Origin of the sequence: Candidatus Methanoplasma termitum, from assembly GCF_000800805.1 — an archaeon.
GTDB classification, from domain to species: Archaea; Thermoplasmatota; Thermoplasmata; order Methanomassiliicoccales; family Methanomethylophilaceae; genus Methanoplasma; species Methanoplasma termitum.
The window spans coordinates 173,014-229,793 of sequence record NZ_CP010070.1 but is presented as its reverse complement, the minus strand read 5'-3'; the positions used below and the strand labels follow the sequence as shown (position 1 = coordinate 229,793).

Genomic DNA, 56,780 nt, shown 5'->3' with positions numbered 1-56,780 from the left:
CGGGAAGGACCTTGATCATTTCCCTCGCGTTCCCCGTGATGGGTACGATGTTCTCGATGTGGTTGAGTTCCATGTTCCTTCGCACAAAACCTTCTGCGTCGGGATTGAGATCGATAGAATAAACTACTCCGGGTCTTGATGTCTTGCTTATAACAAGGCCGAAGGGAGAGACCCCTGCGAACATATCGATTATTATCTCCCCCTCCTTCACCAGGGACGCTATTCTCGACCTTTCGGTCGCCAGCCTTGGGTTGAAGTATACTTTCGAAGGGTCTGTTATCATCCTTACTCCGAATTCTTTATGTATCGTTTCGGAGCCTCCTTCCCCGGCTATCCGCTCGAGCTCCCTTATCCTGAAGTCTCCTTTGACCCCGGAATCCATCATTACGGTCCGCAACGACCTGTTGACGGACATCATCGCCTCGCCGATCTGATGTTTGAACCGCATCACCTCGTCCGGTAATTTTATTATCGCGACATCGCCGATCACATCGAAAGATGTCGGCAGTTCTTGCTTGAATTCTTCCTGGATATCCAACAATTCCCTGTAGTCCGTGGGAATGTGTTCTTGATGTTCCAGATCGGCCTCTGTTACTTCATAGCCCTCATACTTGTCTGTCAAAATAGGTATAAAAAGGAGTCTGTCATCGGAACCGATCTTCCTTCCCGCATCGAGTATGCCTTTTGATATCAGCTCGGCCCTGACGCGTTCCCCGTCTCTCTTCGGAACAAGTATGCATTTACGCGTCATTCATCCTCGTTTTCTATTATCTCTTTGGGTGCGCCCGCAAAATCCACTAACGCATAAGATTCCATGAAATGCAGATTTCCCGGAATGACCAACGTCTGCAGCGGGGCCCCGAGATCTTTCTTCAAAAGGTCCTGAGGGTATCCGGCGAACAGCTTTTCATTCTCGGAACCGGCGTTGGATACTACACATATGACTGTCCTGTCCGTTATCAGGCCTTCGTTCCATTTCTTCTCTCCCTCTATTAACCATTCGATGGCCTGATGGGCCGTCATGTACCTCAGCTCATCGGCCCTTATGTCCAAGAGGATCATCGTGTGGAGACCTCTGTCCTTGTTCTGTTTAATGTTATCATACGGAGATTTCGGTTGGTAACCGGACTCCAGGAAGGGCAGCGTTACGGTCCTTCCGAACTTATACGGCTGAAGACCCAGCGATGACGGGCACGCCCCGAATATGGACACGCCGTGTATCACTTTCACAGGTATCCCTTCCTCTTCCGCCTGGATCCTGAGATCGACATGGGTGGTCGCCAGCATCGTATCGCCGGCGGTTACGAACCCCACGACCATCGTCTTTGCGTCGGAGATAATGAATTCCTCTTCCTCGACCTGTGTCCTGTGAACCATGTTGATCTTCTTTCCGATGGCGGATTCAATATCGCCTATCGCCGCCCCTATCAACGTGGAAGTGTAGAACTCGGCGTATATCTTGTCGCATTCTTTCAATGCGTTCAGTCCTTTGACTGTCATTCCGTCAGTGCCGCTGAGCCCCAGTCCGACGAAGACGATGCCCGATCTCATGGAACGTCAGAAGGAATCATGAGATTAAACGATTATGCCGAGAGAAAGAGGCCGAACGTTACCATGCAGGCAACGTTCTAATAAAAAAGAAAATAAAAAAAGGAGGAAAAAAGATGAGAGGAGCTTTGCTCCTCTCTTGTTTTAAGTTATTCTGCCTTTGATCATCTCGTCGACGACGGCTGGGTCGGTCAGCGTTGTGACGTCACCGAGCTCTTCGCGGCCGCTTCCCCAAGCGATCTTCCTGCAGATACGGCGCATGATCTTTCCGCTTCTGGTCTTCGGCAGTCCGCTGACGATCTGGATCGTCTTCGGGGTCGCCCACGGTCCCATCGAGTGGCGTACTTGGTTGATCATTTCCCTCTTCAGGGCATCGGAGTCTTTGTAGCCGTCCTTCAGTGTGGCGTACACGTATATCGCCTCACCTTTGATGTCATCGGGCACCGGCACGGCTGCCGCCTCTGCGACCGCAGGGTGCGTTATCATCGCAGCCTCGACCTCGGCGGCACCTATCCTGTGGCCCGCAACGCCTATCACATCGTCGACACGTCCCAACAGCCAGATGTCGCCGTCATTGTCCTTCCTTGCTCCGTCTCCGGTCAGGTAGTGGCCGGGGAAAGCGGCCCAATAGGTCTCAACATACTTGTTGTGGTCGTTCCATATCGTTCTTGCGAGCGATGGGACCGGCTTGTCGATGTAGAGATTTCCGCTCTCCCCGGGGCCGCAAGGCTTCTTTTCCTCGGTGTATATGGATGGTTCTACACCTGGGAGAGGCCTCATGGCCGAGCCGGGCTTTAGGTCCATGGCTCCCGTCATCGGAGATATCAATATGCTTCCCGTCTCGGTCTGCCACCATGTGTCGGCGATCGGGCATCTTCCTCCGCCTATCAGGCGGTGGTACCACTTCCAAACGTCGGCATCTATCGGCTCACCGACACTCCCGAGCATCTTGAGTGATGTGAGGTCGTGCTTCAATATGTGCTCGTCCCCGGTCTTCCTGATCATTCTGATCGATGTCGGCGCGGTGTAGAATATATCCACTTCCCACTTTTCCACGACCTGCCAGTATCTGTCATTGTCGGGGAAGTTGGGGACTCCTTCGAACATCAAGGCCGTCGCACCGAATGAAAGCGGACCGTACACTATGTATGAGTGTCCGGTGATCCATCCGATATCGGCTGTGCACCAGTAGATCTGTCCTGGATTATAGTTGAACACATTCCTGAACGAGGTGTATGCACCTACGATATATCCTCCGTTGGTGTGTACCAATCCTTTCGGCTTTCCGGTGGTCCCGCTTGTGTAAAGCAGGAACAGAGGATCCTCTGCATCCATCACTTCCGGTTCGCATACAGTTGAGGCTTCCGCCATCTCCTCATGCCACCATACATCCCTTCCGTACTTCATTGCGACGTTGGTGCCGGTACGCTTGACGGTGATGACGTGCTTAACGGGGTTCTCCCTTTCCAGGACCTCGTTGACCTTACCCTTTATGTCGATGATCTTTCCTCCGCGGAAGCTTCCGTCGGAGGTGATGACCACCTTGGGGGTACAGTCCATTATACGGTTGTATACAGAGTCGGTACCGAGTCCTGCGAACATGACGCTGTGGATCGCACCTATCCTTGCGCATGCAAGGACGCTTATCGGCAGCTCCGGGATCATAGGCAGATAGATCGCGACCCTGTCGCCCTTCTTCACGCCCTTGCTCTTAAGGACATTGGCGAACTTTTTCACCTGGCGCAACAACCCGCCGTATGTGTATATCTTCACATCCGAATCGTCCTCACCCTGGAAGATCAATGCCGCGGTGTTCTTTTTTCCGGCATTCACATGTCTGTCGAGGCAGTTGTACGATACGTTCAGTTTGCCTCCCTTGAACCATGTGAACTTATTCTCAGTCTTATCCCAAGTGAAAGCATCCTTCCAACCCTTTGAATACCAATCAATGTTGTCTGCTTGCTTCACCCAATATGCGACAGGATCCTTTACCGATTCGTCATATACTTTTTTGTATTCGTCGAAACTCTTAAAGTAAGCGCTCTTTCGATATTCGCTCGATGGCGGATACTGTCCTTTCGAATTTTCTGGGTTCATTTTCTCCCTCTTTGTCGAAGAACATCGGGAATGTTCTGAGCGTTTGAATACGTCATCATATATTAAGGGTGCGTACTCCACGTACGGCAATCGACGTATTAGATATGATGTTGCACACACTTTAAGAACGGTGATCACACTATCCCATGACAGCCGTAACGGCGTAGGGGCATGATCGGTGATTGCCATGTGCACGCGGCGGCTGACAGCGACCCTGTCCCTGAAAAGGGGCTCTTGCGGTAGCAGCGATGAGTCATCGCAGCCGTGACCGGAAGCCAACGCAGGGTCCGACACATACTCCCGGCGTAAGTCAGTGCTTCGAGACCGGTGTCATCATCGGACCGTGAAAAAGTGTGTTAACGCCGCGGAGACACTTGATGTTCGGCGAATGCTACAAAAAATCAATTAGCTCCGACAGACACCTTTAATTATAATCCGTTCACCATCTTGATCATCATGATAATGACAGTAAATAAAGCAAAATGTCCGCAGGATCACAAATGCCCTGCAATCAAGGTCTGTCCCAACGGCGCCATATCTCAAAAGACCATTTACTCCCTGCCGGAGGTGGATCCCGCTCTGTGCGTATTGTGCGGGGCGTGCGAGGACTTTTGTCCTAAGGGCGCATTTGAAAGGATAGATCTGTAAAAAAATAAAGATGTGAGCATGCGCTCACAAATATAAACAAAGCCTTTTCAGCCATTCTTTTGCTTCATCCTTCTTCGGATACTTCTCCTCAAGCGCCGAGAAATGCTCGCTGTGCGCTTTTTCGGAAGGATCGAATCCGATCAGGATGTGGCACAGCTCATGATAAAGGCAGAAATCCAGAACGAATTCCGGTATCAGCTCCGTATCCAGAGCACTGGATATCTGGATCACCTTCATCAGTACGGAACAATGCCCGACCTTTCGAATATTCGGCTCTCTCGTCCACGTCAGATTTATCGACGGATCCCTCTCGACCAGCCCCAGCCCGATCAGCCTCTCGTACGACTCGTCCAGATCTCTGGCGTCTCCCTTCGTGGTCCTTGTTATGTTCCTGCTTCTCTTGAGGTACACCGGCTGCTTATACCGCGAGAACTCCGGAGCGGTTATCCACTTGCACATATCATCCGAATATCCTTCGTCATCGCCTGTTATCTTTGAGAACAGGGAAGTGCACAACCCTTCGATAACTTCCGGTGGTGCATCGGCAAGATAGTCGGACACTTTGAAGTCCGCCCACTTATAGCTTCTCTGCCATCTTACCTTGAATTCTTTGAATGGGACAAATTCCGCTTCGACCCTATCAAATCCATACTCTTTCCCAATTTCCTTGAACTTTGTCCTGAGGACGTCTTCTGTTTCCATTTCTTTTTCTCCCGACGAGTTTACTCGTGTAGAGCTAGACTGTTGGGATTTTCATATAAACCGGGCATAGTACAGTTATACTACGTTTCCATTTTTTCCTATCAACCGATTATTCCTTCCCTTAATCGCTTATTTATATAACGTTATCAATTCGGATTCGATAATCATGGTAACGATTACGGCTAATGCGGAGAAGTTCATCAACGAACTTCTGGAAAAGAATCAGAAGGCCGGGTACGGCATCAAGGTCTATCTTTCGGGGATTGCCTGTTCCGGGCCCCAGTTCGGAATGTCCTTCCAGAAAGACGCCGCCGATGGGGACATAGTGGACAACAGCGCTTCCGGATTCGCGATCTATTACGATGACGAGACCAAGGACGCCCTTGAGGGCTGCGTCATAGAGTTCATAGACGATCCGAACTTCGGTACGGGTCTGACGATCCGCGATCCGAACTTCAGCGGTTGCTCGTCTTGCGGCGGCGGTTGCCACTAAGTCGTACTTTCGGGTACTTTCGGGGACCTGGGTGTTTTCTTTTAATACCATTTCGACAATGAATCACTGATAAGAATGCCCTCATCGACCGGAAGCATATACGAAAGAGAATTGAAATACGTCCTTAGCGGAGACAAGAAAACGATTACCCAGATGATCAAGACATGTGATGAGGATGAAAGCATCTCATACAAGATCATGTTGGAGGAGCCGTTCCTTGTCGTAAGGGCGGCGGGTTCTCTAGGGGTCGACCTTGTCGCAATGAGGTGGGACTACTCCTTCCCGATCGAAGTAAAGAGCTCTGCGGAAGAAATAATGCACTTCAGCAGGAACCCTAGACTCACCCAGCAGGCGGCAAAGATGAAGAACGCATGCCACAGATCCAATCTTCTTCCGATTTATGCGTTCAGGCTGAAGAGCGTAAGGGGGGATCCGTGGAGGATCTTCACGATACCGACCGGAGAAGAGATTAAAGGTAAGAACGAGAACCTCAGGCAAATGATCCCTTGTATGGAGGTCACCGGCAACGGCAACTACATAATGAGATGGAATGAGGGTATGAAACTCTGCGATCTCATTTCATTCATGTCGAGAGGCCACATATTTTCCGCACCTGCGGACACCGGAGAGATATATGAGGAATAAGGCCGTCAGCACTCATAGGGCTCATCACTGATCAGCTCGATTCTTTCTTCATCCGGCCGCCACATCATCAGTTTTACTCTTAATAAACAATGTCTTTATTTTGCGCATAATATAAATCCTTCCAACAGATTGCTTGAACCATGTGGAAGCAGGTGGACGAGAGCTTTTGGAAAGAGAACCGTGAGTCAAAAGTTGATGAGGTTACCGATACCGTACAAGATATTATCGACCTTGTCAGGTTCGAGGGGGACAAAGCACTGATCGACCTGACATTGAAATTCGACAAGATCGTATTGGAGGACCTTGAGGTCACACGGGACGAGATCGAAGAAGCTTACGAGACGGTGGATCCTATCCTGGTCGACGAACTTGAGAACGCAGCTGAGTTCATACAGAGATTCCATGAACTTCAAATCCCTCAGGACCTCTGGCTGAAGGAGATCGAACCCGGCATTACTTTGGGCGTGAAGAGCACGCCGCTGGAGAGAGTGGGCTGCTATATTCCGGGAGGAAGAGCGTCATATCCTTCCACAGCGCTTATGTGTATCATTGCGGCAAGGGTCGCGGGAGTGGAAGAGGTCATATGTTGCACCCCCGCCCCGATAAATCCATTGACACTGGTTGCGATGGATATCGCAGGCGTTGACGAGATCTTCAAGGTCGGCGGTGCGCAAGCCATAGCCGCGATGGCACTCGGTACCGAGTCCATAGAGCCCGTACAGAAGATAGTCGGTCCCGGCAACGTGTATGTCACAGCGGCAAAAACAATGCTTAGAAAGAATGTGGAGATAGACTTCCCGGCGGGGCCGAGCGAGATAGGCGTTCTTGCAGACGAGACAGCAAATGCAGAGTTCATTGCCGCCGATCTTGTAGCACAGTGCGAACACGATCCGTCCTCTGCGTGCCTCCTTGTCACTACCGACCCGAAACTTCCGGCAAAGGTCTGGAAATTCATAGAGGAACAGACGAGCAAGGCTCAGAGAAAAGAGATAATAGTAAAGGCGCTGGAAAACTCCGGGTACATTGTGGAAAAGAACATGGACATAGCAGTGGAGATAATGAACGGCATTGCTCCGGAACACCTCTCCATTCAGGTCAAAGACCCGTTAGATGTCCTCTCAAAGGTCACCAACGCCGGATCGATATTCGTCGGACCATATACGCCTGTGGCCGCGGGGGACTACGCCTCCGGGACCAACCACGTCCTGCCCACTGCGGGACACTCTTCGGTTGTGAGCGGGTTGAATGTTGCACACTTCAGGAAGACGTCCACCGTCCAGATCATATCTCAGGATGGGCTTGCTACTTTAGCGCCCACCATAATGGCCATAGCCAAAGCGGAAGGACTGCACGCACACTCCGCGTCTGTAAAAATAAGGGAAAGGAAAAAGGAATGAAAGAGAACATCAACCTTTTCGACCACAGTCTCTATGTCAACCGCGAGTTATCGTGGTTAGAGTTCAACCGCAGATGTTTAGCTGAAGCCGGAGACGGATCGGTCCCGCTGCTTGAGAGAGTGAAGTTCCTTGCTATTGCCTACGGCAACATGGATGAATTCTTTATGATCAGGGTCCCGGGGCTTCTGCAGAGAGCGGAAAGCAACAACATGACCAATATAGGTCCCGACATCTACCTGGATGCCAAGGCACTCATGCATGAGATCAAAGCCTCGGTAGATAATCTGGTCATAGGTTATGAGATATGCTGGGGGATGCTGAGAGGCGAGTTGTTCAAAAATGGGATCAGGATCCATGATGTGGACTCATTATCGGAAAGCCAGAGGGCTTGGGTCGCAGACTACTACAAGGAGAGAGTGCATCCTTTGCTTACTCCTCTTGCCTTGGATGTGTCTCATCCGTTCCCGTTCATTTCAAACAATTCACTTAACGTGGCAGTGAAGATCGACCACAATGGCCAAGACAAATATGCCAGAGTGAAAGTTCCGATCGGGATACTGCCTAGATTTGTAAGGGTGCCGTCGGAGACCGCAGGGATGGACTTCGTTCAGCTGGAGGACATAATCGAATCGCATATCGAGGCGCTTTTCCCGGGAATGATATCTGAAGCATACCTTTTCAGAGTGACCAGGAACGCCGACATCAAAGTAACGATAGACGAGGCATACGACCTGATGTCCGCGATCGAAACGTCCCTGGACTCGAGAGACATCGGTTTCCCGGTCAGGATGCTTGCGGAAGAGGGAATGCCTCCGGAGATGCTCTCTCTTTTCGGAACCAATCTGAAGCTGGGCGAGAACCAGATACACACCGCGACGCTTGGGGGGATGCTTCTTACCGATCTATGGCAGATCGCCTCCATCGATGCGCCGCAATTAAAGGACGAATCGTTCGTTCCGTACGTACCGCCGGAATTCGGAGAAGGCCACAATATATTCAAGACCATAAAGGAAAAGGACTGGATAATATTCCATCCGTACGAACCGTTCGACATAATCGTTAGATTCTTGAGGGACGCGGCAGACGATCCGAACGTCCAAAGCATCAAGATATGCCTTTACAGGATAGGAAAGGACCGCTCCATAATCAATGCGCTGAAAAGAGCCAAAGAAAAAGGGAAGGCTGTCACCGTCCTGATGGAGCTCCGCGCGAAGTTCGACGAAACGAACAACATCTATCTGGCAAAAGAACTTGATAAAATGGGAGTGCATGTCGTTTACGGGCCGATAGAGCTCAAAGTGCATTCGAAGCTGCTTCAGGTAGTGAGGCTGGAAAAGGACAAGCTTGTGAAATATACCCACATAAGCTCAGGCAACTACAACATGAGCACGGCAAGGCAGTACGGGGACATCTCTTTCCTTACGGCGAATGAGGAGATCGGAAAAGATGTCGGAGAATTGTTCAACGCTCTGACGGGAGTGTTCGGGCCGAGGGAATATAGGCACCTCCTTGTCGCCCCCGCCGCACTTAAGAAAGCCCTCATCGAAAAGATCGGCAGAGAACGGGAGAATCAGAAGCAGGGGAAGAAAGCATATATTGCGATCAAAGCGAACGGCCTCGTGGATTCCGACATTATCGCAGAGCTTTACAAAGCGTCGATGGCTGGAGTGAAGATAGACCTCAACATAAGGGGGATATGCTGCTTAAGGCCGGGTGTCAAAGGGATCTCCGAGAACATCAGAGTGATAAGCATAGTCGACAGGTTCCTTGAACACTCCAGAATATACTATTTCGAAAATGACGGGGACCCGGAGATATATTTGGGATCCTCGGACGTAATGCCGAGGAACCTTATCGCAAGAGTGGAGGTCCTGTTCCCGGTACTGGACAAAAATATCCTTTACCACATAAAAAATAATATTCTCGATGTTCATTTAAAAGATACAGCTAAAGCGAAGATGCTCACTCCGGAAGGCAATTACATCCCCATAAACAAAAAGGGCAGGAAGTTCCGCTCGCAAAAATGGTTCATTGATCATAGGGGCATATGGCATGGATGATGATTCGGAGGTTGTCAGTTTCATTGATATCGGTACAAGCTCGATACACATCTTAGTTGTACGTTTCTTTAAGGATTCGATGGGTACACCCATATTTCAGGACAAAGAGAATGTAAGACTCGGTCAAAATCTATTCAAACACGGCAATATTGATAAGGAAACGATAGAGAAGACGCGCATTGTTGTTTCAAATTTCGTAAAGATATCAAAGAACCTTGGCGCCAAGAAGATAATCGCGTATGCAACATGCGCCGCAAGAGAAACATCGAACAGAAAAGAGCTGCTGGATGCGATGAAGGTCGAAGGAGTGGACGTAAAGATCATCTCGGGGTTCGAAGAAGCGAGGCTGATCCGGCTGGGGGTGTTCGGCCCGGACGGCCCGTTCCAGAAGAGTTTAGAGATCGATATCGGAGGGGGCAGCACCGAGATAGTACTGTGCAAAGGAAAGGAATGTTTGTTCTCCGATTCGCTGAGCCTCGGATGCATAAGGCTTGCCAACGGGTTCGATCAGGATCACAACAAAGCAATAACATTCTCGGAATACGATTATCTCAGACGGCACGTTGATATGATGTCCTATCGCACATGCCGCAAGATCAGAGAGATCGGTTTTGAGCGGGCATACGGCTCATCCGGCACAATGATCGCATTGGCCAAGATCTGTGCCGCAAAAAGGGACGGGGACGACTCCTACATGATGTATTATGAGCTTGTGGAGGTCATGAAAGAACTGTACACCAAAGGTGTTGAAGAAAGAAAAGATGTGCTGGGCATGACCCCCTCGAGAGCGGACATCATCGTTTCCGGAGGAGCGATCGCAGAGGAACTGATGTATCTCCTCGGGATAGACAGGATCGAGATAACCGACAAGGGGATGAAACAGGGCATGGAGATAGACTACATGCTCAGCAATGGTTACACTAACTTCGATGTGAAAGAATCGTCCGTCCTGAATCTGGCAAAAAGGTGCCAATATGATCAGGCCCATGCGGAGACCGTGCAGAGGAATGCTCTGCTGCTGTTCGATAAAATGAAAGAAGAGGGAATCCACAACATGGACAATGAGATGAGGATGCTCCTTTCGTATGCCGCAACCCTCCATGATATCGGAGAATTCATAAGTTATCCGAAACACCATCTCCATTCTTACATCATCATCCTCAACTCATATCTTCTCGGGTTCGATAACGAGGAACTTAAACTGATGGCATTGATGACAAAGTTCCACCATGGGAACTTTCCTTCAAAGGGTTCGAAACAATTCAAAGACATGGATAAGAAAGAGACCTCCGATCTTCTTAAATGCGCCATGATCCTGAAGATCTCGGACATATTGGACAGGCGCCGCAACTCTGCTATAGATTGGATAGAGATGTGTATTTCGGAGCACGATGTGGTCCTCAATATCGGCTCCGAGTCGGACATCAATATGGAAATGTGGAAATTAAAAACGCTAAATGAGGAGTTTGAAACGGTTTTCGGCCTCGGCCTTAAAGTAAAGCTGGCTTAATTTTTATGCGCACCGTCGCAGAATGGTTTATTCTTTGACTTTCCGCAACCGCACAATGTCATGCGGTTCCTGACCTCGTATGTGTAGCCGTCGGCAGATTCGAGAGGTACACCGCCCTTTACCCAGAACGGGCCCTTCTTCCCCGGCGTACCTGTGACAGATATGCTCTTCTCAAATTTGGGTTCCCAGACCTGACCGTCCACCTTCATTACGATGCTTCCGCTTGCGCAGTCGTGGACCTGCTGTTTTGCAGTTTCCAGGGTCTTTTTGTTCTTGGCCGTCTGATTTATATTGTGTATTCCGTGACAGAACCCAGAACCGTCGCAAAGGGCCGGGTCCTGAAGAAGTACTATTCCGTCCGATTCGGGATAGGCCTTTGCCCTCTCTTCGAACGTATTCCTTTTTGCGGTCTCGGTACCGTCCCAACCGATGTGATCTCCGGTACAGAATGGCTTATCTGTGGATTTCCCGCATCTGCAAAGCGGATAAGTGCCGTTACGGTAGTAACTTTTCACTTCTTCCCACTTCTCGGAACGTCCCATAGAATCCCTTTTGATTACTTCTCCCTTTAACGGTACACCCCCGATAACCATTAAGGGCCCGTTCGTTGTGATCTTTATCTTCATACCGTCGCCCATATTATCACCGTTGGATTGTCTTTGTTGTAAAAATAATTACTGATGTAATATTATTGTTGTATTACCCAATTAGGCAATATCCGTAACATTTCTACAATGTTTCAAATATTCAAACAATCATGCACAAATCATAGCAAGAGATAACCCCTTGCACCGGTTTCGACCAGTTATCTCTTGCTCACACTTTCCCACGTTGGTGTTTTGCACAGATTCTTGACTTGAATAACATTCAAATCTCATTAAAAAGTGGATGCGGGATCATTCGATCCCGAAAATATGTTTTTTGCAATCTGTTTTTAAAGCAAAATTCTGCCTGTCGGAGATGATGCCTTACTTATCATCTTTGGCGGCTTTCTTGACGCCATCCCCTACGCCTTTGCCGACCTTCTTCGTGACATTCCACGCACCTTTGCCGACATCTTTGCCTACATCAACAGATTTGTCCACTGCCTTCTCGGTTTTGCCTTTTTGTTCAGCCATGGTATTACCAGATTAACTACCGTTTGCCCAGAATAAATAACTTTTGGCAATGTTAAGGCGTTATCATATCCAGCAGCTTCAGGGTGACCACATACTGTTCTAATGAAAACTTATAGAACAATCTGAGTCCTTTAGAATACTGCTATTTGATGAACGGAATACATCTATGCCGGAACACTGCCGGCAATCGATCCTGCTGCGGCCTCGGCGGAGATATCATTATTATTCACTCACTGCACATCTCCTTTTGTTCAAAACTTCATTCTTATTCCAATTTCGGCTGATTCGGGAATAACACCTCTGACTCATTCCATTCCAATTTCTCCGGGTTGGGGTTCATCTCCTTAAGATATCCCCAGAAATCATCGGGCTTGAACAGCTTGTTCGAGCCTGAAACGCTGATTATGAAGACTATTTTCCCATCTGATAGACGTACGGCATTTGATAAACGATATTTACCCAGTGCACCCGATCTTATGCGGTATATTTCGCCTGTCTTTTTGCTTATGAACTGTGCCATGTCATAGCTTTTTTTCAGAGGATCCAACATCCCATCCACGTACCAGAATTCATTATCCCAGTCCTTTATGTTCGCACTGCCGGTCATGTGCTTCAGTTTTGCGTATGAATATCGGCCGCTGTCCATATTAACTTGTATTAGCGCCGGGATTATTTTCCCCTTTTCTACTAATGGCTGGCAGTAAAGGACATTATTGCCGTTCGCGCATCCGTGCAGTAAGAACCCATTCTGCATGAACTTGAAAGTATGAGGTCTTGCAACATATCTGCCGGACTGATCTTTGGTGATACAAAATAGTGCCCAAGCATTATTAGAAGCATATATCTTCCCATCCCCTGTCTGCAAGAAGTCAAGAGAACTATATTCTATCTTGCTGCTTGAAAGCTGAACGCATTGACCGTTCTGCACAACGAATATATTTTCACCGTACCCGAAGAACAGGTCGCCGCCACACCAAAAAAGTCTCTGGACCTTGTTCAGAGCAGGCGGCGAGACCGCCTTCCAATGATGCGGATCGTTCGGTTCTTTTCCGATCACAACACGATTGCTGACAGAATCCCAGCCTGCGAAGGTTTGTGACTTGGGATCATATACCACATTCAAATGGTACTTCTCATAATAGTGATATTTCCATTCGCTTTGTGACAGATCGATCGCAAAGCCATTGACGGCACGGCCATCCTCATACCCTATACCATAGACGCGGTCGCCTGCAATAGACTTGAACGCAATTGGCTCGTTACTCTGCGGGAATTTTGTTCCCATCATACGCCCGGCGGTATCATTGCGTTTCGCGGGCATTCCGAATTTACACCCCTGTTGCTTTAGTTTTTTATAACGTTCCTTATTTCCTTTCAACAGTTTCTCAAGCGGTTGGATCTCATCCTCTGCGGCGTAGATGAAAGTGTCCACGTCCTCTGAAATCAAGAACAGCTGATAGCCCTTGGTCGTCAGCTCCTGTGCAAAGGCTGTAAGGGCGTCTTCGTAATAATCCTCGCCGCCGTAGTTCTCGGCAAGCTCGTCGAATACCGCTTCGTTCAGTGACGGGATGGCTTCACCCCATGCGGCACGGAGTTCCAACAACGTGTCGGCCAGATCGCTGTCGTAAGGCAGATCGACCTTCCTTGACAAAAATGACGCGATGTCTTTGTTCGGCATTTATATTCCTCTTGTTAAATCACATCGCTCCGCGAATAATCGGCCGCAGTTCGAGGATCTCTTTTGTTGTATGCTTTTTCTCATATATATATTCCGCAACTCCTTGTCTGTCAGCCTCACAAGGCAAACAAATTCCACTTTGCCGTTAGGTGTTTCTATCATTCCCGCAGCACCGGCAAAGTACCAAAGCCGGTCAACTTTGATGTGCCTTTTGCGTCAAAACCGCTTTTCTGTTGAGCGTAGATATATTCATATGGCTTGAAGATCGCCCCATTGCCGAAGGAATACCGTGCCAGCGACTGCAGAACTCCGCAATTCACCCGAACTCCTTATCATCCACGCCTGGCAGTTTCTTGAGTTTCATAGTAAGTTCGAACCCATAACCGCTCCGTTTCTTTTTCATAAAGTTCAGAAAAACCGTATGCCAAGGAATGCCGGAAGTCTCCTCCATCATAAATGCTGATGCCGTCAAGCAGGTCTTCACCACCCAGCCGCCAGCTTATCAGCGTCCCATAATGCAAAGGATCTGGTTGATCGGGATACATTGCCTATAAGGCAGCGGTGATCACATCCCAGCCTTGAGTTGATAGGTCTTCCTCCGTGTCTTTTATGTTTGTAAATTCATTGTTCATGTTATATGGTCCCCATTGAAGAAAACCTTATCATCCTTTACACAGCCGGCGTACTGATAACGACAAGTTTCCATATCATCAATTGATATCAGGACAAGTTTTCCTCCGCCCCTCATATTAAAATTTGCCATTTCTAATTTTAAGAGGATAATTATCGCAATGAACGGCATCAAAAAATGATCTGCATGATGCTTCGTCCGTGAAGGTTTTTCTCTGAGAACCCCATATAGTAAAGATAGATGTCCGGCTCAGAGTTCTTTGATAAGATGGCGGAGGCAAATCAGGCTCCGGTCAAGTCAGGTCTTTGCTCAATCTGCAAAGGTTCCAGAAGACTCTGCGGGAAGGACCGCTGCCCTCTGATGGTGAAGTTCTACTCCCAGCAGAAGACAATGCCCCTGATGAACATAAAGGATCTGGCCGGCTGCAGCCCTCCGGCTGTGTTCGTGGGAAGATACGGATACCCGAAGGTGGATATCGGCCCCCTTTTGCCTCCGGAGTTCGGCGACACTTCGATCATGGACAAACCTGAATACTGGGTCGGAAAATCCATTGATGAGATCGTTGATATGAGGTTCAGGCTCGTCCGGGGGAAATACAGGATCGACGCTACGAACTTCAAGGCCGCCGGCAGGATAGTGGATAACGTTCAAGAATTGGCGCTGACAGAAAGACCTCTGGAAGTTGAGGCCAACTTCAGACAAAAACCTCGGGGCAGAGTGGTTCTGGATGATGAAGTGCAGCCGTTCGGCCCCTCGGCGAGAATGGACGGCATGACCATCGGGAACGGCCGGTTCGAAAGGAATCTTGAGAAGAATTTCTATGACACCGACCTTAACGCCACACTCGGCGTTGTGAATGCATACGAGAACGGTACCTTGATATCGGAGATCCAGAAGGCTTTCTCTGTCGGCACGATGGGAGTGGAGAAAAGAAGACGCTTCGTTCCGACAAGGTGGAGCATAACCGCCGTTGATGACATTATCGGAAAGAACCTGCTGAAAACGACAAAGTACAACCCGACGATAGATGAATTCAGGATCTACCAGTGGGAACAGCTGGACAACAGATGGTGCATCCTGATGATGCCGTGTACGTGGAGATATGAGCTTATCGAAGCTTGGTACCCCAACACAACATGGAACCCCCTCGGCAAGGATATAGACATAATCTCAAGCCATGAACTCTTTGAGGGAAGGTCCGAATATGCAGAGATAGGCGGCTGCTACTATGCGGCAAGGATGGCTGTGAACGAGTTATTGCTGGAACAGCGGAGAACGGCCGGTGTTGTCATAATGAGGGAAGCGCATCCTGGGTACATCATGCCTGTCGGAGTGTGGAATGTAAGAGAGAATGTCAGAGCGGCGCTGACGACAAAACCGTTCAAGTTCGAAACATTAGATAGAGCCCTGGCACATGTGGATGGGGTGATGGATATCAAGAAGGACACCTGGATCCGGAACTCCGGCATATTGAGGGATTACCTGACGCAAAGGAGGATCGAGGACTATTACTGACCTTATCGAATTCGAAGACGCCTCCGAATGGGGGGGATTCTACAGGATAATTGAGGCAAAGAGGGCTTTGTCCCCATCCGGCCTTCCGGGCATAGATTACGCCCTGAATCCATACGGCGGCTGCGAGCACGGGTGCGTCTACTGCTATGCGCCCGAGGTCCTTCATACAGATTGGAAGGATTGGCGCGTAGTGAAAGTGCGATCGAACATACCTGACCGACTTTCAAAGGAGTTGTCCGGACTTGACGGAACGATAGGTATCGGGACAGTCACCGACCCTTACCAATACGCAGAAAAAAGATTCAAACTTACACAGAGGTGCCTCAAAATATTGAAAGAAAGGGATTTTCGCATCCATCTTCATACCAAATCGGACCTTGTTTTGAGAGATGCGGATCTTCTTGCCTCTATGAGAGGAGAGGTCGGAGTAACGATCACGGGCATCGACGAAAAATACTCAAAGATCACAGAGCCGGGCGCTCCGTTGCCCGTAAAAAGGCTTTATGCTCTCGAACAGCTTACATCCCGAGGCATCGACACTTATGCGCTCATAGGTCCTATATTGAACCACCTGGAAGGCAATGAAAAGGACTTTGTCGATGCGGTCGTATCGACAGGCGTTAAAAGGGTGTTCATCGATTCTTTGAACCTTCGCCCCCAGCTTATGGAAAGATTGAACCGCATGAACATCAGGGGTTCGGAAGAAGCGAAAGAGAACATACGAAAACTGGCAGTGGATTCGGGCCTTATCGTGAAAAATGTTTTTTAAGCACATTATAAAAAAGAGGGGACGCTGCCCCAAAGGAGGAATAAAATGTTTCAAAAAACATGGACATCGGATCACCTTGATTCGGTTATTCCCGCCGGCCCTATGTAAATACGGCGTCGGGAGGTCTGTTGAAAGCCAGCATGGCCCCTATTTCCATATCAGCTTCCACAAATGCGGATGGTAGTACATTGTGTTTCAAGTCAGTCCCCCCTACTAGCTTGGCATCACTTTGCGCCATCTAGAATGATTTAAATAACGCAGACAGCATATATAGTCTTTATGATTCTACCACATTTTTATATAAATATCGGCCGGCCCCCATACGTAAGGATAATGCGGGGCAATTTCTTTTGATATATTGTAATAAGAAAAAGCACCCCTCCCGAAGGAGGGAATGAAAATAAATAAAAAGTTTATCCTCCGCCGCTCGGAGTATAGTCCTTTATATCCACCTCTTCCTCTGCTTTCTGCATCTCGTTGAGTATGGTCTGGGCCTCCTCCTTGTTGCCGGCGGATCTCCTCTCGCGCTCTTTGAAAGACACCTCTCTATACTCCGATCTGTCTGCCGGTTTGAGGTAAGCGGAGTCATAGTAGAGGCCGGTGTTGTCCAGTTTCACCCAGACTATTCCGTCCTTCTCTTTGGTATCCACTACCTTTCCGACGGTCGACGTCGGGATGTACTTGAGTATGTCCCCTGCCATCATCGGGATCAGCCTTTGATGACCGCGGTTCTCTCGCCGGCCGGGACGAACTCTCTGAGGCCGCCTCTTCCGATCTCTTTCGTGACGTTAGCGAAGTCAAAGACCAGGCTGGGGTCAGCGAAAGCGACACGGATGTAGGGGTTGGCAGTGAATGCGTCTCCGCGTGCGACGTGGGATGCCTTTGCGATACCGGAGTATCCGGAGAGGTGACCTACGTTCATTGCGTAGTTGGGGTAGTTGGGACCCCTGAGCTCTGCGGGGAGACCCTCATCGGACCTGTAGGAGAACGAGTTCGCGGAACCGCACTGGTCCTGCAAGTCGTATCCGTAGAATCCGAGCCTTCCTGTCCTCTCCTTGTGCTGGAGCATCGAGAGGTACCACATGTTCAGACCGCAGTCTGCGATACCGGTCGCCATTGATCCTGCGATACCGGTCGTTGCTGCTGCGACTGTCGCCCTCTGGGATCCGCCGAAGTGGGTCTCCATGATGGCCGGGTATTTCTCGTACATCTCCAACGCGTATGCGTTGACATCGTCACCGAGTTTCATGAGCTCGTCGTATTTCGACGGGTCAAGCTTGCAGAGGCCACCGTACTTGTCCTTTATTACGTCGACTGCGTGGTAGACGTAGTCCTCAAGGATGTTGTCGGTGTATGTGGCCGATGCGTACTGGGTGAATCCTACACCGCCGGACATGTATCCGCCGAGGTAGACCTGGTCGAAGATCGCCGCTCCGAGACCGACGGTCTCGAGGACTGCTCTTGCGGGGTCGTTCGGGTATACACGGTCAGACTGGAGCATATCTGCAAAGAATCCGAAGGGTATTCCGCCGGGTTCGTTGGGTCCCCTTGCACGCCTTGCGGGCATCATGGTTCCCATGTTGATCGACAGGTGCTTCGCGGAGTACGCGAAGTCTGCGATGGCTGCCTCTCCTGCTGCGAGTTTGTAGGAGGAGATGAAAGCCATTGAGATCTGCATTGCCGCGTGCCTCGATACTGTTGCACCATCCATGAGCCTTCCGACCATGGTGGGTACACGTACTGCCTGCATCAGGTTCTTTCCGATCGCTTTCTTCAGTTGGTCTGCCTGTGCCTTGGGGAAGAGCTTGTTGATGTCGATGACGAATCTTTTGTCGATCTCGTCGATAAGCTCGTCGTCCCCGGAGTACACTTTGACATATGAGTCGGAAACAAGTGCGGGGTTGCACTCTGCCATGTGCTCCTGAACGATCGCTCCGCCGGGCATTGTGTGGTTAACTGCTTCCAGATAGTTGTTGATCGTCTCGGGAGTAACTTCCTTTCCGAGCCTCTTTTCGATGGTCTCGTGCGGGGAGTTGAGTCCTACAAGTATAGTCCTCCTTATGTCATCCCATGCCTGCTGAATAGCGGGGTTGTTGATGCAGTGAAGGTCATCTACCTCTACGTAGATGTCGGTGTGCGACAGTTGGTAGGGCATCCACGCTCTCTGTCCGAGCGGGACACCGATGTCCTCATTCATCATCGGGAAGCCACGTTTCTTGGCGATAGCCTGAGCGGCTTTCTGGAACTCCACTTTGCTCTTTGACTGGCGCCAGCCTCCGTAGCAGTAATATTTTGTCTCCATGTCGGTCGGGTCTTCTTTGAATTTCTTCTTGACCGCGTCCATGAATAATTTGTCTTTCTGTTTGGCTGCCATATTTACACATCCTTTACGTTGAAGGGCTGGTAACCGCCGAGTGTCCTGAGCTTGTGGATCCTGAGACCGTAAGCTGTGACCTCTTTGTCATCCCTCATGTCTACGCCGTCTGCTCTGAAGATCGTTGTCCTCTTTTTCAGGTCAGCCATCGATGCCGGTTTTCCGACATAGATCTTCCTGTCAAGGGGTACTGCGACCTGGTCTTTGACGTACACTACTTCTTTCTTCTTGTCATCCCAGACGTATCTCTGCCATGCGTCGAACATCAGGCCATTCTCGTCGAGACGGCATGCGTGTCCGTGAACGGTGGCTCCTCTGATACCGGTCAGGGCGGGGTCGAATGTCTCGTTGTCGATGAGCTCTTTTGCCATCCTCTCGAGGTCTCTCTCCCTTACTTCGATGATCTGCCTTCCGGACAGGGTTCCGGTGTCCACTCCCCTCTCTCTCGAAAGGTACATCCATGCCCTCTGGTAGGGGGATATGGGTGCGAAGTAGACCGAGTCAGTGAACTGAATGTATCTGATCCTGTCTCCGTGTTTTGCTCCGTCGATCGGCTCGACAAGTTTCCTTATCGGGCAGTTCGGCTCTTTGCCCTCTTGTATCGGGGGGTGGATAGACTTGTAGTCCTCTCCGGGGTTGCGGTGTCCCATGAGTCTTACGACGTCATCCATTGATACATCGCGAATTTTCTTCAGTTTGACCTTCGGATCCATGTATCTCCTTCTGTTTTTTGCAGGGGAGGATGCTCCGGGGTAGAACTGTCTTTTGTATGCTGTCATATTTTTCACCTTCATCTGTAATCTCTGAGTGTCTTTCTGTATTTCGAGTATCTTCCCACTGTGAGGCTGAATCCGCGAGGCAATGTTGCATCGCACGCAGCCTTGATCTTCTTAACTGCTTCATCAAGCATCGCTTCGTTCTCCACATCGAGTTCGATGTAGAACGCCCCCACCAAGAATCTGAGCTCTACGTCACGTCCGCCGACCTTTATCACCTTGCGTTCGGAGTGGTCGTTGGGAAGCCCTTTGGCTGGCCCGCTGTTCAGATTCTTCGGTAAGCTTTCGCCGGTCATGTTGATCTGCCTTATGTGCTTGATAGGATCGAGCGCATTGAGCACTTTTTCAGTCGTGCCGTGGCTCAGCAGAACGTTGGAGAAGACCTCCACTTCGGGGAGCGGTATTCCCGCATATTCTACAGTTGGTTCACTCGTCATAAAAGACCTCAGACCTTCTTTGCGATCTTCTTCGCCTCGGCACCTACATACTGCATAGGTGAGTTGAATTCGCTCATGTCACCGAACACTTCTTTGATGAGTCCGGATGTTGCCTCGGGGGAGAACGTCTGCGTTCCGCCGTCCAGACAGTTTGCTGCCGTAACTGCGGGGATAAGTACTCCTTTGGACTGCCTCGTAACGACGTGGTTTCCGTGGAACAGACCGGGGCCTCCTCCTCCATAGATGGAGTGTGAGAAGAATGACATACCTACACCGACACCTGCGGATCTTCCGAAGTCGGTTCCGGGCAGTCCGGTCTCGTGCTCAAGCAGGTCGTTGTAGTACAGAACTGTTCCGGGGACACCCTGTGCCGCTCTTGCCGCACCGATGTTTACCATTACAGCTGCAACCTGACCGGCTGCTGCATATGAGTTCCAGAGCGGGAGGTCTTTTGTTGTATAGACCTTGTATCCAGAGGGGAGCGTCTCTTTTACGCGTATGACTCCGTCTTCTAGTGCCCTTCCTACGAGGGTCTCGACGACTGAACCGACCGTTCCCGTCTTTCCGTTCTTTTTGACTGTGCTGTAAACCAGGTTGTTAGCGTTGAGTCCGACGTATGCGAGGTCGAGAAGGTGGCTTCTCTCGAAGTTACCTATCGCGTCTCCCATTTCGAATGCGGCGCACTGCTCGAATATTGCCGAGAGTGCTGCACCCTGCATTGCGTTCTTGCCTACGAGTGCGACGACGTGGTTAGCCATGATGTTCCTGAGTGCGAATCCTGCTCCCTCATTGTTCTGGGGGATCTCAAGGATCGATTTCACATTGGCACCGTCGAAACCGACTGTCTGCGGGTACCTTCCCCAGACTGCGGCCTTGACCATGTTGGCTTTGTACATCGGGACTTTGAACTCATCGATGATCGCTTCTGTGACTGCGGCTGCGACGGCTGTGAATCCGGTTGTGTATTCTACACCGGCGTCCGTCCTAGCTGCCGGCACGATGACGACCAGGCTCTTTCCGTCTCCTTTGATGGTAACGACTGTGCCGTCGTCAGCTGTCACTTGGACTTTGTCCTTTACTGCTGCTGCGATCTTCTTTGCGTTTTTGACCAATTCGATGTCGATCTCTTTTCCTTTGATCATTGAGCCGCCTACTGCTCCGGATTTCAAGCCCTTCTCGATTCCGGCAAGGCTGACCGCAACTGTTCTCTTGGTGAGAGATGCAATCTTTTTGATCGCATTGTTGCGCAATGGACTGATGGCTTCCAACGGCACATCTTTTGCGATGCGTTTTCCGTTGTCGTCATACAGGTCTACTACGTCCTTGTATTTTGGCATTTTATACCTCCTTATTCAATAAACTTGCGAAAAATTGTGGGTTTTTCGCATACCCCTTGCAAATCTGAGTATCTCTTAATATAATATAAAACTATAGGAAAGACTGATTTTTAGAAAAAAATAACACGTTTTCACCAGTTTTTAGTTGGATATAACCTGCTGGTAACAACATATGTTCAGCCATCAATATTAATAGATTTCTATCAAGAAATATTTTTTTAATGCAGGAATAATAACTTATTTTCATTATGTCGGAAAAAATTGTGAGAAGTGGTTTCAATCTCTTTTTGCCTTTGCGATCGGTCCGGAAGAGTATCTTTCGAGTCTTGCGACGTATCCCGGTATCAGCTTATACGGGACCCCGCAAGCCAATTCGTCCGCTTCCATGTCGGTCTTTTTCCTGCATCCGAAACATCCCAAAGATAGATTCGGTTTGCCCTCAACGATCGGCATAGCGACCACGTCTTCGCAGGCGCATTGGAACGGAGCTGTACTGAATACCACACGGTTGCCTTTCTCCGCTGTGGACATTGCCGCTATCCAATATATCCTCTCAGGAATATCCACAAAAACAATGGCATCGGGTACGAAATCGGCCTTCCCGAGGGGGCAGACCGCCTCTCCGACCGTTTTATAGGGTATCATTATCCTGTGGTCAATCATGTGCTTAGCGGCGGCGACAGAATCGTGTATGCCTGTACCTCCGTGGAACTCCCCGTTAGCGACTTTTTCAGGGGTCTCCGTCATTCCGAGTACCGCAGCACCGACGTGGCAGTTATTCATTGCCAGCGGAACACTGAGGCATTCCCCTTCTTTGGCGCGGAAGACTGCTTGGCAGTGACTCAGCTGCAGCAGCGGCGGTGTTGTACCATTGGGGTACTTCTCTCCTTCTCGTATCAGCTTCACAGCGACCGGTTCATGCCTCAGCTTGAGTATTGATCTCATCTTCTCGGCGTACTCTGCATTTGCTTTCAAAACGTCGGACATGGGGCGGTGTATCACTGTGTGAAGTGAAATACATTATGTGACAACATCAAATCTTGTAATAGAAGTTTAAAGAGGTTTGGAAGAAGTTTGTTGTTCGAATTTATTTTTTGGACGCCTTGACCGTGTCGACAAGCATCTTCATGTTGGCATCGGGAGTCGCCGTGACGATACCGCAGCCGGAAGATATGACGTTGAATCCTGCCTTCACACAGTTCGCTGCCGCCGCTTTGACCTCTGCGGGGGTTCCTTGGAACATGGGTCTGACCGATCCGACGTTTCCTATGAGTGCTGCTCTCTTGGCAACCTTTGCCACTGCTTTGGCGGGGTCGACCTTCTCCTCGATCGAGAGGCCGCTGACGCCTGTCCCGATCATTCCGTCAAGGATCGGGTATGTGTCTCCGCATATGTGGAGCACCGAGAATGCGTTCTTTACTTTGGCGAGGCTTTCCTTCAAGTATTTACCGGATGCATCGTCGAACATATCAGGTGCGATCATATCTGTGGATGCAGAAGGCTCGGACATCTGGATGGCGTCTGCGCCTGCGTCCGCAAGTGCCTGTGTGTATTTTTTTACGATGGGGTTTATGCTCTTTACCCAATTCGCGACCTCTTCCGGAGCCATCATCATACCGAATACCACATTCTCTGTGTTGACCATGTGTCCTGCAAGTGTGAACGGACCTGTGTTACCGGCAACAATTGCATATTCCTTTCCGTGGGATTTCTTCATAAGGCCGATCGCTTTGATCGCTTCTGCAACTCTTCCGCCTTTCAGGAATTCTTCTGGCGACATGAGTCCAGACGGGCTGTCGAACTCTCCCGCCATCGGGTCGAAGTGGAAGGGGTGCTCTTTTATCATCGGTGCCGCGTCTTTCTTTTCGACCTGCACTTTGCATCCGAGCCTCTCTGCCTCAGCGGTGAGGCAGAACGGTGCCCTTACGCACTCGAATCCGAAGACGTCTGCCTGTGCGGTTCCGAGCTTCGCCATAAGTTCTGCTTTTTTGTGCGCCTCTGGCCAGGCTGCGCCGACCTTGTCCATCTGTGAAGTCGTTGCGGCCTGGGTGAAAATTGCCACCGGGGGCCTGTCGAGCGACTCTTTTTTCATCGCTGCGATTACTCTGTCTCTTGGAGTCATTGACATAAATTATTCTCCTGAAACCATAAAGAAAATACTGTTATTTAATTGGGTAGGTTCCACTTGTATCCTATCATCCTTTTCGGGAATAGTATCACAGGTTGATCTCCATCACTTCTCTCAGCTTCCCCAGCTTCATTATCCCCACTTCCGAAATCCCGTAGATGTCGGCTTCGGAGTAATCGGAGTTGCAAAGCGCCGGTGCCATGACGCACTTCCCGTCAATGACCAGATCGTTACCCGACGAAAAAGGACTGAACGGAGGGAGCACGATTATCCCATCTTCCTTTTGGTGGACGAAACACTGCATCTTCATACCGCCGCTCATAACGCCCGGTATCCTGACGGATGGGTGCTCGTGCCCTATTATCACCGGCCTTACGCCGGAATCCACATGACCGTGTTCCATTCTGAATCCGTAGATGTCGACGTAGTCTACTGCCAAAAGACCGATGTCCGAAAGTATGTTCTGCAGGAAGTTGTCGTGATTGCCTTTGACCACGATGACGTCTGAGGCCTCCGTCAGAAGCTCCATGATCCTCTTCACCTCCGCTTTGGCCTCCCATTTGGACCTCTTGAAGTCGTGCTTTATATCCCCTAAAAGGACGACCCTCTTCGGCTCGTATCTGGAGAGCATATCGTTCATCGCATCCCTGATGGACTCGGTGTTGATCCTCGGGATGTACATCCCTTCTTCCTCAAGAGCGCTCTCGTAACCCAGATGCAAGTCCCCCAGGACGGCGGTCGGTCCCTCGTCAAGTATAAGACACCTGTCGTTGGTCACCTTTACGCCGGGAAGTATCTCGCACGACCGCATATCCCCCAAATGCATATGCCTGTATTAATCGGGTCTCATGCAATAGTATTTCTTATTGTTCGGTGATGGGGAACCGGTCGGAGAAAATGGGTGCGGATGGTGTTTATTGCAACAGGCTGATCAATGATCTTGAGAGAGCGGCCGGTGCATTGACATCAGCAAAAGACGTTCTCGTGGTCACACATATCGATGCCGACGGGATCGCATCCGGGGGGATAGCTTCCATCACTCTGGACAGGTTGGGCAAAGGATACAGGATCCTTTTTGAGAAGAAGATCTCCGAGGACACCATCGCATTGATCAACGGATCGAGCGAAGATATCGTTTGGATATGTGATCTCGGTAGCGCTTACCTTTCAGAATTCAAAAGACCCGGGATAATTGTGACCGACCACCATATTCCCGATCCAAAATGGAAAAGCCGTCAGACGACCATTGACGGCTTCGAAAGGATGTATCATCTGAACCCGCACACATACGGGGTGTCGGGGTCGTACGAGGTGTGCGGCGCAGGCATGACCTATCTCCTTTCCAAAACAGCGGACCCAAGAAACACGGATCTCGCATATCTTGCCGTGATAGGGGCGATCGGGGACATTCAAGACGGGAGAGAATCAAAACTCATCGGATACAACAAAGCCATTCTTGACGAAGCCGTATCCGCAGGAGATGTAGTTGTGGAAGAGGACATACGATACTTCGGACGTGATTACAGGCCGCTGGTGCAGTTCCTTCAATACAGCAGCGATCCCCCGATACCGGGTATCAGCGAGAACGGTCACGGCTGCAATGCGTTCTTTTCCGACCTGAACATACCTCTGAAAAGGGGAAATGTGCAGAGAACTTGGAGGGACCTCTCCCCCGAAGAAAGGAGATCTGCCTCCGACAGATTGCTTTCATTGGCAGGAGACGATGAGACAAGAAAAAGACTGTTCGGAGAGATCTATACGTTATCAAGGTACAGCAACTGCCCCGGGCTCAGGGATGCGAAGGAGTTCGCGACGGTCCTGAACTCCTGCGGAAGATATGACGATGCTGTTACCGGCCTCAGGATATGTCGCGGGGACCTGACGGCACTAGAGGATGCGGAAAAGAACCGCTCCGATCACAGAAAGCACATCTCGACCGCTATAAGTTACATAAAAGAGAATCGTCTCCTGAGAGAACGCAGGTTCGTACAATATTTTGATGCCGGTTCCGATGTCAGGGAGACGGTGGTGGGGATCGTCGCCGGGATGCTTCTTAATTCCGGAGAGGCGAACAAAGGGCTTCCGATCTTTGCTTTTGCGGATGCGGAAGACGGCACGAAGGTATCGGCGAGAGCAAGTCGGATACTTACCGACCGCGGGCTCGATCTCTCCTTCATAATGAAGACCGCATCCGAAATGGTGGGCGGGTACGGCGGCGGCCATAAGGTCGCTGCGGGAGCCACCATACCTGCCGGTAAAGAAGAGGAATTCCTCGATATCGTGGAGGACCTTGTATCTTCTCAGATCATTTGAGCAGAGTATAGAGCACCGCTTTCTGTGCGTGCAGACGGTTCTCCGCCTGATCGAACACCACGCTTTGCGGCCCGTCCATGACCTCTGCCGTTATCTCGAAACCTCTGTGCGCCGGCAGACAGTGCATCACTATGCAGCCGGGATTCGCGATCGAAAGAAGTTCGCTGTTGATCTGATACATGCTGAATATCTTGACCGCTTTCTCCACGGGGGTTTCGTCCCCCATTGAGATCCAAGTGTCTGTATAGAGCACATCCGCATCTTTGCAGGCCTCTTTCGGGTCGTGCGAGGCCAGGATCTTGCTTCCATTGGCATCGGCTATGCGGGCCGCCCCCAGCATGATCTCCGCGTTGGGCATTCTTGTCGCCGGGCAGCATGCCACCATGTCCAACCCCATTATCGCGCTTGCGTAGAGCAGAGAGTTGCAGACGTTGTTACCGTCCCCCAGATAGACCATTTTTTTACCGCGGAAGGAGCCGAGCTTCTCTCTGATAGTGACCATATCCGCCAATGCCTGACAGGGGTGTTCCAGGTTGTCGAGTCCGCTTATGACCGGTATCGTTGCGATCTCGCCAAATTTGTCCATCACTTTGTAGTCGTAGGCGCGGTACATTATCCCGTGCGCCATGCGGCTCATCACCTTTGCGGTATCTTCGACCGTTTCCCCGTGCCCCATGTGCAGTTTTGATGCGTCGATGTACAGCGCATGGCCGCCGAGCTCGGTTATGGCAACATCGAAGGATATCCTCGTTCTCGTGCTGGGTTTCTCGAATATCATTATCAGCGTTTTGCCCTTCAGCGGCGCATTATGCTTACCGCGTTCTTTTTTGAGTTTGATGGACAGATCTATAAGGCCCGGCCACTCCTCCTTCATATCCACTACTGAGATAAGGTCCTTTTTTGCCATAGAGCACGGATTGATTTGGCTTCTTATTAACACTTATGCTCAAAAATGGACAAATGTACCCTAAAATGTTAAAAACCGCATATATTGAGGCTTCACCGGATAGTTTAGGCCTCGGCATCATCGGGGGGCGTGACCCCGATGGTCATGTTATATCTGATCTCATCAGAGAACATGGAATACAGACCGTATGCGAAGATGATAATGTAACATATGTACTCGATGAATACTGCATAGAAAGCAAGCGTTGTGCCAAAGTACTGCATGATGTCCACCGTGCGGTACAGCATCAATGCGCATATCGCAGCAAAAGAGAATACGACCAGCATCCATATTATCTTGTTGCTCCTGCTCTTTTTCCTTCCGGTGACATAGTCCGAAGAACCGGATAGCACGAAACCCATGATCACACCGATCGCGGGAAGAAGAACGTTGGCGGTAAAGTTCAATCCTTCCGCACTCCATTGACCCGCAAGGTTGCAGAACTCACGTGTCGCGAACGCCGTACCGATAACGAGGATGAACCCCGATACTTGAGCCGCTTTTGATCTGTGGGTGTCATCGACCTTCAATCCGAACGTCAGCACCATAACACCAAACGCTATGCCGCCGAGATTCTGGAGGGATCTGTTCTGGAAATCCACTGAATCCAAGCTTGACCACAGCGTGGTCAGCAATACAATGAGTCCTAGGACGATCATCATGATCTTCAAATGGTGCTTTCTGTAGATTTCCACATATTCTAATGTGCGTTTTATCTATATAAACATACACAAGCCCAAGCCGCTTTTTTTATAGCGGCAGTTCGGTAATGTGCTCGTGTCTCACGCAAAAAATACCGCTCCTTGCGACGGGTCGGCGATATATCTCGCAGGCGGATGCTTTTGGGGCCTGGAAAAAGTACTATCTATGATACCCGGTGTGATCGATACCGAATGCGGGTATGCGAACGGATACCCTCTTTTCATCCCCGATTACATGACGGTGTGCTCAGGCAAGTTCGGATATTGCGAAGCGGTAAGGGTCTGCTATGACCCGGCGTTAGTAAAGTTGGAACGCATCCTGGATGTTTTCTTTTTGGTGATCGATCCGACATTGTTGAACCGCCAGGGGAACGACCGAGGTATACAATACAGGACGGGGATATATTGGGTAGATGATGGGGCGGAGAAGATCGTTACATCCTACGTTGAAAGTGAGAGAAAGAAACATGAAGAATTCTATACCGAGATCGGTCCTTTGGAGAATTTCTTCGACGCGGAGCCCTACCACCAGGATTATTTAGATAAGAATCCCGACGGTTACTGCCATATCTCAAAAGAAGAGATGGAACATATACGAAAGATGTTCTCGGATAATTGACGGGATCGGCCGCGTTACTTGTTCTTTTTTACGTACTCGGCATGAATGTTTGTTGTCTTCGTGATGGGCTTGTTGAAATCGAAGGGCGGACCTCCTTCGATTTCGGACCAGTGCGAGAACTTCATCCCTCTTGGATGGACCCATGTGCTTGATGGCTTGCTGACCTTGCGCCCGCTGATAACGGTGGTGGACCACATTGTCCCGCCGTTCCTCGGGTCGAAAACAACAGTACGCCTGTTCTTCTCTTCATCTTCTCCTTGACCATAGTTCTGGAAGAAGTCCCCTGAGATCGCCGACAGGGATGAGAATCCCATGATGACAACGGGAACCAATCCTAACGTCGCTATTGTCGAGGCGACGACCGCCGCTACCCAGAACCATGTGTCGTCGACAATATTCCCTGCATCGGACCCTTTGTTGTTTTCGTCGATGCCGCCTGCGACCCAATGAGCATACAGTGTGACGTTTCCTGTTATGGGTGTACCGGCATCCCATTTCGTACCGCCGGACGGTGATGTGTACCATCCGTCAAAGGTGAAGCCGTCCCGCACCGGGGTCCCGGGTATCGATGCCGCTCCGCCGGGCATCGCTTCGGTGACCGTCGGTCCGTTGCCGTTCATGGGATCGAATGTAACATTGAACGTCACAGGAGGTGTCTCTTCCCACTGTGCATAAAGAATTATGTTGCTATATATGGGCGTGCCGAAATCCCACTGGGAACCGCCTGTCGCCGAGGTGAACCATCCTTTGAATTCGTAGCCGTCTTGTATCGGGTCAGCCGGCCTGCTTACGGTGTCCCCCGAGTTAACGGTGACGGAGTTTGATTGCCCTCCGTTCGAAAATGTGACCTTATATGCCTTTGGCTGAGAAGATATTACTTCCCAATTTCCGCTTATCACACCTGTTGTTTCCCCGATCGGTATACTTGGGTACCATGGTGCCGTTGAATTATCCAGGATCTTAATGTAGCTCCATCCCACCCATTTCATGCCATTCGCTGTAGCATAGCCGGAAGGAACCTCCGAAGATGCGACCATTCCGCTTGAGCCTACTGTCACCACCACATCACTATAACCGTTCCCGGGAGAGAATACAACAACCTGTACCGTACTCCACACAGCATAATATGTTTTGTCCTGTGCAAAACTTCCCTGCAGCGTGCCATTCGTATATGTCAGGGACGGAATGAGATCCGCCACGGTCGCACCCGCTACTGTGCTCCACCCCAATAAATTCACCGCACTGTTCGTGTTTTTCAGTTCTGCGAAGTCCGGGAGTAAGAACTCACCGCTGCTGTTCGCCGCCGCACCCATGAATGAAAAACCGCCTGTGACCGCGTCATAGAATTGATACGGATATTGCGAACTGTATCCGCTGTATGTCGGGTTCCAGTACCCTCCGTTGGCATCAAATCCGGCAGAAGGCGTGCTTACCGCTCCTATGTCCTGAAGTCCTGTTCTTCCCTGTCCCCGCTGATCGTAAGCGGGTGAACCCGCATACATTGCGCCCTTCCCGTCGGCATCTCCGAACGGCGCAATCATTTCGGTCGGTATAGTTCCGGAGGTAGATGGTCCTGTGTATGACATCCCCCAGATCGCCCAAACGGCCCCCAGATCGCATCCGGCCTCATATCCGCCGTCTATGATGTTGTTGACGAACGGCCCCGATGTTTTCATGGGATCCGTTGTGCCGACATAGAATTTATCTATGTTGTTCTTGCCGGAGTCTTTTATCCCCACGCTGCCGCTCAATATGGACCCGTTATAATTCATTTCGACCCCGGGGATGCTTATGGTGGGATTCAGATAGCTGCTGGGTTCGTTCCCTGCGGGAAGGATCAGAGCGAATAAATTATTGATCATGTTCACGCTGCTTTCTAAAGATACTGTAGACTCGCCCAGTGAAGCGATCTGCAGGGATGCGGGTATGTCGGCAGAGGTGCCGTCGTGCGTAACATTATTGCGGAAAGTATTATTGAAGAGGTCAACGTTCACACCGTCCAAGAATACACATCCCGTCGCCTGACCGGAAAAAGTCACTGTATTATAAAGGAAAGAAGAATTGACTATCACGCCATCCATACCGACCACAGATAATACGGGCGTCTCCATATACAAGTATGGACTTACAGTTGAATTAGATTCGAACGTTGTGTTTGATATAATGAAAGTGACGTTTTTGCTTGTGTCCGAAGATAACTGCACTACCGATCCCGAAGGGCGCAGACCGGAGAACAGACATTTGTCGATCAGTATATTTCCAGGAGTCTCTCCCCAAATATCGATGCCCGAAGCGCTGCTTACGGCTGACGGAGGGGCTTTGAATATGGAATTTACGACCTTTACCGAACTTTGCGAGGTGCTCCCAAATATGCTGGACATGACCAGAGGCCGGTCCGTACCGTCTGTGCCGACAAATGTGCAACCGTCTATCGACAGTTGTACTCTGCCTCCCAGATCTACATTGTTAACCACCGCACTGCCCGAATAACCATATATTGTATCCGGGTATACTTCCATATAGCAGTTCGTAATTGAAACGGGATCAGGCGTATAAACATTAACACAATTATCGCCCGCCATGGAGAAAAATGAATTGCTCAATGTGAGCGTTCCGCCCTCCATGGATATGCCTATCCCTAAAGAGTCGGCGTTATTTCTAAAATAACAATCGTTCACCGTAACATTGGCATTATTAGATGGATCTGAATGTACTGCTTCATAGAATGAACCTGTGAACTTAATGTTGTCGAATGTGACGGTGCTGCTGCACGCTCCGATATCGACCATGAATAGGTCTGTTGCGTTCATTGACAGATTCTTAAAATTGTACTTGCCGCTGCTGCTGCCGGGAACGATGAATACTGTGCTGCTACTGCTAAATGAGCCGTAGTTATAGTCAGCTGTGATGGACAGCCCGACCCTTGTTCCATTGTTGCCGTCAATTGTTATTATGCCTGTGGGCCCCGTCGTATGGGGCAGGTATATGGTAGCTGTGACCACGCACTCGGTGACGCTTGGGTCATTGACCGCCGCCATTAATGAGACATAGTCGTTCACTTCGACTGTGGTAGCGGACGAGTCGTTGTTGTCGATCAGAATGAATGAAAGCGATGCTATCATCACCAAACAAATCGCAAAGATAACGGCTTTATTCCTTGAGGCGAACACTGTATACAGAAATCAGATGGCATATATTAAAACTAATCATTCTGTTGGCGGCATTTTCCGCCCTATCTCGATAATTTAACGCAAAGTTTTATTAAGAGCAGGTATAATCAGCAGACACTCATATGGCCGGGATGGGGTAGCTTGGTTATCCTAGGGGACTGTGGATCCCTTGACTCGTGTTCAAATCTCGGTCCCGGCCCCACCTTTAAATTTAACTTTTACAAATCGATACGGGAATGATTCAAATGGCATGGAACGGAAAACTGAAGAAGATCGATGAGAACAGATGGGAGATACCAAAGGATGAATTTCCCTTTATGAGGACCAACGCCGTGATCTATGCCAGCGAGAACATGATCGGACAGATCAGATCGGACAACGCTCCGCTGCAGGCGGCGAACGTCGCCAGCCTTCCGGGGATCGTGGGGAGTTCGATGGCAATGCCTGACATACATTGGGGCTACGGCTTTCCCATCGGAGGAGTTGCGGCCGTCAATGCGGACAGCGGGTCCATCTCCCCGGGGGGGATCGGTTTCGACATCAACTGCGGCGTCCGTTTGATAAAAACGGACCTTACCGTAGATGATCTGGGCGGGAAGGTCGGCGTCCTTGTTGACGAATTGTACAAAAATGTGCCTTCCGGACTCGGTTCAAAGGGATTGACAAAAATAGGCAACAGAGAGCTGGACGACATTCTGAAGAACGGTTCGAAGTGGGCCGTCGAGAACGGATATGGGTGGGAACGCGACCTGGAGGCCACAGAGGAAAAGGGGCGCATGAAAGATGCGGACCCGTCCGCGGTAAGCGACAAGGCACGCAAGAGAGGGATACCTCAGATCGGCTCTCTCGGATCCGGCAACCACTTCCTGGAGCTGGATGTGGTAGATGATGTGTTCGATAAAGATGTCGCAAAGAAGTTCGGGTTAAAAGAGGGGACCGTTACGGTCACAGTACACTGCGGTTCCAGAGGCTGCGGCCATCAGATAGCGACCGAATACCTTCAGGAAATGGAAAGGTACATCAAAAACAATAACATCGATCTTCCGGACAGACAATTGGCATGCGCCCCGCTCGACTCAAAGCTTGGCGACGATTACTACAAAGCCATGTGCTGCGGCGCCAATTATGCCTGGGCCAACAGACAGATGATCACCCACTGGGTAAGGGAGTCTTTCGAGAACATCCTGGAAGGAAGCGCCGAGGATATGGGAATGGATGTCGTGTACGATGTGGCTCACAACATCGCAAAGAAAGAGCGTCATGATGTGGAGGGACATTCCGAGAATGTGCTGGTACATAGGAAAGGCGCAACGCGCGCATTCGCCGCCGGACGCACCGAGATAGCCCAAATGTACAGGGACGTCGGGCAGCCGGTCATCATACCGGGAGACATGAAGGTCGGAACATATGTGCTGGTCGGGAAGAAGGGCGCCATGAAGGAGACCTTCGGTTCGACCTGCCACGGCGCCGGGCGTAAGATGTCGAGGAATGCCGCTTTAAGCAAACTCAAGGCATCCGATGTAAAGAACGAGATGAGAAAGAACAACATCTATCTCAGAAGCGGCTCCGACGAAGGTCTGCTGGAAGAAGCTCCGGCCGCATACAAAGATGTTGACGAAGTGATCAAAGTGGTCTGCGCCGCGGGATTGACCGACAAAGTGGCAAAATTAACACCGATCGGCGTCGTCAAAGGTTGAGTAGCTTCTTTGAGGCTTTAAGAACAGCATCTTTATGTTCTTCGGGAGAAGCGATCAGAAGCGACCAGCCGAACGTATCCCTTGACTGCAACGATTTTGCTAACGGAGATAATCTTGTCAGCGCTTTGACCTTCCCCTCCGGATCGAGGATCGAAACATCGGTCTTTCCTATGCTTTGATTCGAGAGCAATATCGACCTCGGAGGAATATCCACGATAACGTCAGATACGTCGATCCCGGCACGCTCCGCAATGTCCGCTTCCAGCTGCTTCCTCTTGCGATATCCCGTGAACTCCGAAAGATGTTCCAAAAGTTCTTCGGAAGCATCCTCGCTGAAAACGGTGGCCACATTCTTATAGAGGATCCTGTTCCGCACAGATCTGGCTATTCGGGACGGTGTGCCTCCTTCCTGAATAAGATTTCCCATCAACTCTTCGTCGTTCCAGAGATAAATGCCGCTTACATCTATTGAAGAGGCTTCGATCGACTTCATAAGCATCATCTTGACTATCCTGACAGCCCGGTGGAAGTAGACCGAGGAATACATCAGCGATCGGGCGACCATCAGGCCTTCTGCGGCCGCGGTACCGCCTTTTTCGATCACTATCCTGTCGTTGTATACTCTCATCGTACCTATCAGTCTGTCAATGTCGACCTTTCCGTGGATCACTCCGGTATAGTGTGCATCTCTGACAAGATAATCTATCTGATCGGCGTCGATCGGCCCATGTATTATCTGGTGAATGAAATCCTTTGATGAGAAATGTGCGGCCTTCTTCCCTTGGCTGAAGGCATCGAGACCGTCGACAGACTCGGGATGCATTATCAGGCTGCAGACCTCATCAGAAGATATCCCGTGCTCCTCGATCATCTCTGAGATTGGAGGCATTCCAGCAAATAGATCGTCATCCCTTTCCTGATTTGTTCTGATCTCCCCCTTGATCAGCTTCTTCGCCGCTTCCATATGGTCCATTCCGGTGGCATTCTCCACTATCTCTTCGGTTGTGTGTGAAAAAGGCGTGTGGCAAATATCATGCATCAGGCCCGCCATCCTTACGGCCGATGCATCGTCTTCGGAGAGTCCGATCGAATCGGCCATCCTTCCCGCAAGATGATATGTTCCGAGCGAATGCTCGAACCGCGAGTGGTTGGCTCCGGGGAACACCATATATCCGAGACCCAGCTGCTTCACGGCCCTGAGGCGCTGCATCTCGTGCCTGTCGAGAATCGAAAGGAACGGCTCATCGACGAGGACACTTCCGTGCACCGGATCATAGATCACTTTGTATCCTTCGGACATGTTCATTTCTCCCTGTAGTTGATCTTGCTTCTGTCGATATTGAGACCGCTCGGACTGAGGACCATCAGCCTGTCCGAAACTTCAAGGAAAGCCCCGCTGATATCCTTTGCGACCTCCATGAGATTCTTTGCGATCTCCCTTTTGACGCTGTCCTCCTCGGCAAACCTGGAAAAGTCAAGGACCAGGATGTTACCGCGGTAGGCCATGTCGGTCAAAGGTTTCAGATCGCGGTAAGATGTCACTTCGACCACCTTTACTCTGGCATCAGACGGCGCATACATAGGCGCCTGATAGTCATTGAGATCGACGAACTTCTTCTCGCTTTTCTTCTTCGCCTTTTCCTTTCTTCCAAACAATCTTATTCCCCGGTCTTCCAAAGTTTATCTCCGACGTTGTGGATGGTTTTTATTGCCTTTCCGGATCTTTTTTGGGAGAGCTCTTCTCCGCTTCTTTCGGATATTCCTATTGCCAGCGGAACTTTATTCTTTTCGTCCCTGATCCACACAAAATCGCCGACGGCTATTGTTTTGTCCGCTTCGACGATACCCGGTCCCATACAGTCTGCGCCGTTCGTAATGAAGGGGACGGCGCCCATATCTACGGTCACATATCTTTTGATGGGTTTGTATTTGATGATGCCGCGGACGGTCAGGAACGGCTTTCCTTCCTTGATCAGTCCGATAATATCGCTTCCTACGAATAAAAGATCGAAGTCGGTGCTTTCGGCGATATCGACTGTATCTTTTTCCGTGAACACCGGAACTCCCAATAATCCTTCCAATTCTGATGAAAGAACCTTGATCTCTTTCTCTCTCATCCTCTTTCTTTTTCTTATTCTGATATCGGCCATATCGTCTCCAGCATCTCTTTTACGGTTTTCATACTTTTGCTTGAAAAAAATCTAAATACATTAACTTGTCCGATCACTACCAAATGGAGTATTTCTACTGCTGGCTATATCATATATGAACGTATAATGTAAGATGACCGCGGATGGGGAGTCGGAGGTACAAACTCTCAAGGCGCGGTATGTCCGGACCGTCCGGGTCAGGAGGCGGCAATCATCACCAAGCGATTCCGGTTTATCCGTATCAGGGCCTGTTTCGATCCTTTGGTGATCGAGATCATTCTCGAACCACCGTAAAACGGAAGCAGGAATGACTCCTCCTTATGGGTCCGTCTTCTCCCTTCGGGGAGAGGACGTTAAACCACTATCCTATCCGTAATAGGATTTCACAACAACATAATACTTTGCCGCAAAGCGCATTCCGCACCTTAGAAGAATGTATTAAATGTAAAATATGTTGCCTATACCAACGTAAAGAACAAAAAGAGGGCATCAAAAATGGGAATCAGCATCGGAATTAAAGAAACGGAAGCAAAAAGCGCCCTGTGCAGAGAACTGAGAATGAATGTTATCCGGGTCAGGGTCGATGATATCTCCGGAATGGAAGACCTTGTGGGATATGATGACATAGTCTCACTTGATGATGCAAAATCCCAAGTAGGCGATTGGGAAGCATTCCTGAAGAGGAACCGTGTCAACGCGGAAACAGATGCGATCTATATGGATAAGCTGAAGAATGAAGATGATATCAAACTCCTCAAACCCAAGGCGGTCAGGACCAGCACCGGATGGATCGAAATGGAAAAAGTAAGCGGCGCAAAAAAAGACAAAGTTCTTGCCGCATCGAAAAAAGAGAACCGCCTTACGGGATGGGATATGCTCTCTTTTGAAGAAATGACCGAGATGTGCCAAAAATGCAAAATCTCTTGGGACAAAGGCAGAGGATGCATCGGGACGTTCGGGCCTAACGACAGTCTTCTTCCGAGCATTGCCGAGAAAAAAGGATGTAAGATCATCGCCTCTGTGCCTGACGGAGCAAAGAGCGGCAGAGTCTACACTCCAAACGAGGCAAAGGAACTTCTCAAAGAGATCGAGATATTGACAGCAGCACTACCTGAAGAAGGAAAGATGATGGTCAGACGTTACGGCGGAACACTGGAACGTTTGAACGCAGTAGCGAACATCTCGGTAAGCGAGGGTTGTGGGTTCTATTTCTTCTGATCATTGACTGAGCTTGGAGATCGCCCACGCCATCTCCTTTGCGAGGCCGATGACCCCTTTCATACCGTCTTTATCATTCTGATACTGCGGAGAATTGAGTGCCGTAACAATAGGCGCAGGCGCTCCTCCGCATACTATCATTTGATTCCTCAGCATCCAATTGACAAGCTGATAATATACCATGGAGCCTCCGTCGTGGGCGTTCACGACAATGGCCCCTCCGACCTTCCTTTTCAATCCTTTATCGCCTTTTTCCAAGATCAGACCCGCTCTCTCTAAGAATATCTTCATCTGGGCAGAGCATGCCCCGTAATAACATGGGGACGCCAGAATTATTCCGTCAGCCTCCCTCATCGCATCCACGATGTCGTTGAGTTCATCATCCTCGAGGATGCATCTCCCATCTCCTCTGATCTCGCAGGATCTGCAGTCGTTGCACTTCTCGAGGTTGTAAGAATACAGTTGTACATGTTCGGTCTCGATGCCCTCTTTCTCAAATTCATCAGCAACATCGTGAAGAATGTTGCTTGTGTTCCCGATCAGCCTTGGGCTTCCGTTGAGGGCTATGACCTTCATACAACAAGGATACATAGTTCGGATAAAACATTTGTTGCTTACAGTTTAACTCTCGCATTCGTTTCAATAGCATGAATGATGTTACCGTCATAGTCCTTGAATGACGTGTATACCCCCATTGGCGCTCTGACCGGATCTTTTACAAAGATCACGCCTTCATCGACCAAACGTCTGTGAAGATCATATGGGTTCTCCACTCCGAGGAAGATACCGGTATCTATTCCCACCGACCCGGAGGCCTTCAGAAGAAGCGTTGCACCGTCCCGTCTGACAACCGCCTCTTTCTCTTTTTTGTAGACGATATTCATGCCCAGAATCCCATTGTAAAATGATATCCCGCGCCCTATGTCACTGCAAGGGACAACCGACATGTAGATGGATTTCGGGAGACCCTCTACCGTATATTCGAAATTTCCTCCGCCCGGATCCCCTATCGGCATGCACCGTACCATAACTTTTTTGAATATATCGATTCCGATAACCCTTATATCGGAACTGAACATTTAGGTGGTGCGGAGAAATTCAAATGCCTAAACCAATGATGAGCGGAGAGGATATCGAGAACGAGACCAAACTGCATGACAGCCTTTCCAGGATCAAACATGTGATCATTGTGATGAGCGGGAAGGGCGGCGTGGGAAAAAGTACTGTCTCATCGAATCTTGCTCAGGCCCTTTCAATGAAGGGATACCAGACCGGCCTGATGGATGTAGATATCACGGGACCCAACATACCGAAAATGTTCCACATAGAGGATGAGAAGCTTTATGCGAACGAAAAGAATATGCTTATCCCCATTTCCGTGCCGCCATCGCTCAGCATAATGTCGATGGCGTTCCTGCTTCCCAGCAAAGATTCGGCGATAATGTGGAGAGGTCCGATGAAGTCCAGTGCGATAAGACAATTCATTGAAGATGTCGACTGGGGGGACCTTGACTATCTGATCATCGATATGCCGCCGGGAACAGGGGACGAGGCGATGTCGATCGCACAGCTCATACCGAAGGCTGACGGTGCGGTCATTGTGACCACCCCTCAGGATGTTGCGGTGCTTGACAGCCGGAAATCCATCACTTTTGCGGCGGAGACGAATATACCGATAATAGGGATCGTTGAGAATATGAGCGGTTTCATCTGCCCCCACTGCGGCAAATTGACGGAGATATTCGGATCTGGCGGCGGAGAGAAAGCCGCAGAGAGTCTGGATATACAATTCCTGGGGAGAATCCCCATGGAACCGGGCGTCGCAAGGTCCGGAGATTCAGGAATGCCTGTGGTGATATCCGAACCCGAATCAAGATCTGCGATAGCGTTCAATAAGATCGTAGAAAGGATCATAAGGACCGTGGAGAAGAAATGAAGATAGGCGTTATCGCTGAAGGGGATACGCTTGAGTCATACGTTGCGGAGGATTTCGGCCACGCCCCGTTCTTTTTGATCGTCGACATGGATACGCTTGACTATACCGTAGTGAAGAACGAATTCGCTAATTCGAACGGTGCGGGATTCAAGGTCGCAGACGCAATAGTAGGTCTGAAGGTCGATGCGGTCATTGTGGGGGGGATAGGGTCCCACGGCCTCCAGATACTCAATAAAGCCGAGATACAGGTATCATACGACGAGGACGGTACCGTTGAACAGTGCGTCAAAGATTTCAAAAGAAGATATGAGTTGAAAAAGAAGTTCGAGAATAAATCAAACTGATCCTTTATCTCCCCATATTATCTTGTGGAGCTGCGGCAGGACCCTTACGTTCAGTTTCCTGTTGATGACCTCTTCAGCGATGTGAAGAAGGTCCATTCCGCCTACCGCACCGAAGATTATGTTCGCATCCACAGGATTCTCTCTGATGAAACGGATCGCATAATTCAAATCCACATGATTACCTATCACGAACTTGATCTGATCTTTTTTGCCGAGATATCGAAGATTAGAGGAAAGATTCTTATCTGACATACCCGACGACGGACATTTTACATCCATACTGATGATGATATTATCATTCTTTGGTATGACTGAGATATCCTTTGAACCGTTGGTCTCGATCACTATCCTTTTGCCTGCTTCCAGAAGCCTGTCGATAAGTTCCGGCATATCCTTCTGCAGCAGAGGTTCCCCTCCCGTGACGCATACGTTCTCGGTGTCATCCACGATCTCCATGATCTCGTCGACGGATGTCTCCATTCCGCCCTCCCAAGCATAGGCCGTATCGCACCATTCGCACCTCAGATTGCAGCCTGCGGTGCGTATGAAATATGTCGGAATACCGATAGTGATCCCTTCGCCCTGAATGGAACCGAAATACTCACATATCTTCATTTTTTATCCCTCGTATTCTATTTCATCCGTATATCCTGCTTCTCTAAAACCTTTAAGCCTCAGTCTGCACGAATCACAGTGTCCGCATGCCTTTCCGCCGCCGTTGTAACATGACCAGGTCAGATGCAACGGAGCATTCAGCTCTTTGCCTTTCCTTACAATGTCCGCCTTCGAGAGTTCCAATATCGGCGTTCTTATATCGATGGGATTGCCTTCTACACCTGCCTTCGTACCGACGGTAAGCATCTTCCTGAACGCTTCGAAGAAGTCATAGCGGCAGTCCGGGTATCCTGAATAATCAACAGCGTTCGCACCTATGTATATCGCTTCCGCGCCGATGGATTCACACACACCGGCGGCGATACTCAGGAAGATTATATTTCTTGACGGCACATAAGTTATCGGGATGTTCTCATCCGGTTTCCCTTCTCTGTCGGAAGGGACCTCCAAACTCTCATCCGTGAGAGCAGACCTGAAAGAAGAAAGATCTATGTCGATTATCAGGTGCTCTATCTCATAGTGCTTACAGACCGCCTCTGCGGACCCGAGCTCTTTCGTATGCCTCTGTCCGTACCTGAAACTTAATGCGGTAGGCTCGTTCCCTTCATCAATGGCGGCTGCCAATGTTACCGTGGAGTCCAATCCCCCCGATAACAGCACAACCGCCTTGGGCATCATAACACCTTTGTGTACCATGCCGTCTGGCCGCGTTCTTCGTCCAGACCTATAGCGACGCTCTTTACCGTCTTCGGGAAATCGATGTCCTTGATTATCATCTCGGTCATCATCCTGGCCATTTCCTCTGCCGTTGTGGTGGTGACATCCAGCATCAGAACGTCCTCTGCGGGGAAGACATACCTCTTGTTACAGGATGTCACTTCAACGGAGCCGTTTTTTTCAACGATCTTGACGATCCTTGAACGTGCCGGGAGGAGGACCTTGTGATCCATCTCTGATATCATCGAACGGAGCTTTTTCTTGAGAATGACGAAATCCATCACCATACCGCTTTCGTTCTGCTCCCCTTCAAGCCTTATCCTTACGATGTAACTGTGGCCGTGGAGTCTGGAACATTTATCGTGCATGGGGATGAAATGGCATGACGAGAATGATATCCCGGTATGTCCGCCGTCGATCTCTATTATCATTTCTTCTCCTCAGCCAGGATCATCGCTAATATTATTGAATCGATATAATCGGTCTTTACTCTCGACGTATCCACAAATACTTTATCGATATTCAGGACGGGTGCGCCCATCGCTACCGCCCCGCCGATGAAGTGCAACGTTCTGAAAATGAGATTGCCGGCTATTCCGTCGGGTGCGATGATGAGATCGGCCTCTTCGACGGCCGATTCGATCAGGATCTCGGCGTTGTATGCGTCATATCCCTCTTTTTTTAGTAAGACGGTAAGTTCTTCGGCTTCCCTGAGCGTCATATCGACAAATTGGTTCCTTCCCTTGTCGTCCTTCCTGCCGCCTGACATGACCGCGATCCTTGTCCCCGAGCCTAAGCTCTTCATCAGTTCTATCGCTCTGACAGCCATTACGTGTTTCTCTTTGACGGTTGAACCTTCGTCGATGCCAACCGGCACCATGAAGAAGGCATGGCCGCCGGGAGGTTCCATGATCACAACCCTCTCTATCTGATCGACCCCCGCTCTTTCCTTGAGGATATGGAGAAGCTTCGAGGAGGACATATCCCCTCTTACGGCGGCATCGATCTTTCCGGTGAAGAGATCATCGACCAGCTTAACGGGGTCTTTGTAGATCCTCACGTTCTTATTGTTCATTGCACGAACGCTTTTCTCTACGTGTCCGGAGTCGGTGCCGCTTCCTATCCCCACTTTGACGTCGGGAAGGTCTCTCTGAAGAAGGTTCTTTACTGTGAACATCGGATGTTCATAATATCGTTAATATTAAGGATTTGTGATAGAATCGAACTCATACCCTTCCCACTCTCTGAGTCCGAGCACGATCTCCGCTTCTGTTACTGTGAGCATGGGTCTCGAATATCTTGCCGAGTCATCGATCGCGATCCTCGGACAGGCCGTGTTGATGTAGGCATCCACTTTGTAAGGAAGCAAAGCGTTCGGGCCGATCTCGTTCATTACGATCTTGTAAGCTTTCTTCCCCCGCTCTTTTACCTTTTTTATGAGGAAGTCTGCCGTCGCGGACCTATCCTGTCCGGACTTTGTGCAAACTATCACCAGGAAACTTTCGGCGGTCCTTGCTTTCTCTATTGCGGCGAACCTTTTCCTGAGAAGCCTGTCCCTTTCCTCATCCACTTTTCTTATCTCACCGGATAACGGATTAAGAACGAACATTTCCTTTTTGACACCGAAGGCGGCCGCAAGTGGGTGGAAATCACCCTCCCCCAGATATAAAAAAGCCTCCACACTGTCGTTGACAGATACGGCGGAGCTGTAATTGCATCCCAGAACCTGGCCCGGATGGAATATCCTGCAGTCCCCCTTACCGATAAAAACCTCTTTCCCTCTGCTCTCAAGTATGTCTTTTGTTTTTTGCATCAGCCCGATATATTGGACTGTTGCCAGAAGTCCCACTTTTTTAGGAAGCTTTTCGGAAACGGCGATTATAGCATTCTCGATATCGGGATCGGCTCGGATCTCGACAAAAAGAATGTCCGTGTCATTCTCCTGGGGATGAATAGGAGAATGCCCGAAATGCACAAGTGCGTCAGCGATCTTCTTGTAATCAGAAAATAGGTCGCATGCGCCGTAACAAGGGTCGCCGAGAATGGTGATGTCGGCTTTCGTATTACTTGATAAAAAATCAGATATCCCGAGGGCATCGATCTTGACGCCCTCGGGAAGCTGGACCGCCACGGACCTATAGCCTCTATCCTGTATCCAGGAGGCTATCGAATCCAGACGCAGTTCGAACATTTATTTCATGTATTCCTGTCCTTTCTCTACATCTACGTAGCAGGGGGACGGGAATTTCATGGATGCTTTCCAGAGCGCTGTTTTTGCCACATTGACTTTATCGGCGGAGACGCTGACCGTCATGATCGCCTGGTCTCTCTCAAGCCTTGCGGCTGTTCCTACTGCCTTCCCAAAACCGTTCCTCATACCGGATGACACACGGTCCGCTCCTGCGCCGGTGGCAAGTTTGTTCTCTCTGAGAACAACATGTGGATATGCTCTTACTTTAAGGTGGTAATTTGCTGTTCCGGCCTGAGAGGAAAGCATCTTGTTGGCTGCGATACGTCCGGCCTCCAATGCGGTGTGTCTTACCTGCACACGATCCTTCACCTTCAGCGTGAGTACCACCGGGAAATCTTCACTCGGGCTCCCCATGTCAAACTGTGACAATCTGCTTGCGGGAACTCCTCCCATGTATTCACGGCGTGTGTACGCTTGTCCTGTGATCCTTCTGTACATTGATGCTGGCTTTCTTACCATTTGCGCCACCTGTTATTAAACGCGATAGAGCGACAATCTCGAATTTCTATTTAAAGACTGTTACTCTTCCATTCTTTTTATTATCACAACCCAATAAGACAGCGAATATAACACTTTCCATGGACCGTCCCTTGGATATGGGTCCGAACCGATAATCTTTATATCAGTATCTTAACTCACATCACGGAACATGTCTAAAAAGCGTATCTCCAAGAATGCGGTCGCAGAAATAGGCGTGGAGCGTATTTCGAAGCTCACAGAGTTATCGAAAGAGGCTCTGGCCGATGACCGACCAGATCTTGCGGTAAGATATGTTTCATTGGCAAGAGCCATCGGACGTAAGACCAGGACGAAGATGCCGGAGGGTTTCAGATACTGTAAGAAGTGTCTTATGCCTCTGGTCCCCGGTGTCAACTGCACGGTAAGGCTGACGGCCGGAAAGGTAGTGACAACGTGTCAGAACTGCGGCGGCCTGAAAAGAAAGCCGTACACGAAGGAGAGAAAGAAATGACGGAAAAGGAAGCGAGAAAAGAACTGATGAGGCGTGCGAACGACCTCAGCCCCACCGTGCACGTGGGAAAAGAAGGAATAGACGAGGGATTGACAAATGAGATCATTGCGCAACTGAAGAAAGCGCGTTTGATCAAGGTCAAGGTCCTGAGCAACGCAGAGAGCGATACAAAAGAGATCGCGGAGACGCTTGCCGCTTCCACTAATTCCGTCATAGTGGATGTCAGAGGTGGAGTTGTCGTACTCACCGACAAGCGTACATGGACCTCGCTGAGCCAAAAGAAATTCTGAGGTGCGAAAATGCTAGACGTCAATGTCATCAGAACACAACCGGAAATGATCAGACAGATGCTCGTGAACAGGAACAGGAGCACCGATATATTGGACAAATTCCTCTCCGCAGACTCGGAATGGAGATCGCTCACCGATGAGAACAATCGTCTGAGAAAAGTAAGGAACGAGGTCTCCGTTCAGATCTCGAAGATGAAAGGCAGCGAGAAAGAGGCCAAAGTAGTTGAGATGCGTGAAGTCGGCGAGAAAATAAAGAACAACGACGCAAGGATGGGCGAGTTGGAATTGATTAGAGACGACTGCATTCTAAACATCCCCAATGTACCTCATTCGACTGTGCCGATCGGAAAGGACAGCACAGAGAATGTCGTGGTGTATGAAAGGGGAGAGAAAAGAAAGTTCGACTTCGCCCCGAAACAGCACTGGGAGATCGCGGAAGCGTTGGATATAATTGATTTCGACAGAGGTGTCAAGGTCGCTGGCAGCGGGTTCTATTGCCTTAAAGGCAACGGCGCCCGTCTTGAGCGCGCACTGATCAACTTCTTCCTCGACACTCACATGGATCAGGGCTATACGGAAGTATTCCCTCCGATCTTAGTCAATAAAGAAGCATTGACTGGCACAGGACAATATCCCAACCTGAAGGATGATATGTACCATATCGAGAAAGAGGATATGTTCCTCAATCCTACAGCGGAAGTGCCCGTGACCAACCTATTCATGGATGAGATATTTGAGAAGGAGAGGCTCCCGATCCTGTACACGGCATACCTCCCCTCATTCAGAAGGGAGGTTGGGAAGCATGCCGACACTAAAGGGATAATCAGAGTGCATGAATTCAATAAAGTCGAGATGGTCAGGTTCGTCCATCCAGACACATCGTACGATGTGCTTGAGACCCTCAGGAACGATGCCGAAGAATTGGTTACCGCTCTGGGTCTTCCATACCGCGTCCTGCTTCTGTGCACCGGCGACATGGGTTTCTCGTGCTCCAAGTGCTACGATATAGAGATATATGCCCCCGCCAACAACGCATGGCTGGAATCATCATCGGTATCGAACTTCACTGATTTCCAGGCAAGAAGGGCCCGTATCAAATTCAGACCGGAGCCACACATGAAGAGCGAGTTCATACACACTCTCAACGGTTCTGGACTGGCTCTGCCGAGGACCATGGTCGCCATCCTTGAGAACTATCAGAACAAGGACGGTACTGTGACGATACCAAAGGTCCTCAGGAAGTACATGAGAGGCCAAGATACAATAGGATGATCACATCAATATCCTGTCCAATCTCTCGATGAGATCTTTGGCTCCGATGCCGGAGCCGTTGTTCTCCAACTTCTTCCTTAACTCTTTTTCTCCATCCTGAAGCTGTTTTGATGATATGCCGTAGCACCTCGAGACCTTTGCCTCGATGTATGCAGCCATAAGGTCGCAGGATTTTATGTCTCTGCCTGTCCTTTTTCCCATTTTTTTATCGTCGACGTCCGTGAACGGTTCATAGACCATGAATTCCATCTCTTCATGCCACGATGCTGGTATCAGAGGCATTATCTTCGATTGAACAAGCTCCCTTTCATATGACTCAAGAAGATGTGCCAGACCGTCCACGTTAGCCTTTATCGGACTTATTACGTCCTTGGTAAGCACTTCCGGAAGATCGTGGAACAGCGCAGTGTAGAAGTTGTTGTATATCTGCCTGCTTCCGGCCTTCCTGTCAAAGTCGTTCAGGAATATCATGTTCGCCACCATCAGAGAATGGCCGAGGACCGTTGTCCTCGGTATCCTGGGGGTCCTTGCCCATCTTTGCTGGAATCGGAGCTGTCCGACAAGATCGATAAAGTCAAAAGTGTTCTCATCTTCCATCTGTTTTTTCACACCGATAAGGTCCATGTGCTGCTGTATCTGCCCCTCCAGCTCTTTCTTCGTGTTCTCGATCCCATACATCGAGCGGTTCGCATCGTAGATGGTCTTGAACTCCCATTTTGTCGCAAGATAGTGGGCCGCCCTGACAATGTCATCCTCTTTCGATCTCTTCTCGGATCTGAAATATTTTACCATTTTCGATCTGAACTCGGGATCGGCGTCCGGTACGTTCTCATCGAAACAAGCGATAACGTAATTATTGACCTCTTCCGATTTCTCGGAGATTATTCTGTGGAAGACCTGAGGCTTAAGGTCGGTCATCACACTTCGCTGGATAAATGAAAAAAGCGAGCCTTCGATTATCTTCGTCCAGTCGATCCTTGCGCCGCCTTCCGTCTCTTCGTATTTACCGAGGACCCATGCGATCGCCGCCTTGTGGGCCTGCTTATCAAGCTCAGTCAGATCTATCGTCCTTAGATGATCGTTCCATCTGTGCATATTGGAAGTATCGAACATCAGATACAGCATATCTCCGTTCAAAGCCCTCTTGCCAGACATGTTACCCTCTTACTCAAAATAAACGATCATTTCATCGGATCGGATGCCTTGGTCATCATCACCCGGATCCGTTCTGTTGTACATGTAGAATATCGCATCGTCCGGATCGGCCGTATAATCTATCACATAACCTTCGTCGAGGTCGTTAGGCACCATCCTTGCGCTGTCCCTTATGTCCTCGAACCTCCGGAATTCGGCATCCTCGATCCTGAGTTCTCTTCCCATGAGGAAAATGAACACGGACGCGACAACGATCAGTGCTATCCCGATGATTATGAGAGGTACCGCATCTTTCGGCTGGGGGAACATCGTCATTATCCTTAACGCTCCTACCGCCAATAGGATCATCCCGATAACGTCTAAGATCACCCATATGCGTTTGTCAACCTTTGCCATGACAGTACATTGCGCAATTATTTAATAAGGATACCATACGGAAAAATAAATCAATATAATATGCAAACGATTTCCCCTTATGAAAATATCAACAAGGCTTGAATCCATTCCAATGTCGGGCATCAGAAAGATGTTCGATCTGGCCGGTCCGAATTCCATTAATCTTGGGCTCGGAGAACCTGATCTCGATCCTCCGAAAGAAGCGATTGCGGGGATGAACAGGGCCGCATCCGCCGGATTGAATAAATACGGACCTACGGCAGGCATAATGGAATTGAGGAACGGAGTGGCGAAATGGTTCTCCAAGTACGGCGGCAACCTTTCGGGGGAGAACGTGATGATCACTCCCAGCGGCTCTTCGGCACTCCTTGAGGCCACACAGGCCTTCATTGAGCCGGGTGACGAAGTGCTGGTGCCCAGCCCTGGGTTTGTTATCTATTCGCCTCATACGGTGCTCGCAGGCGGAAAACCGCTGGAATATAAGCTTAAAGAGGGTAGTTTCACCCCCGATATTGAAGATATGAAAAAGCTGATATCGTCGAAAACAAAAATGATCGTGGTAAATAGTCCTGCAAACCCGACGGGAGGGGTATTGGACGAAAAGACATACAAGGCTATCCTGGATATAGCGGAAGATCACAATGTCATGATACTTTCGGATGAGGTCTACGATGCCTACATCTACGAGGGGAAACACTACTCTTTCCTTCCTCATTTGGATAAAGCGGTCGTGGTCAACGGTTTCTCCAAGATGATGGCGGTGACCGGCTGGAGGATGGGGGCGATTTTTTCAGATAAGAGAACAATGGAGGACCTCATCAAAATGCAGTATCATGTATGTGCAAGCCCGAACATGCCCGCTCAATACGGAATACTGAATGCACTTCCCGTTATGAACGAATACCTGAGCAATGCCAGAAAGATATTCAAAGCCAGAAGGGACCTTATCTCAAAGCGCATCAATGATATCGACGGGATGCGGATCACGCCCCCGAAGGGGTCGTTCTATGCTTTCCCATCATACGATCTCAAAATGAGATCGGAAGAGTTGGCCAACACGCTTGCGAAGAACGGCCTTATCTGCACTCCCGGGTCTTCGTTCGGAAAATACGGCGAGGGTCATTTGAGATTCTCCTACGCAGCGGATGAGAAGAAGATCAATGCGGGAATGGATATACTGGGAGATGTTATTGGAAAACTACGAAGTGAATGAGATGGCGGAGAGAATTATATTGGATGATAAGAATGCAGACCTTTTCGGTCTGAATGAAGAGGGGCCGTCTGAAGAAGAATACCTGCATCTTCAACTGTACGAGAAGAACCCCCGCAGAGTGTCCGCAATGGCCGATCTTTGGTACGAAGCTATGATCAAAGAGATAGACAGCATCGAGGGGCTCCCAGAGGACGCTAAACGCAAAATGATCTTCAGTATGACCGCGAACGGCGTGCTGGATATGATAAGTGACTCTGCCCCGGAAGAACTCGGACTGGAGATCTCGTTCTGCTTCGACAGTTACCTCGGGCTCATGCTTACAAATAAGAAATTCAAGGTAGACATCATCAAAGAACACAGAAAAGCTCTCCTTGGTGTAAAAGAAGAGGACTTCCCCAGCAAAGAGATGTACGAGATGGAACTCGAGGCATTCGAAGAGGGATGGTGGGACATCCCCCAACCATTGCTTGGGAAGAGGACCCCGAACGATGCAATTAAAGAAATGCTCAACAAATACGGTCTGACAGAATGAACGAGGCCTTCGCTTCCGCTCCGGGAAAGTTCGTCATCCTCGGAGAACATGCGGTTGTATACGGCAAACCTGCCATAGCGATCGCGATCGACCGAAGATTTTACATGAGTGTGAAGAAAAGCAACGAGTTCATGATCAACAATGAGGCGGCGGACATCCGGCAGAATCCTCATTTGAGATATATCTTAGGGAATTACGACATGATGCCTGTGTCGGTGAATATGGACAGCAGGATCCCCACAGGTTCTGGGTTGGGTTCGTCTGCCGCACTTTCTGTGGCTTTCTCCGCAGCAATGCGCGCATTGAACAATAGATCGCTGAACGTGGCAGATATAGCAAAAGAGGCTTTCGAAGCCGAATATTTCAGCCAAGGCAGGGGGAGCCCGATGGACACTTCCGCATCCGCACACGGCTACGGCATAGCTTTGAACATGTCAAAAGAAAAAGAGGACATACTCTGGAACATCAGTAAGAATGAACATGCCTGGAACGTATCAAGGATCGATGTTCCGAAGATGACATTTGTGATCGGATGTACCGGCATCAGAGCGGCCACCGGACCTTTGGTAGAGAAGGTAAGAAAATACAAGGACAGCAACCGTTTCGCCTCCGATATTATCGAAGAGATAAGCGGGATAACTGTCGAAGGACTGAAGTGCATACGCTCGAATGATGTTGTCAATCTCGGGAAACTCATGACAAAGAATCATAAGCTCCTCTCTATCCTCGGAGTATCTTCAGATGAATTGAACAAACTTGTAAATGCATCGCTACCATACGCATACGGTGCAAAGCTGACCGGCGCAGGCGGCGGAGGATGCATGGTCGCACTCACCGATCAACCGGATAAAGTGTGCGAGGCTATTTCTTCCCGCGGCGGAGCTCCATTTATTGTGAAAACCGGTGTCGAAGGAGTCCGCACATCTGAAAAAAGTGAGCAAAAGTGAAAATAAGTGGCTTGCGCCACGTTTTTAAATTAGATCTTCGAAACCTTCGACGACCTTAGGGAATCTCTCTTTTATTACTTTCAGAAGATTGTAGACATTGACCTCTTTGATATCCGATCCGGAGATCAGCTTTACAAGCTCATCGATGGTGTCGTCATCAAGCTCTGCAAGCCTTTCCTTAGCCATCCAGTTCCTGTAGAGTTTATCCTCCATCCTATCGCGCCACATCTTCTCGTATGGCATCAGCGCTTTCTTGGAGAAATCCCCGGTCTTTGCGCATTCCGTCAGGACCTGACCGGCATACATTCCTGTTCTGCACGCATGGCAGATCCCGCCGCCGGTTATTGGGTCGATTATCCTCGCCGCATCGCCCACAAGTATTATATTATCTGCAACGGCACAGTCGAGTCCGGGACAGGTAGAGACCATGCCTGCCACTACCTCTACCGCCTGACTGTTCTTGAATCTCGGATCCTCCGCGATGAATTTGTCCAGATACTTCTTTGCATCTGCATTCTTGCACAATTTCCCCATGACCCCGATACCGACATTGGCGACACCGTTTCCCTTGGGGAATATCCAAAGGTATCCGCCTGGAGCTATCTTCATTCCTATGTCGAACTCACAGTATTCCGGATCGATATCTGCATTGACCATTCTGTACTGCAGGCATGAGCAGATATCGTTGAGATCCAGTTTCGTTTCGATCCCGGCCCATCTGCCTACTTGGGATTCGAATCCGTCTGCCGCAACTATGGCTTTGGCGTGTATCTCTATCTTCTCTCCCATGCTCTTACATTTTATCCCGATGAGCTTTCCGTTCTCTTTTATCACATCAGTGCAAGACGTGCGCATCATTATCCTCGCACCGGCAGCAACGGCGTCCCTTGCGAGTGCTTTGTCGAAGAGGTGCCTTTCCAGCACATAACCGACCTCGGAACCCGCTTGGCTCTCGTCAAGTTTGAACTCGTATCCGCTGGGCGACCTTATCACAGCACCGACCATGTCTGCGCATATCCATGTTGGGTCCGGTTCGATACCTACCTCTTCCAGCCATTTTTTGGACACGCCTTCGGCACATCTCAGCGGTGCCCCTATCTCGGCCTTCTTTTCGATCATGATCGTATCGAGACCGCCCTGTGCACAGAACTTTGCAGCCATGCTTCCGCCGGGGCCTCCCCCGACGACAACCACGTCGCATCTGTAGATCTTCATTTCTTTCCCTCCATCGACAATGCGTGGACGGGGCAAAGCTTAACGCACCTTCCGCATCTTGTACATCTGTTGTTGAATTCCAAAACAAAATCGTTAAGGAATATCGCATTGGCCGGACACGAACCGACACATCCTCCGCAATGCAAACACTTGTCTTCATCTACTATCATTTGGCCTCACCTGGGTCATGCTTTTTGGTCATCCGGGACCACCATTGCCGCTTCGAGTTCAGCGGCCTCCTTCTTGTTCTTTTCTTTCCATTCCGCAAGCGGCACCGAGAATTTCTTCTCAATCTCGTTGCGATATTCCGGACCTCCGTTGTAGGCACAGAATGGGATCACCTGACAGTCGGGCGTTACGTAGTGGACACCGCAGCGCCTCACCCTTTCTACATCATAGTTATGCGAATCCTGGAAATGCATACCGCCGAAGAACATCACTTTCCAAGAGAATGCCGCAAGTGCGGTCTTAGACCTCTTGCTCATCACGCTGGCCATCATCTTCTTGAATTGCTTCTTGTTCATTCCTCCGGGAAGGTTCTCCTCGATTATGCTTCTGTCCAAAAGTTTCAGCAGTTTCAGTGCATATAACTTCTTGAACGTGGCTTTTTCCGCCTTTGCGGCTATCTCTTCGAGACCTTTTGTGAACTCTTTCACGTTGATGAACCTCGGGAAAGGTGTAACCTTTCCGTTCTCATCCATGAATACATATGTCGCCACGCCGCAGTGGGGGTGCGTTGTGAATGTTACTTTATTCTCATTCAGGATTATTGATGCAAAATCGGATATCGGCGCCACGACAGGCACGGGGTACCAATCGTCCTTGGTGGTATATCCGGTCTGTTCACCGAAAGCCTCTATGAGATCTGGGAGAGTGAATCTTCCTTTTTCCAGCTCTTCTCTTGTCATCCTTCCTGTGAATGCGACCGGCTGGAAGTTTATTCCGCGGACAATGTCCGCATTATCGAAAGCGAACTTCACCATGTCCCCTATTTGGTCGTCGTTCATTCCTCTTACCACTGTCGGAACAAGTACTATCGAGGGGCACACACCGGTCTCTTCCTTCAGTTTCCTGCAGTTTGTGATGACATCAATTTTGACCTGGAACATTTTCCTGTCCCTTGCCTGAAGATAGATGTCATCGGTCAGACCGTCGAACGACAAATATATCGAGTTGAGTCCGGCAGCTGACGCATCTTTTAGGATGTCGTAGCGTCTTGCAAAGGTTATTCCGTTCGTTGCGACCTGCACCTGAGCGAACTTTTTGTCTTTTGCAGCCTTTATTATCTTTACAAAATCGGGGTGTATGGTCGGCTCTCCGCCCGAGAACTGTACGGCTGTGCATTTTATAGGTTCTTCCGCCCTAAGCGCATCCAGCATTTTGGTCAGCGTCTCATAATCCGGTTCATAGATGTAACCCTGTTGATTTGCGTTCGCAAAACAAATTGGGCAGTTCATGTTGCATCTGTTTGTGAGGTCGATGTTGGCAAGAGCTGAACATGTAAGCATATCCACCCTTTCCCCGTCAACGAACACATGGACGTTTTCGCCTTCTTTGAGGTTCTTGTCCATTGGGTTTCGCAGTCCGATACCGTCATGCGCAAACTCTTCCGCTCTGAGGAAAAGTTCGGTATCGGACCAGTAAACATCACAGAATTTCCCGTGCTCCGGACAGGTCTTGTCCATAAAAACCTTGCCGCCTTTGTCGTACAAAGTCGCGTCAAGGATCTTCCCACATTCCGGACAGACGGAACGCGTCTGTTTCGGAAGCCCCTTCTTTACTGCATAATTCTGCATTGTTGAAGTCATTGTACCAATGCCTGAGATACACTCAGAATTTATAATACCTGTTTCCCGCGCGCATATGGCAGCCCCCTAAAAATGGAAACGTAGTATAACTGTAGCATCCCCCCTTTATCTGGGGAACCGTCGTGATAGTTCCGATCAAACATGAAAAGCAGAATAAAGAACATAAAAAGGTCAAGGGACGGCGGTATGCCCTTCGTTGCGATCGCAGTGGTGATACTCATCCTTGCATCCGCGTTCGGAGTGATGATCTCACAATCGAAAGATATCAAAGAGACTGCTGATAACATCGTCACAGAGCTCGGAACGTTGGATAGTGCGATCGAAAGGACCGAAACAAAGATCGAAAGAGGCCTGGGGGAGCTGATCTTCCAGATAAGCACAGACCCGGAAGGCGGTTCGCTTGACGAGCGTGCAGAGATCTTCGAAAAGGATTCAAAGGAATGGATGACATCCAATTTTCCATGTGCTGATAAGGGCGTGTCCATCAGCATAAAGGATTTCGACTTTGTGCTGGAGGCCGAGTCTCTAAAAATGACAACATCAGACGCCTTTACCGATGGCTATATGCCAACCTACCTCAAAGCTACCGGACACTACACCGCAGACTTCATCTCCGGTTCCGGGACAGTTATGAGGACGACCGAAATATCAACTGACGGGACCTGCGCTCTGCCTCTTGTCGCAGAGCAGGGATCGCTGTTCGAGCTTATGACCTCAAGCGACGGTTCCGCACTGTCTCAGATGATGACCCAGCAACTGACCGCTCTTGCTCAGTACAGAGTGCTGAACGGGTATGGAGCAATGTCGGAATACGGTAGCATGGGCACCATGTCGATCATAACGGCCGAAGATGTCCGGTCTGCATACAAAAGCTCGCTTGATGTCCTGAATGTGCTTGTTTTCCGCTTCGCCTCTAATGGCCTGACCACAGATATGGAAAAGATAGATCTGGCGGACTGGATGATACCTGATGAGGGGAAGATCACAATCGATCTTTCTGCGGTATACTCTCAGGCACTGATATCAATCGCGGACGACCTGGCACTTAAATGGTTCGACTACCTGTACGGTAACCTCGTCATAAACGTTACCGATTCCGTACTTGATACCCTGAAGAACGCTTTCGATTCTCTGAGGGGATTTTTCAGCGGAAAGAACGAATTCTCCGCTGCGCCTTACATCGAACAAGTGATGAGGGACAACGGATTGGATATCGATCACTATAGGTACCTCTTCAGCGGAAAAACGACATCGATAAGGATATCCGATATCAATGTTAACTTGGGCGGAAGAAACATTTCTGTTCCGTCAATGACTATCAGCGCCGATTACCCAATGGTCGATATGTTCTCCCATAACGACATATCGAACTTCAAAAAGCATTACCGGGAAGGTACGAACGAAATAAGGGAGTGGATCAGAAGTATAATCAACTCCGCTGCGGTGAGCATCGGGAGCTCAAAAGCACTCGGAACCATATGCATCCCTGTCGATCCGGATGACGACGAGTCGTTCATGGAATCCGTTTACAAAGCGGTTGCGGCCGCCCTGGACGGAGGAGACTCTCAGATCGAGAGAATAATGACCAGCGCGATCAACGATCAGACCATTTCCGATCCATTTTATTCAGAAATATACAACGCAATATCTGATAACAGTGATGATATCTACGGCGTATGCGCATTCAAAGATAATGTAAAGGCATCAATAAGATCTTCTTTGGCCGCATATTTCTCAGCAAATGATATAGAGGTGAGCGCGGAAGAGCTCGACAGCGCCACCGACACGGTCTTCAACGGGATCGAGATCAAAAATAAAATTACTCAGTACGAAAATGAAGTGAGCAGCTGTCTGGATGGGCTGAGACCGCTTACCGATATACCAGCAGGAAAATCCGGAACGATCAAGAAGATCTGCACCGGGATATTCGGGGCCGGCGTCCTTTTCATGGATTTTGCGACGAATGTTCCGGAGAGGATCAAAACACTATGTGCCGAGGCCATAGAGAATACGAATATCAACGCGTACAGCGGACAGGTCGAACTCCCGGGGTCAGACAGTTTCAGATTGGTCGATTCCGACGGTAACACCTCTGTCGAGAGGCTTTCGGTTTCCTCGACATCGTCACCGAAGATACAGGTCAAAGGGCCGAACGAGAATCTTTCAGACTGCATCCACTATGTCGGTTTCAATGAGAACACCGGCGCATCTTACGCGACCGCCTTCTCGGTGATCATAGAAGATGATCTTCAGTATACAGTAACAAGCTCCGGCTCATTGGAAACAACGATGGGTATATCGGACTCTGTCTGCAAGGGAACATCCTCGATCAACATGGAGTTGAAGATAGTGGCGGCAAGCGGATGGGAGCTTGCCGGCGTGAAGGACTACAAAGCAAGCAACACGCTTCTGTCGGACGTCTGGAATGCTCTGATTAAGCTGCTGTCGCCGCTGCTGGAGCCCCTTCGCAAGGCAATGTCGATGGTCATGGACGTGTTGTCGATCTTGAGCTCAGCGATCACGGATATTATGAAGTATGTTTCCGCGGTGGTCGAAAAGGTGTACCGTATCCTGATGGCTTCGCTGAAAGCGTTGGCCGACTTCATCGAGAATACTATAGACAAGGTGTTCACGATCGTACTTGAAAAGGCGATCGAGAATGTCCAATGGATCGTCGGAATAGATCTGACCAAACAGACCGTCGGATTCACTTTTATGGGATGGACCCTGACATTCACAACGAAACTGTCTACCCTTGCGAACAACACAAAGGATCTGTTGACGATAGTTCTGAGCGGAGAGATATTCCATCTCAAGGTCTCTTGTTCGCTTAACATCAAACAAAAAGGTTCCGGCTCCACCAAACAGCTGATCCTGACGGGAGATGCCAGAATAACCGGCGGAAGTTGGGACGTTTATGCTTATTTCGACCCGCTGATGAAGTCGACGCCGCACATGATAAGTATAAGCGGACATGTAAGGGGCATTCAATTCGATGTGATCCTGCCGGATCTGGTACAATACCAACATACAGATTTCTGTCTCTCTGATGTGCCGGGGCTCGGTGCCATACTATCGAACATTCCGCTGCCCATCCCCGGGCTAAAAGCGGAGATAGATGCGGGAATAGATCTGAAGTACAACATCCCATTCAAATTCGGGATGCTGATCAACGAGTTCGAGTTGAATCCGTCCGGTGATGATAAAGGCAACGAATGGGTGGAATTGCTGAATGCGACAAGTTCGAGAGTGGATCTTGAAGGGTATACGATTCGTGCTGGTTCCAACCCCGTCACCAAAGTATACAATATAACCGGTCTGAGCCTTATGCCCGGGCAGAGAGAGGTTGTCTACCTGCCGGGATCTTTCCTCAATAACTCAAAAGAATACGTGACCCTTGTCTCGCCGAACGGTGAAGAGGTCGACATGACCCCTGTGAAGAGCGATTCTTACAACGATGGCCGTACTTGGCAGAGGTCGGCCGACGCTGCCATGGACTGGTCTTTTTCCGAGGGTACGCCGGGCACCGGGAACTGCGGCGGAGTGTTGGGCGGAGAGATGATTAAAGTGCAGCTCATCAAGATATTGAAGGATTCTGCGGTAAAGACGCTGACAAAGATGAAATCACTGAAGAACGTCGATGACCTTACCGAGTTCTTCAAGGTCGCGATCATGGATGCGATCGATACTGCAATCGAGATGTTGGCCGGATGTCTCATCGAAGCATCGATCTTTGTGTCGTTGGAGATAGCGGATGACACGTCGACGATTTGCGGGGGTGTGTGCATTGAGCTTTTCATTGATTCCGGACTCATCGAGGAGGGACTGAAATGTCTTGTGGGGGAAATAGAATCACTGCTCCTGCACATAGAGAACCCGTACGGACTGAAGCCGGTAGAGGTTCTGACAGATAACCTGTACCTCGGCGTGACGTTATATTTCGGGATAGATGCGCCGTTCTTCCTGAAGAACATAGAGTCGATCCCCGAAGTGAAACTCGGGATACATGTGGACACCAATGTTTCCGGTCTCTGCAGAGTGTTCGGCAAAGACATCGGCAAGTGGAAGGTCACCGCGGGAGTGCTGATCATGGATTGTCCCACCGTCCTGATACCGCCTTCACAAAATCCCGATATGACGCTGGAATCGGACCTTTGGGTACTGAAAGCGACCTTCACATCGGTGTGATATTTAATGATAGCCACACAGCAAAAAAGGAGGGTATCCATGAGTTAATTATAGGTGATGCATATAACCTCACTATGGCCGGAGTGAGTTTCAAAATACCGACCGTCCTTTCTGCGGATGAGTTAAAGGATAAGTCATTCAAAAGAGCCGCAAAGATCTCGAAGAAAGGCTCGGATGCGTTGGATGGAAAGAAAAAGACAGCTCTTGCCAAAGTGACCGCATCCGCCGATATCGTTACAACCACTATCAACGGA

At 49.6% G+C, this 56,780-nt stretch carries 56 protein-coding genes and 1 tRNA gene (2 of these 57 only partly in view); 23 read left to right on the top strand and 34 right to left on the bottom strand.

What is annotated here, in order from left to right; all coding sequences use genetic code 11:
• From Mpt1_RS01085 to acs, 3 genes are all read right to left on the bottom strand, one after another.
• On the bottom strand, positions 1-751 hold the 5' portion of the coding sequence (locus Mpt1_RS01085) for a class I SAM-dependent methyltransferase (protein WP_048111471.1). Its footprint begins 257 nt before the window's first position; only the first 751 of its 1,008 coding nucleotides appear in the window; its start codon is at positions 749-751; its stop codon lies beyond the left edge, outside the window.
• Complete coding sequence (gene dph5, locus Mpt1_RS01080) at positions 748-1,551, bottom strand: diphthine synthase (protein WP_048111469.1); 804 nt, start codon at positions 1,549-1,551, stop codon at positions 748-750. Before dph5 ends, Mpt1_RS01085 begins: the two co-directional genes overlap by 4 nt.
• 141 nt (positions 1,552-1,692) lie before the next feature.
• Positions 1,693-3,645: an acetate--CoA ligase gene (gene acs, locus Mpt1_RS01075; protein WP_048111467.1), complete on the bottom strand. Its 1,953-nt coding sequence runs from the start codon at positions 3,643-3,645 to the stop codon at positions 1,693-1,695.
• A gap of 456 nt (positions 3,646-4,101) precedes the next feature.
• On the opposite strand from acs, the gene Mpt1_RS01070 reads away from it, so the two are divergent.
• Positions 4,102-4,293 (top strand): 4Fe-4S binding protein, encoded by a 192-nt coding sequence (locus Mpt1_RS01070; protein ID WP_048111465.1) that lies wholly within the window; start codon positions 4,102-4,104, stop codon positions 4,291-4,293.
• A gap of 24 nt (positions 4,294-4,317) precedes the next feature.
• Here the strand turns inward: Mpt1_RS01070 and Mpt1_RS01065 are convergent, their stop codons facing one another.
• The gene (locus Mpt1_RS01065) at positions 4,318-4,995 is read right to left on the bottom strand and encodes a M48 family metalloprotease (protein ID WP_048111463.1); all 678 of its coding nucleotides are present in this window, start codon (positions 4,993-4,995) and stop codon (positions 4,318-4,320) included.
• Positions 4,996-5,161: 166 nt separating this feature from the next.
• Between Mpt1_RS01065 and Mpt1_RS01060 the strand changes: the two genes are divergently transcribed.
• The 5 genes from Mpt1_RS01060 to Mpt1_RS01040 all read left to right on the top strand — a co-directional run bounded on the left by Mpt1_RS01060 (position 5,162) and on the right by Mpt1_RS01040 (position 11,100).
• Complete coding sequence (locus Mpt1_RS01060; RefSeq protein WP_048111460.1) at positions 5,162-5,488, top strand: HesB/IscA family protein; 327 nt, start codon at positions 5,162-5,164, stop codon at positions 5,486-5,488.
• A 75-nt stretch (positions 5,489-5,563) separates the two neighbouring features.
• On the top strand, positions 5,564-6,133 hold the full coding sequence (locus Mpt1_RS01055; protein ID WP_048111458.1) for a PDDEXK family nuclease: 570 nt from the start codon (positions 5,564-5,566) through the stop codon (positions 6,131-6,133).
• Between the two features lie 140 nt (positions 6,134-6,273).
• Positions 6,274-7,530, top strand: a complete 1,257-nt coding sequence (gene hisD / locus Mpt1_RS01050; protein WP_048111454.1) for a histidinol dehydrogenase — start codon at positions 6,274-6,276, stop codon at positions 7,528-7,530.
• Complete coding sequence (gene ppk1 / locus Mpt1_RS01045; RefSeq protein WP_048111453.1) at positions 7,527-9,590, top strand: polyphosphate kinase 1; 2,064 nt, start codon at positions 7,527-7,529, stop codon at positions 9,588-9,590. The genes hisD and ppk1 overlap by 4 nt, the downstream gene beginning before the upstream one ends.
• Positions 9,583-11,100, top strand: coding sequence for a Ppx/GppA phosphatase family protein (locus tag Mpt1_RS01040; RefSeq protein ID WP_048111452.1), 1,518 nt, complete (start codon positions 9,583-9,585; stop codon positions 11,098-11,100). Before ppk1 ends, Mpt1_RS01040 begins: the two co-directional genes overlap by 8 nt.
• Here Mpt1_RS01040 and Mpt1_RS01035 read toward each other — a convergent pair.
• The 3 genes from Mpt1_RS01035 to Mpt1_RS01030 all read right to left on the bottom strand — a co-directional run bounded on the left by Mpt1_RS01035 (position 11,097) and on the right by Mpt1_RS01030 (position 13,896).
• Entirely contained in the window at positions 11,097-11,738 is a 642-nt protein-coding gene (locus Mpt1_RS01035) for a CDGSH iron-sulfur domain-containing protein (RefSeq protein WP_048111451.1), read from the bottom strand. The genes Mpt1_RS01040 and Mpt1_RS01035 overlap by 4 nt on opposite strands.
• Positions 11,739-12,068: 330 nt before the next feature.
• Positions 12,069-12,218 carry a hypothetical protein gene (locus Mpt1_RS07645; RefSeq protein WP_158386712.1) on the bottom strand — a complete coding sequence of 50 codons (150 nt, stop codon included), beginning with the start codon at positions 12,216-12,218 and terminating at the stop codon, positions 12,069-12,071.
• 265 nt (positions 12,219-12,483) lie between these two features.
• The gene (locus Mpt1_RS01030) at positions 12,484-13,896 is read right to left on the bottom strand and encodes a hypothetical protein (protein ID WP_048111450.1); all 1,413 of its coding nucleotides are present in this window, start codon (positions 13,894-13,896) and stop codon (positions 12,484-12,486) included.
• An 871-nt stretch (positions 13,897-14,767) separates the two neighbouring features.
• Here Mpt1_RS01030 and Mpt1_RS01025 point away from each other — a divergent pair.
• Positions 14,768-16,042 carry an Nre family DNA repair protein gene (locus Mpt1_RS01025; protein WP_052399219.1) on the top strand — a complete coding sequence of 425 codons (1,275 nt, stop codon included), beginning with the start codon at positions 14,768-14,770 and terminating at the stop codon, positions 16,040-16,042.
• Between the two features lie 67 nt (positions 16,043-16,109).
• Positions 16,110-16,811, top strand: coding sequence for an SPL family radical SAM protein (locus Mpt1_RS01020; protein WP_238603132.1), 702 nt, complete (start codon positions 16,110-16,112; stop codon positions 16,809-16,811).
• A gap of 413 nt (positions 16,812-17,224) precedes the next feature.
• Here the strand turns inward: Mpt1_RS01020 and Mpt1_RS01015 are convergent, their stop codons facing one another.
• The 8 genes from Mpt1_RS01015 to Mpt1_RS00980 all read right to left on the bottom strand — a co-directional run bounded on the left by Mpt1_RS01015 (position 17,225) and on the right by Mpt1_RS00980 (position 24,689).
• Entirely contained in the window at positions 17,225-17,515 is a 291-nt protein-coding gene (locus Mpt1_RS01015; protein WP_048111447.1) for a DUF2098 domain-containing protein, read from the bottom strand.
• A gap of 5 nt (positions 17,516-17,520) precedes the next feature.
• Complete coding sequence (mcrA, locus tag Mpt1_RS01010) at positions 17,521-19,185, bottom strand: coenzyme-B sulfoethylthiotransferase subunit alpha (protein WP_048111444.1); 1,665 nt, start codon at positions 19,183-19,185, stop codon at positions 17,521-17,523.
• Positions 19,186-19,187: 2 nt separating this feature from the next.
• Positions 19,188-19,964 (bottom strand): coenzyme-B sulfoethylthiotransferase subunit gamma, encoded by a 777-nt coding sequence (gene mcrG / locus Mpt1_RS01005; protein ID WP_048113581.1) that lies wholly within the window; start codon positions 19,962-19,964, stop codon positions 19,188-19,190.
• 11 nt (positions 19,965-19,975) lie between these two features.
• Positions 19,976-20,398: a methyl-coenzyme M reductase operon protein D gene (gene mcrD, locus Mpt1_RS01000; protein WP_048111442.1), complete on the bottom strand. Its 423-nt coding sequence runs from the start codon at positions 20,396-20,398 to the stop codon at positions 19,976-19,978.
• A gap of 8 nt (positions 20,399-20,406) precedes the next feature.
• A complete protein-coding gene (mcrB, locus tag Mpt1_RS00995) occupies positions 20,407-21,735 on the bottom strand; it encodes a coenzyme-B sulfoethylthiotransferase subunit beta (protein WP_048111441.1) in 1,329 nt (442 codons plus the stop codon).
• Positions 21,736-22,011: 276 nt separating this feature from the next.
• The gene (locus tag Mpt1_RS00990; protein ID WP_048111440.1) at positions 22,012-22,722 is read right to left on the bottom strand and encodes a DUF169 domain-containing protein; all 711 of its coding nucleotides are present in this window, start codon (positions 22,720-22,722) and stop codon (positions 22,012-22,014) included.
• A 100-nt stretch (positions 22,723-22,822) separates the two neighbouring features.
• Complete coding sequence (locus tag Mpt1_RS00985; protein WP_238603131.1) at positions 22,823-23,863, bottom strand: MtaA/CmuA family methyltransferase; 1,041 nt, start codon at positions 23,861-23,863, stop codon at positions 22,823-22,825.
• Positions 23,864-23,951: 88 nt separating this feature from the next.
• Positions 23,952-24,689 (bottom strand): metallophosphoesterase, encoded by a 738-nt coding sequence (locus Mpt1_RS00980; RefSeq protein ID WP_048111439.1) that lies wholly within the window; start codon positions 24,687-24,689, stop codon positions 23,952-23,954.
• 50 nt (positions 24,690-24,739) lie between these two features.
• Between Mpt1_RS00980 and Mpt1_RS00975 the strand changes: the two genes are divergently transcribed.
• Positions 24,740-26,176 (top strand): single-stranded-DNA-specific exonuclease RecJ, encoded by a 1,437-nt coding sequence (locus Mpt1_RS00975; protein WP_238603130.1) that lies wholly within the window; start codon positions 24,740-24,742, stop codon positions 26,174-26,176.
• Here Mpt1_RS00975 and argF read toward each other — a convergent pair.
• Together argF and Mpt1_RS00965 are read right to left on the bottom strand one after the other, a co-directional pair.
• Entirely contained in the window at positions 26,169-27,083 is a 915-nt protein-coding gene (gene argF, locus Mpt1_RS00970; protein WP_048111437.1) for an ornithine carbamoyltransferase, read from the bottom strand. The two genes, Mpt1_RS00975 and argF, sit on opposite strands and share 8 nt — an antisense overlap.
• Before the next feature lie 104 nt (positions 27,084-27,187).
• Positions 27,188-27,817, bottom strand: a complete 630-nt coding sequence (locus tag Mpt1_RS00965; protein WP_048111435.1) for a hypothetical protein — start codon at positions 27,815-27,817, stop codon at positions 27,188-27,190.
• An 82-nt stretch (positions 27,818-27,899) separates the two neighbouring features.
• Here Mpt1_RS00965 and msrA point away from each other — a divergent pair, with 82 nt between their 5' ends.
• Entirely contained in the window at positions 27,900-28,442 is a 543-nt protein-coding gene (gene msrA / locus Mpt1_RS00960) for a peptide-methionine (S)-S-oxide reductase MsrA (protein WP_048111433.1), read from the top strand.
• A gap of 14 nt (positions 28,443-28,456) precedes the next feature.
• Here the strand turns inward: msrA and Mpt1_RS00955 are convergent, their stop codons facing one another.
• Positions 28,457-31,564: an InlB B-repeat-containing protein gene (locus Mpt1_RS00955; protein WP_048111431.1), complete on the bottom strand. Its 3,108-nt coding sequence runs from the start codon at positions 31,562-31,564 to the stop codon at positions 28,457-28,459.
• Between the two features lie 173 nt (positions 31,565-31,737).
• Between Mpt1_RS00955 and Mpt1_RS00950 the strand changes: the two genes are divergently transcribed.
• Positions 31,738-31,814 (top strand) — tRNA-His (locus Mpt1_RS00950).
• A 43-nt stretch (positions 31,815-31,857) separates the two neighbouring features.
• Entirely contained in the window at positions 31,858-33,309 is a 1,452-nt protein-coding gene (locus Mpt1_RS00945) for an RtcB family protein (protein ID WP_048111429.1), read from the top strand.
• Here the strand turns inward: Mpt1_RS00945 and Mpt1_RS00940 are convergent.
• Genes Mpt1_RS00940 through Mpt1_RS00930 form a run of 3 tightly spaced genes read right to left on the bottom strand, consistent with a single transcriptional unit; the run spans position 33,299 to position 35,459 of the window.
• Positions 33,299-34,609 carry an HD domain-containing protein gene (locus tag Mpt1_RS00940; RefSeq protein WP_082007302.1) on the bottom strand — a complete coding sequence of 437 codons (1,311 nt, stop codon included), beginning with the start codon at positions 34,607-34,609 and terminating at the stop codon, positions 33,299-33,301. The two genes, Mpt1_RS00945 and Mpt1_RS00940, sit on opposite strands and share 11 nt — an antisense overlap.
• A gap of 2 nt (positions 34,610-34,611) precedes the next feature.
• A complete protein-coding gene (gene sepF / locus Mpt1_RS00935) occupies positions 34,612-34,986 on the bottom strand; it encodes a cell division protein SepF (RefSeq protein ID WP_048111425.1) in 375 nt (124 codons plus the stop codon).
• On the bottom strand, positions 34,968-35,459 hold the full coding sequence (locus tag Mpt1_RS00930) for a PUA domain-containing protein (protein ID WP_052399217.1): 492 nt from the start codon (positions 35,457-35,459) through the stop codon (positions 34,968-34,970). The genes sepF and Mpt1_RS00930 overlap by 19 nt, the downstream gene beginning before the upstream one ends.
• 495 nt (positions 35,460-35,954) lie before the next feature.
• On the opposite strand from Mpt1_RS00930, the gene Mpt1_RS00925 reads away from it, so the two are divergent.
• Positions 35,955-36,677: a hypothetical protein gene (locus Mpt1_RS00925; RefSeq protein ID WP_048111423.1), complete on the top strand. Its 723-nt coding sequence runs from the start codon at positions 35,955-35,957 to the stop codon at positions 36,675-36,677.
• On the opposite strand, the gene Mpt1_RS00920 is transcribed toward Mpt1_RS00925, so the two are convergent.
• Complete coding sequence (locus tag Mpt1_RS00920; protein ID WP_048111421.1) at positions 36,678-37,253, bottom strand: flavodoxin family protein; 576 nt, start codon at positions 37,251-37,253, stop codon at positions 36,678-36,680.
• Between the two features lie 38 nt (positions 37,254-37,291).
• Positions 37,292-37,693 (bottom strand): VOC family protein, encoded by a 402-nt coding sequence (locus tag Mpt1_RS00915; RefSeq protein ID WP_048113574.1) that lies wholly within the window; start codon positions 37,691-37,693, stop codon positions 37,292-37,294.
• Positions 37,694-37,779: 86 nt separating this feature from the next.
• Between Mpt1_RS00915 and Mpt1_RS00910 the strand changes: the two genes are divergently transcribed.
• A complete protein-coding gene (locus Mpt1_RS00910; RefSeq protein WP_202965151.1) occupies positions 37,780-38,613 on the top strand; it encodes an Mrp/NBP35 family ATP-binding protein in 834 nt (277 codons plus the stop codon).
• Positions 38,610-38,957: a NifB/NifX family molybdenum-iron cluster-binding protein gene (locus tag Mpt1_RS00905; RefSeq protein ID WP_048111417.1), complete on the top strand. Its 348-nt coding sequence runs from the start codon at positions 38,610-38,612 to the stop codon at positions 38,955-38,957. Before Mpt1_RS00910 ends, Mpt1_RS00905 begins: the two co-directional genes overlap by 4 nt.
• On the opposite strand, the gene Mpt1_RS00900 is transcribed toward Mpt1_RS00905, so the two are convergent.
• The 6 genes from Mpt1_RS00900 to Mpt1_RS00875 are packed head-to-tail and all read right to left on the bottom strand — an operon-like array spanning position 38,949 to position 42,999.
• Positions 38,949-39,572: a 7-carboxy-7-deazaguanine synthase QueE gene (locus tag Mpt1_RS00900; protein WP_048111414.1), complete on the bottom strand. Its 624-nt coding sequence runs from the start codon at positions 39,570-39,572 to the stop codon at positions 38,949-38,951. The two genes, Mpt1_RS00905 and Mpt1_RS00900, sit on opposite strands and share 9 nt — an antisense overlap.
• A gap of 3 nt (positions 39,573-39,575) precedes the next feature.
• Positions 39,576-40,247 (bottom strand): 7-cyano-7-deazaguanine synthase QueC, encoded by a 672-nt coding sequence (queC, locus tag Mpt1_RS00895; protein WP_048113572.1) that lies wholly within the window; start codon positions 40,245-40,247, stop codon positions 39,576-39,578.
• Complete coding sequence (locus Mpt1_RS00890; RefSeq protein WP_048111412.1) at positions 40,247-40,720, bottom strand: 6-pyruvoyl trahydropterin synthase family protein; 474 nt, start codon at positions 40,718-40,720, stop codon at positions 40,247-40,249. Before Mpt1_RS00890 ends, queC begins: the two co-directional genes overlap by 1 nt.
• The gene (mtxX, locus tag Mpt1_RS00885; protein ID WP_048111409.1) at positions 40,717-41,466 is read right to left on the bottom strand and encodes a methanogenesis marker protein Mmp4/MtxX; all 750 of its coding nucleotides are present in this window, start codon (positions 41,464-41,466) and stop codon (positions 40,717-40,719) included. Before mtxX ends, Mpt1_RS00890 begins: the two co-directional genes overlap by 4 nt.
• Positions 41,467-41,490: 24 nt before the next feature.
• Positions 41,491-42,480 carry a diphthamide biosynthesis enzyme Dph2 gene (gene dph2, locus Mpt1_RS00880; RefSeq protein ID WP_048111406.1) on the bottom strand — a complete coding sequence of 330 codons (990 nt, stop codon included), beginning with the start codon at positions 42,478-42,480 and terminating at the stop codon, positions 41,491-41,493.
• Positions 42,481-42,999, bottom strand: coding sequence for a 50S ribosomal protein L16 (locus Mpt1_RS00875; RefSeq protein ID WP_048111404.1), 519 nt, complete (start codon positions 42,997-42,999; stop codon positions 42,481-42,483).
• Between the two features lie 190 nt (positions 43,000-43,189).
• Between Mpt1_RS00875 and Mpt1_RS00870 the strand changes: the two genes are divergently transcribed.
• Genes Mpt1_RS00870 through serS form a run of 3 tightly spaced genes read left to right on the top strand, consistent with a single transcriptional unit; the run spans position 43,190 to position 45,072 of the window.
• Positions 43,190-43,510 (top strand): ribonuclease P protein component 4, encoded by a 321-nt coding sequence (locus tag Mpt1_RS00870; protein WP_048111401.1) that lies wholly within the window; start codon positions 43,190-43,192, stop codon positions 43,508-43,510.
• Positions 43,507-43,800, top strand: a complete 294-nt coding sequence (locus Mpt1_RS00865; RefSeq protein ID WP_052399216.1) for a YhbY family RNA-binding protein — start codon at positions 43,507-43,509, stop codon at positions 43,798-43,800. Before Mpt1_RS00870 ends, Mpt1_RS00865 begins: the two co-directional genes overlap by 4 nt.
• Positions 43,801-43,809: 9 nt before the next feature.
• A complete protein-coding gene (gene serS / locus Mpt1_RS00860) occupies positions 43,810-45,072 on the top strand; it encodes a serine--tRNA ligase (RefSeq protein WP_048111400.1) in 1,263 nt (420 codons plus the stop codon).
• On the opposite strand, the gene Mpt1_RS00855 is transcribed toward serS, so the two are convergent.
• A complete protein-coding gene (locus Mpt1_RS00855; RefSeq protein WP_048111398.1) occupies positions 45,073-46,227 on the bottom strand; it encodes a YfbR-like 5'-deoxynucleotidase in 1,155 nt (384 codons plus the stop codon).
• 9 nt (positions 46,228-46,236) lie between these two features.
• Complete coding sequence (locus Mpt1_RS00850) at positions 46,237-46,623, bottom strand: hypothetical protein (protein ID WP_048111396.1); 387 nt, start codon at positions 46,621-46,623, stop codon at positions 46,237-46,239.
• Between the two features lie 112 nt (positions 46,624-46,735).
• Between Mpt1_RS00850 and Mpt1_RS00845 the strand changes: the two genes are divergently transcribed.
• The 3 genes from Mpt1_RS00845 to mvk are packed head-to-tail and all read left to right on the top strand — an operon-like array spanning position 46,736 to position 49,315.
• The gene (locus tag Mpt1_RS00845; protein ID WP_238603129.1) at positions 46,736-47,836 is read left to right on the top strand and encodes a pyridoxal phosphate-dependent aminotransferase; all 1,101 of its coding nucleotides are present in this window, start codon (positions 46,736-46,738) and stop codon (positions 47,834-47,836) included.
• Between the two features lies 1 nt (position 47,837).
• Positions 47,838-48,368: a hypothetical protein gene (locus Mpt1_RS00840; RefSeq protein WP_048111392.1), complete on the top strand. Its 531-nt coding sequence runs from the start codon at positions 47,838-47,840 to the stop codon at positions 48,366-48,368.
• The gene (gene mvk / locus Mpt1_RS00835) at positions 48,365-49,315 is read left to right on the top strand and encodes a mevalonate kinase (protein WP_048111386.1); all 951 of its coding nucleotides are present in this window, start codon (positions 48,365-48,367) and stop codon (positions 49,313-49,315) included. The genes Mpt1_RS00840 and mvk overlap by 4 nt, the downstream gene beginning before the upstream one ends.
• A 24-nt stretch (positions 49,316-49,339) precedes the next feature.
• On the opposite strand, the gene Mpt1_RS00830 is transcribed toward mvk, so the two are convergent.
• From Mpt1_RS00830 to tes, 3 genes are read right to left on the bottom strand one after another with little or no spacing between them, the layout of a single operon-like run.
• On the bottom strand, positions 49,340-50,530 hold the full coding sequence (locus Mpt1_RS00830; RefSeq protein WP_048111384.1) for an NAD(P)/FAD-dependent oxidoreductase: 1,191 nt from the start codon (positions 50,528-50,530) through the stop codon (positions 49,340-49,342).
• A complete protein-coding gene (locus Mpt1_RS00825) occupies positions 50,527-50,700 on the bottom strand; it encodes a DUF362 domain-containing protein (protein ID WP_048111383.1) in 174 nt (57 codons plus the stop codon). The genes Mpt1_RS00830 and Mpt1_RS00825 overlap by 4 nt, the downstream gene beginning before the upstream one ends.
• Positions 50,701-50,715: 15 nt before the next feature.
• Positions 50,716-52,338 (bottom strand): tetraether lipid synthase Tes, encoded by a 1,623-nt coding sequence (gene tes, locus Mpt1_RS00820; protein WP_048111380.1) that lies wholly within the window; start codon positions 52,336-52,338, stop codon positions 50,716-50,718.
• Positions 52,339-52,479: 141 nt separating this feature from the next.
• Here tes and Mpt1_RS00815 point away from each other — a divergent pair, with 141 nt between their 5' ends.
• The gene (locus Mpt1_RS00815) at positions 52,480-56,526 is read left to right on the top strand and encodes a lamin tail domain-containing protein (protein ID WP_048111378.1); all 4,047 of its coding nucleotides are present in this window, start codon (positions 52,480-52,482) and stop codon (positions 56,524-56,526) included.
• Between the two features lie 74 nt (positions 56,527-56,600).
• Positions 56,601-56,780, top strand: partial view of an NOG1 family protein gene (locus Mpt1_RS00810; protein ID WP_048111376.1) — the 5' end (the start) only. 819 nt of this gene lie beyond the right edge of the window; only the first 180 of its 999 coding nucleotides appear in the window; its start codon is at positions 56,601-56,603; the stop codon falls past the right edge of the window.

What these genes read in the sequence shown, in the direction of transcription:
- Mpt1_RS00905 (WP_048111417.1), top strand. Translation starts at nt 38,610, where the DNA reads ATGAAGATAGGCGTTATCGCTGAAGGGGATACGCTTGAGTCATACGTT.
- acs (WP_048111467.1), bottom strand. Translation starts at nt 3,645, where the DNA reads ATGAACCCAGAAAATTCGAAAGGACAGTATCCGCCATCGAGCGAATAT.
- Mpt1_RS01060 (WP_048111460.1), top strand. Translation starts at nt 5,162, where the DNA reads ATGGTAACGATTACGGCTAATGCGGAGAAGTTCATCAACGAACTTCTG.
- Mpt1_RS00815 (WP_048111378.1), top strand. Translation starts at nt 52,480, where the DNA reads ATGAAAAGCAGAATAAAGAACATAAAAAGGTCAAGGGACGGCGGTATG.
- Mpt1_RS00830 (WP_048111384.1), bottom strand. Translation starts at nt 50,530, where the DNA reads ATGAAGATCTACAGATGCGACGTGGTTGTCGTCGGGGGAGGCCCCGGC.
- ppk1 (WP_048111453.1), top strand. Translation starts at nt 7,527, where the DNA reads ATGAAAGAGAACATCAACCTTTTCGACCACAGTCTCTATGTCAACCGC.
- Mpt1_RS00990 (WP_048111440.1), bottom strand. Translation starts at nt 22,722, where the DNA reads ATGTCCGACGTTTTGAAAGCAAATGCAGAGTACGCCGAGAAGATGAGA.
- Mpt1_RS00825 (WP_048111383.1), bottom strand. Translation starts at nt 50,700, where the DNA reads ATGATAGTAGATGAAGACAAGTGTTTGCATTGCGGAGGATGTGTCGGT.
- queC (WP_048113572.1), bottom strand. Translation starts at nt 40,247, where the DNA reads ATGCCCAAGGCGGTTGTGCTGTTATCGGGGGGATTGGACTCCACGGTA.
- dph2 (WP_048111406.1), bottom strand. Translation starts at nt 42,480, where the DNA reads ATGTTCGAACTGCGTCTGGATTCGATAGCCTCCTGGATACAGGATAGA.
- Mpt1_RS00930 (WP_052399217.1), bottom strand. Translation starts at nt 35,459, where the DNA reads ATGGCCGATATCAGAATAAGAAAAAGAAAGAGGATGAGAGAGAAAGAG.
- Mpt1_RS00945 (WP_048111429.1), top strand. Translation starts at nt 31,858, where the DNA reads ATGGCATGGAACGGAAAACTGAAGAAGATCGATGAGAACAGATGGGAG.
- Mpt1_RS01035 (WP_048111451.1), bottom strand. Translation starts at nt 11,738, where the DNA reads ATGGGCGACGGTATGAAGATAAAGATCACAACGAACGGGCCCTTAATG.
- mcrB (WP_048111441.1), bottom strand. Translation starts at nt 21,735, where the DNA reads ATGCCAAAATACAAGGACGTAGTAGACCTGTATGACGACAACGGAAAA.
- dph5 (WP_048111469.1), bottom strand. Translation starts at nt 1,551, where the DNA reads ATGAGATCGGGCATCGTCTTCGTCGGACTGGGGCTCAGCGGCACTGAC.
- mcrA (WP_048111444.1), bottom strand. Translation starts at nt 19,185, where the DNA reads ATGGCAGCCAAACAGAAAGACAAATTATTCATGGACGCGGTCAAGAAG.
- Mpt1_RS00870 (WP_048111401.1), top strand. Translation starts at nt 43,190, where the DNA reads ATGTCTAAAAAGCGTATCTCCAAGAATGCGGTCGCAGAAATAGGCGTG.
- Mpt1_RS01070 (WP_048111465.1), top strand. Translation starts at nt 4,102, where the DNA reads ATGATAATGACAGTAAATAAAGCAAAATGTCCGCAGGATCACAAATGC.
- Mpt1_RS00865 (WP_052399216.1), top strand. Translation starts at nt 43,507, where the DNA reads ATGACGGAAAAGGAAGCGAGAAAAGAACTGATGAGGCGTGCGAACGAC.
- Mpt1_RS00955 (WP_048111431.1), bottom strand. Translation starts at nt 31,564, where the DNA reads ATGATAGCATCGCTTTCATTCATTCTGATCGACAACAACGACTCGTCC.
- Mpt1_RS00985 (WP_238603131.1), bottom strand. Translation starts at nt 23,863, where the DNA reads ATGTCAATGACTCCAAGAGACAGAGTAATCGCAGCGATGAAAAAAGAG.
- mcrG (WP_048113581.1), bottom strand. Translation starts at nt 19,964, where the DNA reads ATGACAGCATACAAAAGACAGTTCTACCCCGGAGCATCCTCCCCTGCA.
- Mpt1_RS00975 (WP_238603130.1), top strand. Translation starts at nt 24,740, where the DNA reads ATGGGGAACCGGTCGGAGAAAATGGGTGCGGATGGTGTTTATTGCAAC.
- Mpt1_RS00855 (WP_048111398.1), bottom strand. Translation starts at nt 46,227, where the DNA reads ATGTCTGGCAAGAGGGCTTTGAACGGAGATATGCTGTATCTGATGTTC.
- argF (WP_048111437.1), bottom strand. Translation starts at nt 27,083, where the DNA reads ATGGCAAAAAAGGACCTTATCTCAGTAGTGGATATGAAGGAGGAGTGG.
- mtxX (WP_048111409.1), bottom strand. Translation starts at nt 41,466, where the DNA reads ATGTTCACAGTAAAGAACCTTCTTCAGAGAGACCTTCCCGACGTCAAA.
- Mpt1_RS01025 (WP_052399219.1), top strand. Translation starts at nt 14,768, where the DNA reads ATGTCCGGCTCAGAGTTCTTTGATAAGATGGCGGAGGCAAATCAGGCT.
- Mpt1_RS01015 (WP_048111447.1), bottom strand. Translation starts at nt 17,515, where the DNA reads ATGATGGCAGGGGACATACTCAAGTACATCCCGACGTCGACCGTCGGA.
- Mpt1_RS00900 (WP_048111414.1), bottom strand. Translation starts at nt 39,572, where the DNA reads ATGAAGATATGTGAGTATTTCGGTTCCATTCAGGGCGAAGGGATCACT.
- Mpt1_RS00940 (WP_082007302.1), bottom strand. Translation starts at nt 34,609, where the DNA reads ATGTCCGAAGGATACAAAGTGATCTATGATCCGGTGCACGGAAGTGTC.
- Mpt1_RS07645 (WP_158386712.1), bottom strand. Translation starts at nt 12,218, where the DNA reads ATGGCTGAACAAAAAGGCAAAACCGAGAAGGCAGTGGACAAATCTGTT.
- Mpt1_RS01040 (WP_048111452.1), top strand. Translation starts at nt 9,583, where the DNA reads ATGGATGATGATTCGGAGGTTGTCAGTTTCATTGATATCGGTACAAGC.
- Mpt1_RS01030 (WP_048111450.1), bottom strand. Translation starts at nt 13,896, where the DNA reads ATGCCGAACAAAGACATCGCGTCATTTTTGTCAAGGAAGGTCGATCTG.
- serS (WP_048111400.1), top strand. Translation starts at nt 43,810, where the DNA reads ATGCTAGACGTCAATGTCATCAGAACACAACCGGAAATGATCAGACAG.
- hisD (WP_048111454.1), top strand. Translation starts at nt 6,274, where the DNA reads ATGTGGAAGCAGGTGGACGAGAGCTTTTGGAAAGAGAACCGTGAGTCA.
- Mpt1_RS00890 (WP_048111412.1), bottom strand. Translation starts at nt 40,720, where the DNA reads ATGATAATAGAGATCGACGGCGGACATACCGGGATATCATTCTCGTCA.
- Mpt1_RS00850 (WP_048111396.1), bottom strand. Translation starts at nt 46,623, where the DNA reads ATGGCAAAGGTTGACAAACGCATATGGGTGATCTTAGACGTTATCGGG.
- mcrD (WP_048111442.1), bottom strand. Translation starts at nt 20,398, where the DNA reads ATGACGAGTGAACCAACTGTAGAATATGCGGGAATACCGCTCCCCGAA.
- Mpt1_RS00920 (WP_048111421.1), bottom strand. Translation starts at nt 37,253, where the DNA reads ATGAAGGTCATAGCCCTCAACGGAAGCCCAAGGCTGATCGGGAACACA.
- Mpt1_RS01065 (WP_048111463.1), bottom strand. Translation starts at nt 4,995, where the DNA reads ATGGAAACAGAAGACGTCCTCAGGACAAAGTTCAAGGAAATTGGGAAA.
- Mpt1_RS00845 (WP_238603129.1), top strand. Translation starts at nt 46,736, where the DNA reads ATGTCGGGCATCAGAAAGATGTTCGATCTGGCCGGTCCGAATTCCATT.
- Mpt1_RS00910 (WP_202965151.1), top strand. Translation starts at nt 37,780, where the DNA reads ATGCCTAAACCAATGATGAGCGGAGAGGATATCGAGAACGAGACCAAA.
- Mpt1_RS00915 (WP_048113574.1), bottom strand. Translation starts at nt 37,693, where the DNA reads ATGCCGATAGGGGATCCGGGCGGAGGAAATTTCGAATATACGGTAGAG.
- Mpt1_RS00925 (WP_048111423.1), top strand. Translation starts at nt 35,955, where the DNA reads ATGGGAATCAGCATCGGAATTAAAGAAACGGAAGCAAAAAGCGCCCTG.
- tes (WP_048111380.1), bottom strand. Translation starts at nt 52,338, where the DNA reads ATGACTTCAACAATGCAGAATTATGCAGTAAAGAAGGGGCTTCCGAAA.
- Mpt1_RS00875 (WP_048111404.1), bottom strand. Translation starts at nt 42,999, where the DNA reads ATGGTAAGAAAGCCAGCATCAATGTACAGAAGGATCACAGGACAAGCG.
- Mpt1_RS00840 (WP_048111392.1), top strand. Translation starts at nt 47,838, where the DNA reads ATGGCGGAGAGAATTATATTGGATGATAAGAATGCAGACCTTTTCGGT.
- Mpt1_RS01055 (WP_048111458.1), top strand. Translation starts at nt 5,564, where the DNA reads ATGCCCTCATCGACCGGAAGCATATACGAAAGAGAATTGAAATACGTC.
- mvk (WP_048111386.1), top strand. Translation starts at nt 48,365, where the DNA reads ATGAACGAGGCCTTCGCTTCCGCTCCGGGAAAGTTCGTCATCCTCGGA.
- Mpt1_RS00980 (WP_048111439.1), bottom strand. Translation starts at nt 24,689, where the DNA reads ATGCATTTGGGGGATATGCGGTCGTGCGAGATACTTCCCGGCGTAAAG.